36 protein-coding genes are annotated in these 47,552 nt (G+C 61.3%); 30 read left to right on the top strand and 6 right to left on the bottom strand.

Going from position 1 to position 47,552, the window contains the following annotated elements; all coding sequences use genetic code 11:
* Nucleotides 1-120: 120 nt before the first annotated feature.
* The 8 genes from istA (B8784_RS17435) (at nt 121) to B8784_RS17400 (ending at nt 12,454) form a co-directional block, all read left to right on the top strand.
* Entirely contained in the window at nt 121-1,608 is a 1,488-nt protein-coding gene (gene istA / locus B8784_RS17435; RefSeq protein WP_169712612.1) for an IS21 family transposase, read from the top strand.
* On the top strand, nt 1,605-2,369 hold the full coding sequence (gene istB / locus B8784_RS17430; protein WP_084396756.1) for an IS21-like element helper ATPase IstB: 765 nt from the start codon (nt 1,605-1,607) through the stop codon (nt 2,367-2,369). Before istA (B8784_RS17435) ends, istB (B8784_RS17430) begins: the two co-directional genes overlap by 4 nt.
* 209 nt (nt 2,370-2,578) lie before the next feature.
* On the top strand, nt 2,579-5,515 hold the full coding sequence (locus tag B8784_RS17425; protein WP_084399164.1) for a TonB-dependent receptor domain-containing protein: 2,937 nt from the start codon (nt 2,579-2,581) through the stop codon (nt 5,513-5,515).
* 84 nt (nt 5,516-5,599) lie between these two features.
* Nucleotides 5,600-6,937 (top strand): amidohydrolase, encoded by a 1,338-nt coding sequence (locus tag B8784_RS17420; RefSeq protein ID WP_084399163.1) that lies wholly within the window; start codon nt 5,600-5,602, stop codon nt 6,935-6,937.
* 2 nt (nt 6,938-6,939) lie between these two features.
* Nucleotides 6,940-8,208, top strand: coding sequence for an amidohydrolase family protein (locus tag B8784_RS17415; protein WP_084399162.1), 1,269 nt, complete (start codon nt 6,940-6,942; stop codon nt 8,206-8,208).
* Nucleotides 8,205-9,974: an amidohydrolase family protein gene (locus B8784_RS17410; protein ID WP_084399161.1), complete on the top strand. Its 1,770-nt coding sequence runs from the start codon at nt 8,205-8,207 to the stop codon at nt 9,972-9,974. Before B8784_RS17415 ends, B8784_RS17410 begins: the two co-directional genes overlap by 4 nt.
* Before the next feature lie 10 nt (nt 9,975-9,984).
* Nucleotides 9,985-10,953: a tetratricopeptide repeat protein gene (locus B8784_RS17405; RefSeq protein ID WP_084399160.1), complete on the top strand. Its 969-nt coding sequence runs from the start codon at nt 9,985-9,987 to the stop codon at nt 10,951-10,953.
* Between the two features lie 109 nt (nt 10,954-11,062).
* On the top strand, nt 11,063-12,454 hold the full coding sequence (locus B8784_RS17400; protein WP_233356216.1) for an alanine/glycine:cation symporter family protein: 1,392 nt from the start codon (nt 11,063-11,065) through the stop codon (nt 12,452-12,454).
* A gap of 19 nt (nt 12,455-12,473) precedes the next feature.
* Here B8784_RS17400 and B8784_RS17395 read toward each other — a convergent pair whose 3' ends face one another.
* Genes B8784_RS17395 through B8784_RS17385 form a run of 3 tightly spaced genes read right to left on the bottom strand, consistent with a single transcriptional unit; the run spans nt 12,474 to nt 16,245 of the window.
* Entirely contained in the window at nt 12,474-13,379 is a 906-nt protein-coding gene (locus B8784_RS17395; protein WP_084399159.1) for a ribose-phosphate diphosphokinase, read from the bottom strand.
* Complete coding sequence (locus tag B8784_RS17390) at nt 13,376-14,884, bottom strand: thymidine phosphorylase family protein (RefSeq protein ID WP_084399158.1); 1,509 nt, start codon at nt 14,882-14,884, stop codon at nt 13,376-13,378. The genes B8784_RS17395 and B8784_RS17390 overlap by 4 nt, the downstream gene beginning before the upstream one ends.
* On the bottom strand, nt 14,881-16,245 hold the full coding sequence (locus tag B8784_RS17385) for an MBL fold metallo-hydrolase RNA specificity domain-containing protein (RefSeq protein WP_084399157.1): 1,365 nt from the start codon (nt 16,243-16,245) through the stop codon (nt 14,881-14,883). The genes B8784_RS17390 and B8784_RS17385 overlap by 4 nt, the downstream gene beginning before the upstream one ends.
* 201 nt (nt 16,246-16,446) lie before the next feature.
* On the opposite strand from B8784_RS17385, the gene B8784_RS17380 reads away from it, so the two are divergent.
* From B8784_RS17380 to B8784_RS17370, 3 genes are read left to right on the top strand one after another with little or no spacing between them, the layout of a single operon-like run.
* The gene (locus B8784_RS17380; RefSeq protein ID WP_158085735.1) at nt 16,447-17,814 is read left to right on the top strand and encodes an anthranilate synthase component I family protein; all 1,368 of its coding nucleotides are present in this window, start codon (nt 16,447-16,449) and stop codon (nt 17,812-17,814) included.
* Nucleotides 17,811-18,395 (top strand): anthranilate synthase component II, encoded by a 585-nt coding sequence (locus B8784_RS17375; RefSeq protein ID WP_084399155.1) that lies wholly within the window; start codon nt 17,811-17,813, stop codon nt 18,393-18,395. Before B8784_RS17380 ends, B8784_RS17375 begins: the two co-directional genes overlap by 4 nt.
* Entirely contained in the window at nt 18,386-19,219 is an 834-nt protein-coding gene (locus B8784_RS17370) for an aminotransferase class IV (protein ID WP_084399154.1), read from the top strand. The genes B8784_RS17375 and B8784_RS17370 overlap by 10 nt, the downstream gene beginning before the upstream one ends.
* A gap of 27 nt (nt 19,220-19,246) precedes the next feature.
* Here B8784_RS17370 and soxR read toward each other — a convergent pair whose 3' ends face one another.
* A complete protein-coding gene (gene soxR, locus B8784_RS17365) occupies nt 19,247-19,723 on the bottom strand; it encodes a redox-sensitive transcriptional activator SoxR (RefSeq protein ID WP_084399153.1) in 477 nt (158 codons plus the stop codon).
* A gap of 338 nt (nt 19,724-20,061) precedes the next feature.
* Here soxR and B8784_RS17360 point away from each other — a divergent pair, with 338 nt between their 5' ends.
* The 4 genes from B8784_RS17360 to B8784_RS17345 are packed head-to-tail and all read left to right on the top strand — an operon-like array spanning nt 20,062 to nt 26,067.
* Nucleotides 20,062-21,198 carry an efflux RND transporter periplasmic adaptor subunit gene (locus B8784_RS17360; protein ID WP_084399152.1) on the top strand — a complete coding sequence of 379 codons (1,137 nt, stop codon included), beginning with the start codon at nt 20,062-20,064 and terminating at the stop codon, nt 21,196-21,198.
* A 1-nt stretch (nt 21,199) separates the two neighbouring features.
* Entirely contained in the window at nt 21,200-24,274 is a 3,075-nt protein-coding gene (locus B8784_RS17355) for an efflux RND transporter permease subunit (RefSeq protein ID WP_084399151.1), read from the top strand.
* Nucleotides 24,267-25,670 carry an efflux transporter outer membrane subunit gene (locus B8784_RS17350; protein WP_084399150.1) on the top strand — a complete coding sequence of 468 codons (1,404 nt, stop codon included), beginning with the start codon at nt 24,267-24,269 and terminating at the stop codon, nt 25,668-25,670. Before B8784_RS17355 ends, B8784_RS17350 begins: the two co-directional genes overlap by 8 nt.
* Before the next feature lie 55 nt (nt 25,671-25,725).
* Nucleotides 25,726-26,067, top strand: a complete 342-nt coding sequence (locus B8784_RS17345; RefSeq protein WP_084399149.1) for a DoxX family protein — start codon at nt 25,726-25,728, stop codon at nt 26,065-26,067.
* Nucleotides 26,068-26,127: 60 nt separating this feature from the next.
* Here the strand turns inward: B8784_RS17345 and B8784_RS17340 are convergent, their stop codons facing one another.
* Nucleotides 26,128-26,910 carry an SDR family oxidoreductase gene (locus B8784_RS17340; protein WP_084399166.1) on the bottom strand — a complete coding sequence of 261 codons (783 nt, stop codon included), beginning with the start codon at nt 26,908-26,910 and terminating at the stop codon, nt 26,128-26,130.
* A gap of 186 nt (nt 26,911-27,096) precedes the next feature.
* Between B8784_RS17340 and B8784_RS17335 the strand changes: the two genes are divergently transcribed.
* Nucleotides 27,097-28,143, top strand: coding sequence for a phosphotransferase (locus tag B8784_RS17335; RefSeq protein ID WP_084399148.1), 1,047 nt, complete (start codon nt 27,097-27,099; stop codon nt 28,141-28,143).
* 18 nt (nt 28,144-28,161) lie between these two features.
* On the opposite strand, the gene B8784_RS17330 is transcribed toward B8784_RS17335, so the two are convergent.
* The gene (locus B8784_RS17330; protein WP_084399147.1) at nt 28,162-29,043 is read right to left on the bottom strand and encodes a LysR family transcriptional regulator; all 882 of its coding nucleotides are present in this window, start codon (nt 29,041-29,043) and stop codon (nt 28,162-28,164) included.
* A gap of 309 nt (nt 29,044-29,352) precedes the next feature.
* Here B8784_RS17330 and B8784_RS17325 point away from each other — a divergent pair, with 309 nt between their 5' ends.
* From B8784_RS17325 to istB (B8784_RS17260), 14 genes are all read left to right on the top strand, one after another.
* Nucleotides 29,353-30,621, top strand: a complete 1,269-nt coding sequence (locus B8784_RS17325; RefSeq protein WP_084399146.1) for an MFS transporter — start codon at nt 29,353-29,355, stop codon at nt 30,619-30,621.
* Between the two features lie 297 nt (nt 30,622-30,918).
* On the top strand, nt 30,919-34,380 hold the full coding sequence (locus B8784_RS17320) for an indolepyruvate ferredoxin oxidoreductase family protein (protein WP_158085734.1): 3,462 nt from the start codon (nt 30,919-30,921) through the stop codon (nt 34,378-34,380).
* A 416-nt stretch (nt 34,381-34,796) separates the two neighbouring features.
* Nucleotides 34,797-36,035 (top strand): aromatic ring-hydroxylating dioxygenase subunit alpha, encoded by a 1,239-nt coding sequence (locus B8784_RS17315; RefSeq protein WP_084399144.1) that lies wholly within the window; start codon nt 34,797-34,799, stop codon nt 36,033-36,035.
* Nucleotides 36,028-36,516, top strand: a complete 489-nt coding sequence (locus B8784_RS17310) for an aromatic-ring-hydroxylating dioxygenase subunit beta (RefSeq protein WP_084399165.1) — start codon at nt 36,028-36,030, stop codon at nt 36,514-36,516. The genes B8784_RS17315 and B8784_RS17310 overlap by 8 nt, the downstream gene beginning before the upstream one ends.
* Before the next feature lie 15 nt (nt 36,517-36,531).
* Nucleotides 36,532-36,852 (top strand): non-heme iron oxygenase ferredoxin subunit, encoded by a 321-nt coding sequence (locus B8784_RS17305; protein WP_084399143.1) that lies wholly within the window; start codon nt 36,532-36,534, stop codon nt 36,850-36,852.
* Nucleotides 36,853-37,902 carry a gentisate 1,2-dioxygenase gene (gene gtdA, locus B8784_RS17300; protein ID WP_084399142.1) on the top strand — a complete coding sequence of 350 codons (1,050 nt, stop codon included), beginning with the start codon at nt 36,853-36,855 and terminating at the stop codon, nt 37,900-37,902.
* A complete protein-coding gene (locus tag B8784_RS17295; RefSeq protein WP_084399141.1) occupies nt 37,899-38,597 on the top strand; it encodes a fumarylacetoacetate hydrolase family protein in 699 nt (232 codons plus the stop codon). The genes gtdA and B8784_RS17295 overlap by 4 nt, the downstream gene beginning before the upstream one ends.
* On the top strand, nt 38,594-39,220 hold the full coding sequence (gene maiA / locus B8784_RS17290; RefSeq protein ID WP_084399140.1) for a maleylacetoacetate isomerase: 627 nt from the start codon (nt 38,594-38,596) through the stop codon (nt 39,218-39,220). The genes B8784_RS17295 and maiA overlap by 4 nt, the downstream gene beginning before the upstream one ends.
* Nucleotides 39,221-39,324: 104 nt before the next feature.
* Nucleotides 39,325-40,197, top strand: coding sequence for an SDR family oxidoreductase (locus tag B8784_RS17285; protein ID WP_084399139.1), 873 nt, complete (start codon nt 39,325-39,327; stop codon nt 40,195-40,197).
* 318 nt (nt 40,198-40,515) lie between these two features.
* Nucleotides 40,516-42,789 (top strand): TonB-dependent receptor, encoded by a 2,274-nt coding sequence (locus B8784_RS17280; protein WP_084399138.1) that lies wholly within the window; start codon nt 40,516-40,518, stop codon nt 42,787-42,789.
* Between the two features lie 84 nt (nt 42,790-42,873).
* A complete protein-coding gene (locus B8784_RS17275; protein ID WP_084399137.1) occupies nt 42,874-43,848 on the top strand; it encodes a fumarylacetoacetate hydrolase family protein in 975 nt (324 codons plus the stop codon).
* Nucleotides 43,849-43,894: 46 nt separating this feature from the next.
* Entirely contained in the window at nt 43,895-45,079 is a 1,185-nt protein-coding gene (locus B8784_RS17270) for an NAD(P)/FAD-dependent oxidoreductase (protein WP_158085733.1), read from the top strand.
* Nucleotides 45,080-45,135: 56 nt separating this feature from the next.
* A complete protein-coding gene (gene istA / locus B8784_RS17265; RefSeq protein WP_169712612.1) occupies nt 45,136-46,623 on the top strand; it encodes an IS21 family transposase in 1,488 nt (495 codons plus the stop codon).
* On the top strand, nt 46,620-47,384 hold the full coding sequence (istB, locus tag B8784_RS17260) for an IS21-like element helper ATPase IstB (RefSeq protein WP_084396756.1): 765 nt from the start codon (nt 46,620-46,622) through the stop codon (nt 47,382-47,384). Before istA (B8784_RS17265) ends, istB (B8784_RS17260) begins: the two co-directional genes overlap by 4 nt.
* The last annotated feature ends 168 nt before the right edge of the window (nt 47,385-47,552 follow it).

The raw sequence follows: 47,552 nt of genomic DNA, 5'->3' as shown, positions 1-47,552 counted from the left end.
TGAGAACGGCGGTGCAAAATTAGACCACGGTAGCGCCGTCGTATTGGCGGTGCGGGCGGCGTAAAAGTCGTCCACTTTTTCCCTTCTTGCGGCAGCAGGGAGGGCGAGGAGATTTACACCGTGGAACTTTATCTGAAGGTCAGGCTGGCGCGCAGCGAGGGGATGAGCCAGCGGGATCTGGCGCGCCATTTCAACATATCGCGCGACAGCGTTCGCAAGATGTTGGCGTTCTCATCGCCGCCGGGATACCGGCGCACGAAGGAGATCAAGCGTCCCAAGCTTGATGGGTTCAGCGAGATCATCGACGGCTGGCTTGAAGAGGACAAGAAGTTGCCTCGCAAGCAGCGCCACACAGCGAAGCGGATCCACGAGCGGCTCAAGGCGGAACACGAGTTCACCGGCGGCTATACGATTATCAAGGACTACGTTCGGCAGCGTGAACGACGCACCCGTGAGATGTTCGTGCCGCTGGCGCATCCGCCGGGCCATGCGCAAGCCGATTTTGGCGAAGCGTTGGTTGTGATCGGGGGTGTCGAACAAAAGGCCCACTTCTTCGTCCTGGATTTGCCGCACAGCGATGCCTACTTCGTGCGGGCCTATCCGGCGGCGACGGCGGAGGCCTGGATGGACGGGCATGTGCATGCCTTTGCCTTCTTTGGCGGGGTGCCTCTGTCGGTTCTCTATGACAACGACCGTTGCCTGGTCTCGAAGATCCAGCCGGATGGGACACGGGTCCGCGCGACGCAGTTCAGCGGATTGCTGTCGCACTACCTGTTCCGAGACCGCTACGGGCGGCCGGGCAAAGGGAATGACAAGGGCAATGTCGAGGGGATGGTGGGCTACGTGCGCCGCAACCACATGGTGCCGATCCCCCACTTCCCGGATTGGGAGAGCTTCAACGCCTACCTTGAAGAGCAGTGCCGTGCCCGTCAGGGCGACACCTTGCGTGGGCACACGGAGATGATCGGCGCGCGCCTGCAGCGGGATCTGGCCGAGATGCGCCCCTTGCCAGCCGCCCCCTTTGAGGCCTGCGCACAGGCCAGCGGCCGGGTGAGCTCCCAGTCTTTGGTCCGCTACAACACCAACGATTACTCGGTCCCCGTGGCCTATGGCCATCAGGATGTGTGGGTGCGGGCCTATGTCGATCAGGTGGTGATTGGCTGCCGTGGGGACGTGATCGCACGCCATCCGCGGTGCTACGCGCGCGAGGACATGGTGTTCGATCCGATCCACTACCTCCCGCTGATCGAACGCAAGATCAATGCTTTGGATCAGGCTGCGCCCCTTGCGGAGTGGGACTTGCCAAAAGAGTTCGACACGCTGCGCCGCCTGATGGAAGCGCGCATGCTGAAGATAGGGCGCCGCGAGTATGTCCAGGTGCTGCGTCTTCTGGAGACCTTCGGCATGGAGGAGCTACACGCCGCCGTAAAGCAGGCCCTGAAGATGGGCGCGGTCGGCTTTGATGCTGTGAAGCATCTGGTTCTGTGTCAGGTCGAGAAGCGGCCACCACGGCTCGACCTCGACGTGTACCCCTACCTGCCACGGGCGCGGGTCGAGACGACCTCAGCGGCCAGCTACATGTCCCTGATGTCGGAGGCTGCGGAATGACCCATGCCCCCGAAATCCTGCTGGAGCATCACCTCAAGAGGCTGAAGCTTCCGACATTCCTGCGTGAGTATCAGAAGGTGGCGCGCCAATGCGCCGCCGAGGGCTTGGACCATGTCCAGTTCCTGACGCGCCTGGTCGAACTGGAGCTGATCGATCGCGAGCGACGGATGGTCGAGCGCCGCATCAAGGCGGCCAAGTTCCCGGCCACCAAAAGCCTCGACAGCTTCGACTTCAAGGCAATCCCCAAGCTCAACAAGATGCAGGTGCTGGAACTGGCGCGCTGCGACTGGATCGAACGGCGCGAGAACGTGATCGCCCTCGGCCCAAGCGGCACCGGCAAAACCCACGTCGCCCTCGGCCTGGGGCTCGCTGCTTGCCAGAAAGGGATGACGGTCAGCTTCACCACCGCCGCGGCCTTGGTCAACGAACTGATGGAGGCGCGCGACGAGCGTCGCCTGCTGCGGGTCCAAAAACAGATGGCCAACGCCAAGCTGCTGATCATCGACGAATTGGGCTTCGTCCCTCTCTCCAAAACCGGGGCCGAGCTGCTCTTTGAATTGATCTCGCAGCGCTACGAGCGCGGGGCTACGCTGATCACGAGCAACTTGCCCTTCGATGAATGGACGGAGACCTTCGGAACCGAGCGCCTGACCGGGGCGCTCCTCGACCGGCTGACCCACCACGTCAACATCCTCGAGATGAACGGCGAAAGTTATCGCCTGGCCCAAAGCCAGGCGCGAAAAGCCACCAAAACCTCCTGACCGACAATCCATGACTTGGCCCTCACGGGCCAAGGCGGCCAGTCAACCGCCAGCTATTTGGGGAGCGCGGTCGACTGGCCGCCAGCGCTCTATGCGCCCTTCACGCCCAACCCCAAAGTGGCCTACTTTTGCGCCGCCCTTTGGTCGGGTTTTACTCCGCCGTTGACAGGCTCACGCGTGGAGCGTCTTGCCTGGTTCTGGGGCTCGCCTTGGCGGGTTTCTCGGCCGCGCAGGCACAAGAGGCCGAGCCGGAAAGAACCGAGCAGCCGGCTGAAGGCGCGGACGAAGCGCTTTCGATGAACCAGGTCGTGGTGACCGGGTCCAGGATCGCCAATCCGAATTTGACGTCGAGCAGCTCCGTCACGGTTCTGGGGGCTGAGGAGTTCGATGCGCGCGGTGTCCTGCGCGTTGAGGATTTGCTGAGCACGCTGCCGCAGACGCTTTCGGGTGAAAGCTCCACCTCAGGCGTCAGCGGGGCACAGGCAACCGTGAACCTTCGCGGCCTTGGTTCCAAGCGCACGCTGGTCGTCGTGGACGGCAAGCGGCTTCCCTACGGTTCGCCGATCAATGTCGCGGCAGACCTGAACCAGATCCCCTCCCAGCTCGTCGAGCGGGTGGAAGTGCTGACGGGGGGTGCCACGGCGGTCTATGGCTCTGACGCCATCGCCGGCGTCGTCAACTTCATCATGAAGCGGGACTTCGAAGGTCTCGAGGCCGATGTCCAGGGCAGCCTCTTCTTTGCCGACAACAACAATTCGAACATTGAGCGTGTCCTGGCCGACTATAACCAGCCGGATGCAGACTCGATCACCGACGGCGAGTCGGTCGACTTTAACCTCATCGCCGGCCGGAACTTCGATGACGGGCGTGGTAACATCACCGCCTATTTCGGCTATTCCAAGGACAAGGCCGTCCGCTGGGAAGACCGTGATATCACCTCCTGCCCGTTCTCGACCCGCGATGGCGGCACCGACTTTTCGTGTAGCGGCTCGGGCTCGATGCCGGCCAATACGCGCTATCTGCGCACTGGCGCGGACGGGTTTGATCTTGTCGAAGATGAGCAGACAGGCGAGCTGCGCCCCTACGACCAGTCGGTCGATGCGTTCAACTTCGCTTATGGCAACTACCTCCAGCGGCCCCGCGAGCGCTACACCTATGGTGCCTTCGTTCGCTACGACCTGCGCGAGGACATGGAGTTCTTCCTCGACTTCTCCGTCGCCGATAACCAGACCGACGCGCAAATCGGCGCGGCCGGCCTGGCGACAGGCACCACGACGACCATCAATTGCGACAATCCGCTCCTCTCGGGTGACATGCAGGCGGCCTTCTGTGACCCGTCTGTTGTCACCGTTGACGAAAATGGTGTCCCGCGGGCGCCGCTGCGGATCGGCCGCCGTAACCTGGACTATCCGCGTGTCGCCGAATTCGGCCTGAACACCCAGCGTGTCGTTGGCGGTATCCGGGGCGAAGTGATGGGCGGCTGGGACTATGAAGTCTTTGTCCAGAATTCGGTCGTCGACTATCAGGAAGTGCTGCTCAACGACATCTCGGTGTCGCGTGTCGAGCGTTCCATTGATGTCGTGACCGACCCGGCCACGGGCAATCCGGTCTGCCGTTCGGTTCTGACCGGCGAGGACCCGGACTGTGTGCCGTTCAATGTCTTCATGCCTGGTGGCATCACGCCGGAGGCCAATGATTACGTCACCACGCCGAGCCTGCGCGTTGGCGAAACCGAGCAGTTCGTCTTCGGTGGCAGCCTCTCGGGCGATCTTGGCCAGTATGGCGTTGTCAGCCCGTTCGCTCAGGATGGCTTCGGCGCCGTGGTTGGCTTCGAATACCGCAAGGACTCGCTGTCCCTGTCTCCGGACTCCGCAGACACGCGGACCAGTGTCCGGGCCCCGGTCGACGGTGAAGTGCCGGTGCGCGAAGTCTTCGCGGAAGTTCAGGCGCCGCTGGTTCAGGACGCGGCCTTCGCCGAAGAGCTGACCCTGACGGGCGCTTATCGTTACTCCGACTATTACGACACGACTGGCGGCCAGGATACTTACTCGCTGGGCCTTGCCTGGCGTCCCATCTCCGACCTTCGGCTTCGCACCCAGTATCAGCGTGCGACCCGGTCGCCGAACCCGATCGAGCTGTACAGCCCGCGTGAGTTCGACTTCGGCAATCTGGCCACGCTGCCGAACGGCCTTCAGGACCCGTGTGCCGGCGATTTTGACGGCTCGACCTCGACGCCGGAGCCCTACCTGTCCTTCGAGGACTGTGCGCTTACGGGTGTGACGCAGGACCAGTACGGCACCATTCTCGACAGCTCGGGCAATATCGACATTCTGACGGGGGGTAACGAAGCGCTTGAGCCGGAAGTTTCCGACACCTGGACGGCCGGCTTCGTTTACGAGCCGAGCTTCCTGCCGGGCTTCGTGGCCAGCGTCGATTACTTCTCGATCGAGGTCGAGGATTATATCGGCTCCATCGAGCCGAGCGAGACGATCAACCAGTGTGTCACCACGGGTGATGCGCGTTATTGCGGCCTCATCAGCCGGGAGCCGTCGGGTACGCTCTTCCTCGGTGACGGTGACGCCTATGTCGATACGGCGCTGATCAATACCGGTCAGCTGAAAACCTCCGGTGTCGACCTGAGTGCCTCCTATGTCTTCGGCCTCGACCGCTTCGGTGCAGACCGTTTCGGCGATGTCCGGCTCAGCTATGTCTCGACCATTCTTGACGAGCTTTCCACCCAGTCGCTTCCGGGTGAGCCCGCCAATGAGTGTGCCGGCATGCATGGCGGGGCCTGTAACAACCCGGCGCCGGAATATCGCCACCGGGTGAGCGCAGACTGGATGCTCGACAATGTGCGGGCCCAGCTGAGCTGGCGCTACATCTCGTCGGTCGACGAGTTCTCCGTTTCGCCGTCCGCAGTGAACAAGCTTGAGGCCACCTCCTACTTCGATGCGTCTGTCCAGTACGACGTTTCCGAGGATCTCGAGCTGCGGGCAGGTGTGAACAACCTTCTCGATCAAGACCCGCCTCTGACCTCCTTGGCGGGTTATGGCGGCGATGAAAATGACGGCCGTGGCAACACGTATCCTCAGATCTACGATACGCAGGGCCGTTTTATCTTCGCCGGCGCCACGGTCCGCTTCTAGGCGTGCGGACTGTGCCAGATCCTTCCCGGGCGCCCTCCCGGGGAGGATCTGTTGCTTTCGAATCAGACCATACCGGGATCATTGATGTTCAATCTGCTTAGAGTTCTCGCCATTTCATGCCTTGCCGTCGCGCCGTCATGTGCGGTCGCGCAAAGGGCAGCTCCCGTAGATGACGAGCCAGCGACCGCAATCGTCAACGCCACGATCCTGACCGCTTCCTCGCCCATGATAGAGAACGGTACGGTCGTGTTCGACGATGGTGAGATCACTGCGGTTGGGCAAACCGTCGATATTCCGGCGAATGCAAACATTATTGACGCGTCGGGCCGGTGGGTCACCCCCGGCCTGATCGATCCTCACTCTCACCTTGGTGTTTTTCCTACACCGCTGCTTCCGACAACGATGGACCTCAATGAGAAGAGCGGGAACAATACCGCTCAGGTCTCTGCCGGGGATGCGATCTGGCCGCAGGATCCGGGCTTCGATATGGCCCGTGCCGGTGGCGTCACGAGTATCGCCATCCTGCCTGGCTCATCGAACATGTTTGGCGGGCGGGGTGTCAGCATCAAGAATATCGAGACCGTCTCCCCGCAGGACATGATCATTCCGGGCGCGCCGGAATTCCTCAAGATGGCGTGCGGGGAAAACCCGATAAAGGTCTATGGCGGCAAGGGGCAGGCCCCGTTTACCCGTATGGGCGTGATTGCCGAATTCAGGAAAGCTTGGGCGGAGGCCACACGCTATCGGGATGCACGCGACGCGGCTGAAGGGACAGGTAACGCTCCGCCGGTGGATTTCCAGATGGAGACAATGGCCGGCGTCCTCGACGGCGAGATCATTCCGGTTCTGCATTGCTACCGGGCCGACGAGATGTTGCAGATGATCGAGGTGTCGCACGAGTTCGGCTTCCAGATCGGCGCCTTCCATCATGCGACCGAGGCCTACAAGATCGCAGATATCCTGGCCGAGGAGAACATCGCCGTTGCTGCCTGGGCACGTCGGTGGGGCTTCAAGATGGAGGCCTATGATGCCATCGACGCCGAAGTGGCGATGCTTGAAGATGCCGGGGTCACAGTCTCCCTTCACTCAGACAATGCCCTCTTGATCCAGAGGATGAATATCGAGGCCGCGATGGCGCTCGCCTCGGCCAAGCGCGCCGGGTATGACGACACCTATGAAACGGCGATCAAATGGGTCACGGCCCGGCCCGCGAAACTGATGGGTATCGACGACCGGACCGGCACGCTGGAGCCCGGCAAGATGGCCGATATCGTGATCTGGTCCGGTGATCCGTTCAGTGTCTATTCGCATGCCGAGGAGGTCTTCATCGATGGAGACCTCGCCTATAGCCGCGCCGACGATGAAGCGCCGGTCGAGTCCGACTCCGACTTCCTCACCGGCCAGTCGATTTCGGGAGAATGAAGATGCGCTTTTCCAGTCTCGTCGCTGCAGCGGCCTGCTTCGGTGTCTCCATCGCGTCGGCCCAGACAACGGCGTTCACGAATGGCCGGGTTCTGACGGCCGGACAGGCCAACGGCGTGGAGAACGCTACCGTCCTGATCGAGGATGATCAGATCGTTGCTGTCGGGCAGGGGGTTACGATTCCGGCGGATGCCGAGGTCGTGGATGCCTCTGGCAAGGTAATCACCCCGGGTTTCATCGTGGCGAGCACGACCATGGGCGCCGTCGAAATCAATGACCGCGCCAATGCCAATGACATTGATGGGCGGTCTTCCGCCCTCTCGGCTGGCGTCGATATTCAGTATGCCATCAACCCGGCCTCCACCCTGATCCCTGTGGCAAGAAGCGGCGGTGTCAGCCGTGCGGTGGTGACGCCGGGGCTCGATGCGGCCACTGGCGCGAACGTGGCGTTCGGCGGTCAGGCGGCACTGATCAGCACGACGGCCACGGGAGAGACGATTTCCGAGCCGCAGGTGGCTGTTACGCTGAACCTTCTCGGCTCCGACCAGGGGCGCGGGGCGGTCTTCCCGCAGCTGAAAGCGATGCTGGAGGATGCTGCAGGTTTCGCAGCGGACCCATCGCCGGAACGGGCCTCCGCTTTCAAGGCCGTAAAATGGAGCCCTGCCGACCTTATGGCGCTTGTGCCTGTTATGCGGGGGGAAGTCCCGCTTTTCGTGACGGTGCAGCGGGCCTCTGACATCAGTGCGTTGCTGGACGTGACGGCGGACTATGACCTTCGGCTTGTTCTTGTCGGTGCGTCTGAAGCCTGGAAAGTGGCTGACAGGATTGCAGACACCGGTGCGTCAGTGGTCCTGAACCCGGCGGACAATCTTCCGGGCAATTTCAATGAGGTTTTCGCCTCGTCGCAAAACGTGGTTCGCCTGGCTGAGGCGGGCGTCGAGATTGCTCTGATTGGGCCACGTGCCGGCCACGATGCGCGCCTGGTCCGCTATCATGCCGGTCTGGCCGCAGCGAATGGTCTGCCGAAGGACACAGCCCTCCGGGCCATTACATCCAGTCCGGCCCGTATGCTCGGGCTCGTGGATTATGGCGAGATCGCCCCTGGGCAAGTGGCGGACATTGCCGTCTGGTCGGGCGATCCCTTCGAGCCGCTGAGCGATCTTGAGGCATTGTACATTTCCGGTGAGCGCCAGCCCCTCGAAAATCGCCAGACGGTGTTGCGTGAGAAGTATAGCGGAGCGGGTGAAGCCGCAGAGGAGCAGACACGATGATTGGATCTCTAGGCCGGTGCGCCATTTCGGCGGTAGCGCTGATGGCGTCAGGTGCGATTGCCAGTGCGCAGGATGTTCTTGTGCAGGATGTGCAGGTTTTCGACGTAACCTCTGGCGAGCCCTATACCGCTGATGTCCTGGTCGAAAATGGACGGTTCGCGCGAATTGCCGACGAGATTGACGAAACGCCGGACAAGGCCCTGATGATCGACGGCGAGGGGCTGAGCCTGCTGCCGGGCCTGATCGATACCCATACCCACTGGACAGGCATGAACGGGGCGACCCGGGCGACGATTGCGACAGACTTGCTGGAGGCCGGGGTCACCACGGCCACGGATTTCCACGCCGCGCCGGAAGCCTATGGCGACATGCGCGCCTATCATGAAGGACTTATCTCGCCGCACGTCTTCTTCGCCGCCCGGATGGGCGTGCCTTTCGGTCACGGGGCGGACTGGACCGATCAGCGCATGACGCGCACGGTCTTTGCTGCGCGTGATGCCAAGGCTGCCGCGGAAGACGTGGTGACTTACAAGCCGGACGCCATCAAGGTCTTCGCCGATGGTTGGCGCTATGGCAGCGGCCACAATGAAAGCGACATCAACAGTGATGCCTTGAAGGCCATTGTCGACGTTGCTGAAGACGCGGGTCTGCCTGTCTTCACTCACACCGTTACGGTCGATGGCGGAAAACTGGCGGCCAAGGCCGGTGTCACAGGGATTGTCCACGCCATCCAGGACCGCACGACCGATGATGAGCTTGTGGAGATGATGAGCGAGCAAGGCGTCTATTATACGCCGACCCTCACCGTCTATGAGCCGTTCGAGGACGAGATGGAAGCCATGGGGCCTGAAAAGGCCGCCATCGTCATGGAGCGCCAGAAGCATTCCCGCGCCAACATGAAAGCCTTTCTCGAGGCCGGTGTGAAAGTGGCCATGGGCACTGACCAGGGGATCGACAACAACCCGTTCGGTGAAGCCGATCTGCGCGAAATGGAACTGATGGTCGACTTCGGCCTTACCCCTGCCCAGGCGCTTACCGCAGCCACGCTGCACAGCGCCGGCCTTCTGGGGCTTTCGGAGGATCGCGGAAGCATCCAGGAAGGCAAGCGCGCCGACTTCATCCTGGTGAAAGGCGAGCCCTGGACCGACATTTCCCAGTTGCGGGCCATCGACCAGGTCTTTGTCGACGGCAAGCAGGTCGTTGCGAAAGGCGAGCTTGTGGGAGAGCAGGGACCAGCTGCGCCGGAGGCCCGCCCGGCCCAGGCCCTGATCGACGATTTCGAGGATCCCGAAAAAACGAATTACGACGCCTTGCGCGGCCATTCCCTTGAGCGTGGCTTTCCGAGAACCACGCTTTTGACCGACACGATCGAGCGTTCCGAAGGGGGCATGGCCCTGCATCTCGCAGCAGAGATGGCGACGAAGGACGATCCTTATGCCTTTGCGGTCCTGCCTTTCTCGCCGGCGGGATTCGTTCCGGTTGATGCCAGCGAATTTGATGGCGTGCGTTTCGAAGCGCGAGGCAATGGGGACTATTCCGCCAGGCTGGATGACCTCTCCGGGCAGGCCGTGGCCGGTTTTGAGACCGCGGCGGACTGGCAGACCATTGAGATTCCCTTCTCGGAATTCGAGGCCGACGCGGATTCGAGGACGCTCGACGTGACCGGTTTGCGCCGGCTGACACTGGGCCGCCACCAAGAGCCCGGAACAGATTTCTGGCTGGAGATCGACAATGTCGAGTTCTACGCCGCTTCATCAGACAAGTGAGGACACACTCTTGAAAACATATTCACGCTCACTCTTCGCTGCGGTTTTCATTCTGGCCGGCTGCGTCACGGCACCGTCGGCACTGACAGCGCAGGAGGCTCAGACCAGCGAGGCTGCGGCATCAATGCCGGTCGAGGCGACATCCTTCCTGGGCGAGCCGCTCTACAGGAAACCTGCTTCGCCCGAGAAGGCGGCGGCCGCGGAAGAGGCTCTGGCCAGGCTCGAGGCGAGCGAAGAGTTGAGCGAGGATGATTATATCGAGATTGGCGGCACGGTGGCTGGAGCCGGACGCTATCAGGATGCGATTGCGGCTTATAGCCAAGGCATCGCTGACTTCGAGGACTCCTACAAGCTGCGGCGTCACCGGGCGCATCGCTACATCACGACGCGCCAGCTGGAAAAGGCCTATGATGATCTCAAGGAGGCCGAAGCGCTGGTGAAGGCGGCTGATGCAGAATCTGTCTACGAGTATAAGGGCGGCCACCCGCACGGTACCTATGCGCACTGGATCCAGTATCACATCGGGATCTACCACTATCTGAACGGGGACTTTGCGAACTCGGCAGAGGCGTTCGAGGGGTGCGTGAAGACGTCGGAAGACAATGACACGCTGATCGGGTCGGTTGACTGGCTGTACAATGCGTATCTGCGCAACGGCCAGCCCGACAAGGCGAGTGCCGTGCTGGAGCTTGTCGATGCGGATATCGAAGCCGACGAGACCTACCCCTATTACAAGCGGGTGATGATGTATAAGGGCGTCGTTTCGACCGAAGACGTTATTGATCTGAGCACACCCGAAAGCTGGGACGGCCGCGATGCCACCGTCGCCTATGGGGTGGCAAGCGGCATGATCGCAGACGGTGATGACGATGCGGCTCGGTCGATCCTCAAGGGGGTTCTGAACACATCGTACTGGCCGATCTGGGCTTATGTTTCGGCCGAGCGGGATTATGCCCGCCTTGTGCAGGACGGAGAATAAGCGGAAGCCTGTAAACATAAGGCGCGGATGGCCCTCTCGCGATTGATCGTGTCCATTCGCGCCTTTTCACCTTGAGCCGCGTACGCCACGCGGGACTGGAGCGAACACCGTGATTTCCTGGCTTGAAGACCTCGTTGCAAGTGCCGCCAGCTGGATCTGGGGCGCGCCTCTGGTCTTTCTGGTGACGGCGTCCGGTTTTTTCTTCTTCTGTTATTCGCGGCTCCTGCCTTTCCGCCACTTCCTGTTCGCGACACAGGTCCTGAGTGGCCGGCATGACAAGGCGGATGATCCGGGCCTGATCGGACACTTTCAGGCGCTCTCGGTGGCGCTCGCCTCGACGATCGGCATGGGTAATATTTCCGGTGTCGCGATTGCGATCAATATGGGCGGCCCGGGTGTCGTCTTCTGGATGTGGGTGTCGGCCATTCTCGGCATGGCGACCAAGTATTTCACCTGTGCGCTGGCTGTCATGTATCGCGGCCGGGATTCAGCGGGCAAGCTGCAGGGTGGGCCGATGTATGTCATCCGCGAGGCGCTTGGGCGAAAATGGTGGCCACTTGCTGCATGGTTCTGCGTGGCGTGCATGGCCGGTTGTCTGCCCATCTTCAACGCCAACCAGCTGACACAGGCGGTTCATGACATCGCCCTTGTGCCGGCCGGCATGCCATCTGGCCTTCTGACCAATGCCATTACCGGCATCGCGCTGACGGTTCTGACCGGGTTCGTGATTTTTGGCGGCCTGACGCGCATCAGCCATGCGGCTACGCTGCTCGTGCCTGTCATGGTCGTCATCTATGTGGTGGCTGTCGTCGGCATCCTGCTTCTCAATGCCGACCAGGTCCTGAGCTATCTCGGCCTGATTTTCACGGATGCCTTTTCCGCGAGCTTCTATAGCGGCGAGGCCGCCTTCGGCAGTGCGATGGGCGGGCTGATCCTGCTGGGCGTCCGCCGGGCGGCCTTCTCGAACGAGGCCGGGCTCGGCACAGCGGCCATGGCGCACGGCGCGGCGAAGACAAGCGAGCCGGTCCATGAAGGACTGGTCGCCATGCTCGGGCCGGTGATCGATACGCTGATTGTCTGCACGATGACGGCGCTTGCCATCCTCATGACGGGTGTCTGGCAGACGGAAGAAGCCAATGGCGTCACCCTGACGGCGAGTGCTTTCGAGGCGGCCTATCCCGGACTGGGAAGCTATATCCTTCTCATTTGTATCCTGTGCTTCGGGGTCTCGTCGTTGTTTTCCTATTCTTATTATGGCGCCAAGGCCTTCTCTTTCCTGTTCGGCGTCAAGCGGATCCCCGTCTATACCGGCATCTATGTCGCCACGATCTTCATCGGGGCGATCTCGTCGGTGGGGCTCATCCTGAACTTTATCGATCTGAGCTTTGCGCTGATGTCCGTTCCGACACTCATTTCGGCCCTGATCCTGTCGCCGAAAGTGGTGCGCCACACACGGAATTATTTCGCCCGCCGCGATGCGCAGGCGAAAGTACCGTCCTGATGAGAGCTGGTTGTCTGGCTTAGCCTTTGAGGGTGCTGAAGACTTTGTCCGTGGCATCGGCCAGCGCGGGGACGATGTCGATGGCATTGGTCGGATGAGGCACGGATGTCGTCGTGACGACCTGGCCTGCGCCCGCCGCTGACAGACGTTTGCCTGTCTCTTCCGAAAAAAGGCCATGCACGACGCAGCAGACCGGCGGAGGGCTCTCCCGGCGCCGGAGTTCGGAGACCAGCGTGCCCAGAGTGCCGCCCGTTGAAACAATGTCGTCCACGATGACGGGGGTGTAGCCGGAAAGAGACAGGCCTGAGGGCACATCGATATCGACGGATCGGGAATCATGCCGGGTCTTCAGGAAGACGGCATAGGGCGCGTCACAGGCGTTGGCGATGGCACTCACCCACTGCTCGCTTTCCGCATCCGGGCCGAACAGCATTGGCGTTTCGACATGGCTCTGGATCCACGCGGCAATGGCATCTGCGGATTGGGCGACCTGGCCGGGGATCGTGAATACATCGGCCAGCGATGAAAGCCGGTGCAGATGCGGATCGAGGGTCACGACCCAGTCAAAGCTGTCTGACAGGAGGGCGCCGATATGCCGGGCGTTGACGGATTCACCAGGATTGAAGGCCACGTCCTGCCGGAAATAGGGCATGTAGGGCGCGATCAGGCCGACAGAACGGGCGCCGAGATCGTGGGCGGTTTTCGCCGCGAAAAGTAGCGGGATGAACTTTGCGTCCGGATCGTTCAGGCATGCCAGCAGGATGATGTCCTGGCCGGCCGGGCTCGTCTGGAAGCGGAGATAGCTCTCACCATCCGGAAAGGCGCTCACCTCGAGCTCACCAGCATCCGCCGAGAGGGCCTGGCGGAGGGTGGGCTCAAGGTGGTGGCTGCCCGGAAGCGCATAAAGAAGGGGTGGTCTGGTCAACGGGTCAACTCCACGATGCCGGGATTGGCGTTCACATAATCCAGCACATAGGTGAGCTCGCCCATGGTCTCGGTGTGCAGGACGAAGAGGGGATCCCCCTGGCGAACCGTATCGCCGACGCGGACCTTGAGGTCGAGACCGGCGGCCTTGTCGTCCGGTGCGCCGGCGAGCTTGGCTGCGCGGGCAAGGCGCCGATTGTCAATGACCGCGACGCGTCCGTCCCGCAGCGCATTCACTGGCCGCTGATATCTTGCGGTGGGCGGTTCGTGAAAGCCGCCCTGGGCCTCGCAGATGGCGAGGAATTTCTCCCAGGCCTTGCCGCTTTCAAGCGTCTCGGCAGCAAGCTCATAACCGGCATCTTTCTCGGCTGTGCCTGCCAGTTCCAGCACCGCACCGGCAAGCTGCAAGGCCCTGTCGCGCAGGTCTGCGGGTGCGTCTTTCGTCTTGCGTAGAACCGCCAGGACATCCCGGGCTTCGAGAGCCGGGCCGATTCCGCGCCCGACCGGCTGGCGCCCGTCGGTTATCTCTATGCTGAGTTTCAGGCCGAAGGAGTCGGCGACGACGGTAAAGAGACGTGCCAGGGCCTTCGCATCGGAAAGGCTGCGGACCTTTGCTGTCGGGCCGACTGGAATGTCGATCACGACATGGGTCGAGCCGGCCGCAATCTTCTTCGACAGAACGGAGGCAATCATGGCCCCGGGCGAGTCGAAATTGAGAGCCCGCTCGATGCGGATGATATCGGTATCGGCTGGGCTGAAGCGGACGCTGTCGCCCCAGATGAAGCATCCGTTTGTCTGTTCTATCACGCGACGCATGGCAGCCCGGTCGAGGTTGACCGGTGTCAGGGTTTCCATGGTGTCGGCCGTGCCGGCCGGAGAGGTAATGGCGCGAGAGGACGTTTTGGGAATGAGCAGACCGTTGGCGGCAGTTATCGCAACAACGATCGGGGTGGTGCGATTGCCGGGCAGTCCGCCAACGCAGTGCTTGTCCACGACCGGTGCGCGCGGCCATTCCATCCGGTCGCCCGTCTCGATCATGGCGCGCGTCAGGGAGACCGTCTCCCGGTCGGACAGTGGTTTGGCGGCGATGGCTGTGACGAAGGCTGTCAGATGGATGTCTGAATACACCCCGCTGACAATGTCGGCGACGATGGACCGGATCTGCGTGTCGGTCAGGCCGTCATCAAAGATCCGCTGGCGGACATGTGTCAGAGAAGCGATCGGGGGGCTGTGGGTGACTTGCACCTCGTCGCCTTCTGCAACGCCGAGACTCGACCAGGCCGCTTCCGACAAGCCGATCGAGTCCTGGGCGAACAGGTCCGAGGAAAGCTGATAGAGGGTCGCGATAATCGACTTGCCATTATGAGTGAGCGTGACGCGGCTATGGGCGCTCACCCCTTCGGACCGGCAGACGGAACAGTCCGTATGCACGAGGGCAATCGCCTCATGTTGCGTCAGCAGGCCCACGCGGCGGGCCTGCAGGCGGTTGGTCGTTTGCGAACTCATCGAAGCTCTCGCGTCTCGCCATGTTCGGGGACCGTCGCGTCCCATCCGAGTTCCTCGACAATCCGCAACCGCAGGGCATCGGAGGCAGCCGGTTCACCATGGACGAGGAAGGCCTCTTCCGGGGCCTTTGTGAAGTTTCCGAGCCAGCGAAGGATTTCGGTGGAGTCGGCGTGGGCCGAAAGCATGTGCAGATTCTGCACCTCGGCGCGGACAGGATGGTAAGCGCCATGAATCTTGATCTTGGTGGCCCCTGCGAGCATCGCCGCCCCACGGGTCCCGCCGGCTTGGTAGCCGGTAAACAGGATGGTGTGTCGCGGATCGGGCGCATAGGCCTTGAGGTGATGGAGGATGCGACCACCCGTCGCCATGCCGCTGGCGGAGATGATGATCTTGGGTGTCAGGTCGCTGTCGAGTTTCTGGGATTCGCTGCCCTCATGGACATATTTGGCCATGCCGCAGGCGGCTTTGGCTTCTTCATGGGTCAGCTTGTGCGTCGAGGCGAAGCGTACGAACAGATCGGTCGCGTCGATGGCCATGGGGCTGTCGAGAAAGACGGGCAGGGGCGGGATGCGCCCGCTCGTGCGCAACCGGTTGATATGGAAGAGCAGTGTTTGCGCGCGGCCAACCGCGAAGGCAGGAATGATAACCGTCCCGCCACGCTGGAAGGTCCGGTTCAGGATATCCTCGAGCATGTCCTCGGGATCCAGGTCCGAATGCTCGCCGTCGCCATAGGTCGATTCCACCAGAAGGTAGTCGGCCTCCCGGATGGTGGCTGGGTCATGCATGATCGGGCTGTCATAGCGGCCAAGGTCCCCCGAAAAGACGATGGTATTCGCCGGGGTCTTCAGGCTGATGGAGGCGGCGCCGAGAATGTGGCCCGCTTCCAGGAAGGTCGCTTCAATTCCATCGCCGAAAGAGACGGGTTGCGAAAAGTCGTGTGTGCGGAACTGCTTCAGGCAGGCATCGGCATCGTCCATGGTGTAAAGCGGCAGCGCAGGGTGATGGCGCGAGAAGCCCTTGCGGTTGGCGTAATCTGCTTCACGCTCCTGCAGGTGACCGCTGTCCGGCAGCAGGATCTCGCAAAGCGCCTTGGTTGGGGCTGTGCAGTGGATCTCTCCGCGAAAGCCATCCTGCACGAGACGGGGCAGGTAGCCGGAATGATCGATATGCGCATGGGTTAGCAGGACACGGTCTATGTCGGCGGGGTTGATCGGAAGCGGCTTCCAGTTGCGCAGGCGCAGCTGCTTGAACCCCTGGAACAGGCCGCAATCGACCAGAATGCGCTGTCCCTGTGTTTCGATCAGGTATTTTGAGCCGGTCACTGTCCCGACCCCACCCAGGAATGTGATCTTGTCCACCATAGGCCTGTTTCCATTACGCGTTGCAGGATCGTGCAATCAAAACCAGCTGCAGAGGATTCTCAAGCGGTCTTGCCAAGAGGCCGCACCTGTCCAGCGTGTGACGGTTTTCGTCGCTTCAGCAAACATGGTTACATGGACAGGCCCTTTGTGGTGACGGATAAGCCCCGACATCTACGACCATCAACCCAACTGGACCGAAACGTGTACGCTGAAGCCTTACCCTGGATGGAGCCTGCCGAGGTTGCGACGCGGCTGCATGACCTGCCGGGCTTTGTGTGGCTGGACAGTGCTGGCGCGGACCATCCTTCAGGGCGCTACTCCTATTTCGCCATCGAGCCGATATCGCGTTTCCGGTGGCCGCAGGTGGAATCCAGCGAAGATTTCGATACCGCGTTTCGGAGCTGGAAAAGCCAGTTTCGTGCAAAGCCCCTAAAGGGAGGATCCCCGTTTCAGGGCGGCGTCATCGGCTATGTGAGCTATGATGCGGCCAGTATATGGATCCATGACTTCCAGTCGCGTCACCAGCCTGCGTCCAATGCGGTGATCGAGTTCGCCCTCTACGACACCGTTGTGGCGGTCGACCATGCAACTCGCAGCATGACCGTTTACTCTGCCGGACTGGGCGGTGCGGGGGCAGCACCGGATGAAATCCTGGCGCGCGGCCAGATGCGTCGTGTAGCAAAGCTCGTCTGCGGGGAGACCGGAGCAGAGGTCCGCCGCGGAGGGACTGAGCCTGCTTGGTCTCGCGCCCCGAGGCAACCGGCTTATGCCGAGCTCGTGAACACGGTGCGGGAAGAGATTCTGGATGGCGAGATCTACCAGGCCAATATTGCGAGCCTCTGGGCGCGGTCCGGACCCGGCCATCCCTTTGCCGATTATCTCCGCCTGCGCCAGAGAACAGAGGCGGCGTTGTCCGCCTTCGGTGTCTTTGAGGGCCGCATCCTCTCCAGCCTCTCTCCCGAACGGCTTGTGGCAATGGATGCGGACGGACATGTCAGGGCCGAACCGATCAAGGGGACGACCAGACGCTCACCTGACCCCGGCCGTGACCGGCAGCTTGCGGAAGCGCTGGCCGCGTCCGAGAAGGACCGGGCTGAAAATATCATGATCGTGGACCTGTTGCGCAACGACCTGTCCAGGGTGTGTCGGCCGGAATCGGTCGAGGTGACGCGTCTGTGCGGCGTAGAAAGCCTGCCGAACCTGCACCATCTGGTCTCGACGATTGCAGCGCAGCTCTCGCTGGGGCGCGATGCCGTCGATCTCCTCGGCGCGGTCTTTCCCGGCGGGTCGGTCACAGGCGCGCCGAAGCTGCGGGCCATGGAGATTATCGATGCACTCGAACCGTCGGCGCGGGGGGCTTTTTGCGGGTCTTTCGGCTATATCGGCTTTGATGGAGCCTGTGATTTCAACATCATGATCCGCACGGTCGATCACTTGCCTGACGAGGAAAGATACTGGTCGGGGGCTGGGATTACGCTGCTTTCGGAGGCAAATGCCGAATGGGAGGAAGTTCAACTCAAGGCCGAACGTATTCTCGGGCGTGAACCAACCCCGCAGGTGCCCGGATGATCCTGATGCTGAACAATCGCGACAGTTTCGTCTTCAATCTGGCGCGCTATCTGACACTGGCGGAGGCGAAGGTCGAGGTCGAGGACAGCCGGCGCCTGTCGCTTGAGGATATCCGTCGCCGGCGCCCCGAAGCGATCGTCATCTCGCCCGGCCCCTCCGGTCCTGAAGAGGCTGGCATATCGGTGGCGGCTGTGAAGGCTTTCGGCGCGGATGTGCCGATACTGGGTGTCTGTCTGGGCCATCAGGCCATTGCGGTTGCCTATGGCGGATCCGTCCGTCGCGCGAAGACCCCTCTGCACGGGCGGGCTGTACCTCTCGACCATGATGGAACCGGCTTGTTTGACGGCCTGCCATCGCCCTTGTCTGTGGGACTCTATCACTCCCTGATTGCCGACCTGTCGCTTGCCGATACGGAGCTGCGCGTGGATGCAAGAGCGCCGGACGGCGAAGTCATGGCGCTCTCGCATCCCGACCACCCGGTATTCGGTATCCAGTTCCACCCGGAATCGATCCTGACCGAGCATGGCCAGAACCTGCTCGCAAACTTCCTGAATCTCTGCCGGTCCGTCCCATGCCCATAATCCGACTGAACCAGGCTGCTTCTTCGATAGAGGCCGTCCAGCCATTCGATCTCACCGACCGGGGGCTTCTCCTTGGCGATGGCATTTTCGATACTTCGCTTGTGATTAATGGAGAGATCGTCCTGCGCGCGCGCCACATCCAGCGCCTCCTTAAAGCGTGTGATGCTTTTGCCTTGCCGCTGAAGCGTGAAGCGCTGGAGGCGCTTGCCGACAGTGCGCTTCCGGCCGGGGCGACGGGCGCCCTTCGCCTGACGGTCACGCGCGGACCGGGTGTGCGTGGCCTGGGCGGAGACGTTGCGTCGACGCCGACCCTCCTGGTGAGCTTCACGCCGCAGGCGCAGGGCTATCCCTATCCGCCTGTCCGTCTCGCGATCAGTGCGATCCAGCGAAACCCGACAGCGCCATCGTCACGCTATAAGACGCTGGCCTATACCGATGCGATTGCCGGACACAGGGCGGCGCAAGCGGCCGGTTTCGACGACGCCCTGTACTGTACGCCGGCAGGACATTTGGCCTGCACGTCCATCGCCAATCTTTTTGTCTGCTATGGAGACAAGCTGGTCACTCCACCTCTGACCGATGGCATCGTCGAAGGGGTTATGCGCAACTGGATCCTGGAAAATGCGGGGGCTGCAGGTTTTCAGGCGTCCGAGGACAGCCTGTCGATCGAGGCGCTTGAGAAAGCCGACCATGTGTTCATGGCCAACAGTTTGCGTCTCATGGTGCCAGTGAGCAGGGTTGGCAAAACATCTTTCGACGCGAGGCTTCCCTCCGGTTTTGACGATCTCATTCGGGAGCAGCTCCTGAGCGAGCGCGATGGATAATGATCAGGTTCAGGCTGGCCGGGGTGTTCAGCTTCCTCCGGGCCGGGCCTCATTCCTGTCATTTATCAACCGCCGGGCGCCCGGGCCTTCCTCGGCGAGGAAGTCGTCCGGATTGCGCAGCGGGCATTCCTTGAGCGATAGGCAGCCGCAGCCGATACAGCCTTCCATCTGGTCGCGAAGCTGCAAAAGGCTCGTTATCCGGTCATCGAGGATGACCCGCCACTCTTGGCTGAGTTCGCGCCAGTCCTTTGCCTTGATCGGGCCGTCCGGCAGTTTGTCGAGATAGTCCTTGATAACCGAGAGCGGCAGGCCGGCCCGCTGCGCGATCCGGATAATGGCGATGCGACGCAGGATTGAGCGCGTATAGCGGCGCTGGTTTCCGGCGGTGCGGGAGCTCTCTATCAGGCCCTTCGTCTCATAGAAGTGCAGGGTTGAGACAGGCACACCGCTGCGTTTGGCCACCTCTCCGACAGTCAGGATCTGAGAACTTTTCAAATATGTCATCTTCCCTATTGACCTCAACCATACTTGAGGTCGTAGTAGCAGTGTCGGCTTGCCCACGCAAGCTCCGCCAATCGTGCGCGGAAACTCGAATGGAGCCGACATGACTCAATCCGACAGAACACAAACAGGGCGCCCTTATAGCGGCCTTGCCCTGGTTCGCGCTGGAGCGGGCAATGCCTCGGCCAGGGATTTCATCTGAAAGGTAATCGAAGCGCCTGGCGTACCGGAGGAGCCGGTTGGTCCAAGCGCCGCCTCTACAGGAGTAACAGGTAGATGATCAGCAGAAATTTCAGCCTGATGGCGGCTGTGCCGGCCCCTGTCGCAGACAGGAGAGAAAAATGAGCGATACGGCCAACGAAACGCGCCCAAAGAAATCGCGGGGCATCATCTTCCAGGTGTTCAGCATCCTGGTCACAATTATCGTACTGACGATTGTGCTGGGCGGGCTGTTCTTCTGGCGCAACCAGACCACCGCGCCCCAACAGGCCCCGCAGCAGCAGGCCCTGCCGGTATCGGCCACTCAGGTCCAGCCGCAGGAAGTCCCTGTATCGCTGGAAGCCGTCGGGACCCTGAAAGCCGTCGATGAAGTCGTGCTTTCGGCTGAAGTCGCCGGTCGTGTGACACGGACCAACTTCGAGTCCGGTCTGGAAGTCGAGAAGGGCGACCTGCTGGTCCAGCTCTATGACGCTCCCGAACGGGCAGACCTGGAAGCCGCCCTGGCAAGGCTGGATCTTGCCAAGACACAGCTTGCCCGGTCTGAAGAGCTTGCGCCGAAAGGGGCTGAACCGAAGGAAGTTCTCGAGCAGCGCAGGGCCGAGCATGACCAGGCCGTTGCCGCCATTCGCCAGCTTGAGGCCCGACTGCGGCAGAAACAGGTGCGTGCACCTTTTTCCGGCCGGATGGGGATCCGCCGGATCAATCTCGGCCAATACCTCAATCCCGGCGAACCGATTGCGAGCCTGACGGCGCTGGATCAGCTCTATGTCGAGTTTTCGTTGCCGCAACAGCAGCTCTCGCGAATTACGGCCGGCTCTGAGGTGCATGTCCTGAGCGACGCTTTTCCGGAACGCGACTTCGCTGCCACGGTGAATGCTGTCGAGCCACAGATTGCCGAGGATACGCGCAATGTCGCCATCGAGGCGCTGCTGCCTAATCCCGACGGCCTGCTGCGGCCCGGAATGTATGTCACCGCCTCGCTGGAACTACCGCCCCAGAAAGGTGCGCTGGTCGTCCCGGCGACAGCGGTACAGACGTCCGCACAAGGCAACAGCATCGTGATCATCGAGGGTGACAACGCCCGCAGTGGGGGAACCGCCAAGATCGTTCCCGTTCAGGCGGGTCGCCGTATCGGCAACAATATCGTCATCACCAGCGGTCTGGAGCCGGGCGATGTGATCGTCACGGACGGGCAACTCAGGATCCAGCCGGGAGCGCCCCTGAAAGTCGCTGACCAGATCGCGAGTGGAGGCAAGTAGGATGGCGTTCACAGATATCTTCATCAAACGGCCGACCCTGTCGATCGTTGTCAGCCTGCTGATGCTTCTGATCGGTATCAGTGCGGTCTTCTCTCTGCAGATCCGCCAGTATCCCCGCATGGAGAGTGCGACGATCAACATCGACACTTCCTTCCCGGGGGCAACGCAGGACGTCATGCAGGGCTTCGTCACAACGCCGATTGCGCAGGCCATCGCGACCGCCAATGGCATTGAGTACATCCAGTCCTCGTCGACCCAGGGCAAAAGCCACATTGCTGCCAAGCTGGTCCTGAACGCGGACGCAGACCGCTCGATGACCGAGATCCTCTCCAAGGTACAGCAGGTGAAGTTCCGCCTTCCCGAAGGCGCAGCCGACCCGGTGATCAGCAAGATCACGGATGGGGCCTCGGCCATCCAGTACATCGCGTTCGTCAGCGAGTCGCTCACGCCTTCGGAGATTGCGGACTTCGCCATGCGTGTGGCCCAGCCGCTGATCACCTCCGTGCCCGGGGTTGCCTCAGCCGATATTCAGGGCGGGGCGCCGCTCGCCATGCGTGTCTGGGTCGATCCGGTCAAACTGGCCGCGCGTGGCATGACGGCGAGCGACGTCATGAATGCGCTCAGGTCCAACAATGTTCAGGCGGCCCCCGGCAAGCTGAAGGGCGATCAGACCGCGATCAATATTTCGGCGACGACTGACCTGCGTGACATCCAGTCCTTCCGCGACATGCTGCTGAAGACCGGCGAGAACGGACAGGTGCGCCTGGGTGATGTCGCCACCGTCGAGCTCGGCGGCCAGAATTACGATACCGGCGCGCTCAGTTCGGGCAAGCAGGCCGTGATCATTTCGATCTCGCCGACGCCGGACGGCAACCCGCTGGAGATCGTCGAAGCCGTCAATGAATTGCTGCCGGATATCCAGCGCGTCGCGCCGCCCGGTCTCGACATCAAGAACCAGTTCGATGTGGCGCACTTCGTCGAGGCTTCGATTGAGGAAGTGGAGCATACGCTGGTCGAGGCAGTCCTGATCGTCATCGTGGTGATCTTCCTTTTCCTCGGCACGTTCCGGGCAGTCATTATCCCCATCGTCACCATCCCGCTATCGCTGCTCGGCACGGCGGCGCTGATGCTGGCTTTCGGCTTCTCGCTCAACCTGCTCACCCTGCTGGCCATGGTTCTCGCGATCGGCCTGGTGGTCGATGACGCTATCGTCGTGGTGGAGAATATTCACCGCCACATCGAGGAGGGGCTGAACCCGGTAAAGGCCGCCATTGTCGGCGCGCGTGAGATTGTCGGGCCGGTCATCGCCATGACTATCACGCTGGCGGCGGTCTATGCGCCGATCGGCATGATGGGTGGCCTGACCGGGGCCCTATTCCGGGAGTTTGCCTTCACGCTGGCCGGCTCGGTGATCGTCTCGGGCGTCGTGGCTTTGACCCTGTCACCCATGATGAGCGGACGGCTTCTCCACTCCAAGCTGACCGAAGGGCGTCTGGCCCGCGGCGTCGAGATATTCATGCAGGGGCTGACCAATGGCTATGTCCGTCTGCTCAACGTGACCATCCGTTCAAGAGCGGCCGTGCTGTTGGCGGGCGTTGTGTTCCTGGGCGCTATCTTCGTCTTCTTCACGAGTGCCGAACGTGAGCTCGCACCCCCGGAAGACATGGGCTACGTCTTCGTCCAGACGAAAGCGCCCCAGTACGCCAATATCGATTACACCGCCAAGTTCAGCTCCCAGGTCGAGGACATCTTCCACGATTTTCCGGAGTTCAAGGATAGCTTCTTCTCCCTGGGCGGGCCCGACGGCACGAATGTCGGCTTCGGCGGGATCATCCTGAAGGAATGGGAAGAGCGCGAACGCAGCGCCGACGATATCCAGGCCGAGCTGACAGGCCGGATGGCTGGCGTCACCGGGGTGTACAGCACGGCGTTCCAGCCAAGCCCCCTGCCGGCTGGCAGTGGCGGGCTGCCGGTTCAGATGGTGATCCGCTCGGCCGATGACTTCTCGTCGATCTACAAGACGCTCGAGGGTATCAAGGGCGCGGCCTGGGGCAGTGGCCTGTTCGCCTTCGTCGACAGTGACCTCGCCTTTGACAGTCCCGAGGCGCATATTTCCATCAATCGTGACAAGGCCGGTGAACTTGGTATTCCGATGTCGGAGATTGCCGACACGCTCGCGGTCATGGTGGGCGAGAACTATATCAACCGTTTCAACTGGTTTGACCGCTCCTATGATGTCATCGCCCAGGCCCCGCAGAATGAGCGCCTGACACCGGACAATCTCGGAGAGTTTTATGTCCGAGCCGGATCCGGCCGTCTCGTCCCGCTCTCGACCGTTGTGGACTTCGAGTTTCGTCCGCAGCCCAATGCGCTGCCGCAGTTCGACCAGATGAATGCGGCGACGCTGTCGGCGGTGCTGATGCCGGGTGTGACCATGGGCGAAGCCGTCGAGTTCCTGCAGAGCCAGCCCTTGCCATCGGGCATGTCGATCGACTGGAAGTCCAATAGCCGCCAGTATGTGCAGGAGGGCAATCAGCTGACGATCTCCTTCGGCTTCGCGCTGATCGTCATTTATCTCGTCCTGGCTGCTCAATTCGAGAGTTTTCGAGATCCGCTCGTCATTCTCGTGACCGTGCCGCTGGCGGTCTGCGGGGCGCTGGTGCCGCTCTATCTCGGCTTTACGACGCTCAACATCTACACGCAGATCGGTCTTGTGACCCTGATCGGGCTGATCTCGAAACACGGCATTCTCATGGTGTCCTTCGCCAATGACATGCAGCGCGAGAACGGATGGGGACGCCACGAAGCCATCCTCCACTCCGCTGCCGTCAGGATGCGTCCGGTACTGATGACCACGGCTGCCATGGTGGCGGGCCTCGTGCCGCTTCTCTTCGCTGAAGGTGCGGGCGCGGCGAGCCGCTTTGCTATCGGCATCGTGGTCGTGATGGGCATGCTCGTGGGCACGATGTTCACCCTGTTTGTGCTGCCCACCATGTATACGCTTCTGGCCGTCCAGCATCATCGGCACACGGAGGAAGATATCGATCCAGGCCACCAGGAGGCCGTCCATGCATAAATCCATCATGTCCCTTGTTCTCGCCCCGCTTTTGGCGGCCGGTTGTGCTGTCGGGCCGGCCTATGAAAAGCCGGTCCCGCAGGCGGGCGCCGAGAGCGACTTCGTCACCATGGTCGATACCGTTGACCCAACCCTACCTGTACCGGATGAATGGTGGCGGCTTTACAATGATCCCGTGCTGGATGCCCTGGTGTCCGAGGCGCTCGATGCCAATACGGACCTCCAGATTGCGGCCGCCAATCTCGAGGAGGCGCGCGCGGTGGTCAGACAGGCGCGGGCGGGCCGACTGCCCTCGACCACCATAGAAGGCGGGGTCGATTTCGGCAACTCTGTACAGGGCGCTCTCGGGGCGGACGAGCAGCTTACGAGTTATGCGAACGCCTCTGCCGCCTGGGAGGTGGACCTGTTCGGGCGGGTTCGCCGGGCGATTGATGCTGCCGAAGCCGATGCCGAGGCCGTAAAGGCAGCGCGCGATGCGGTCCGCGTCACCGTCGCCGCGGAAACGACACGCGCCTACCTTAACGCCTGCACCGCGACGCTTTCGCTCCAGGTGGCGCAGAAGTCCTATGAGACAAGCCAGGAAAGCCTGGATCTCGTCTCCATCCAGCATGAGGCCGGTTCTGCCGACGACTTCGATCTGGAGCGCGCCGGTAGCCGTGCCGCGACGGCGCGCGCCCAGATCCCGGCCTATGCCGCCCAACGCGATCTGGCCCTGTTCGAGCTTGCTGCCCTGCTCGGCAGGACGCCGGACAAGATTCCCGACGCCGCCCGCAACTGCTCAATCCCTCCCGAACCGGTTGCGGCCTTGCCTGTAGGAGACGGCGCAGCGCTGCTGAGGCGCCGCCCGGACCTGCGGCAGGCGGAACGCGGACTTGCCGCCGCCACTGAGCGGATCGGTATTGCGACCGCAGACCTGTACCCCAGGGTCAGTTTTGGCGGCGTCGGGTCCTTCCTGCGCAACGACATTGTTACGGGCGACGATTCCTTCACCTTTGGGCTGGGGCCTGCCGTGAGCTGGAACTTCCCGAACCGGGTGGCCGCGCGCGCCCGGCTGGAACAGGCAGAGGCCCGAGGCGATGCCGCGCTGGCCGGTTTCGAGGGCAAAGTCCTCACCGCGCTGAAAGAAGTGGAGCAGGCCCTCACCGCCGTCGCGAGTGAGCAGAACCAGCTCGATGCCCTGCGGGAGGCCCAAGAGCGCTCCGAGCGGGCCTATCAGCTTGCCGAGCTCAAATACCGGGCCGGGTCGGTGGCTTATCTGGATGTCCTGGTGGCTCAGGCCGACCTGCTGACCGCGCGGGCGGCCTATGCTTCGTCGGTCCAGCGCCTCTCCTCCGCTCGCGTGGATTTGTTCAAATCGCTCGGGGGTGGTTGGCGAGAGGAAAGTTCGTCTCTATGAGCAATCCTGATAGTCCGATAGGGCTATATGCGAATTCAGAACATAGGGGGAGACTATGGAGAATCTTAGCGCGGAGCTCATTCTGGCCTGGCTATTGGCGGCATTCTTTGTCGTTGGCTTCGTCGTCAATGTGCCGCCAACAGAGAAAACCCGTACGATGTTCCGGGAGTGGGGCTATCCGGCCTGGTTCCATCTTGTTGCCGCCATTCTCGAACTGATCGTCGCCGGCATGCTCCTGTTTGCTGTGAGCCGGTTTGCCGGTGCAGCGCTTGGGACGTTGATCATGCTCGCTGCTTTCGCGACGCTTATCCGGAACAAGGAATTCAAACACGCCATCGCCCCCGGTGTGGCTCTGGTCCTGTTTGCCGTGCTGACCTGGATGACACTTCCGGCGTGACGCGGGTTTTCAGATGGGCATGTCCGAAGCCGGTTGCCGACTGGGACATGCCCAATTTGCTTACATCGCTGAAATACCGCCATCGAGCTTGAGCTCTGCACCGGTCATGAACCGGCTTTCTTCAGAGGCCAGATAAAGCACGGCATTGGCAACATCTTCCGGCTCGCCCAGGCGGCCAAGCGGCACCTGCTTGCGCAGTTTTTCCATGACCGTCGCCTCGTCGCGGTCACCGACCAGGTCCTGCAGGATGGGGGTGCGGATGAAGGTCGGGTGGACTGAGTTACAGCGGATATCCAGGCCCTGTCGGGCGCAATGCAGGGCAATCGACTTGCTGAGCATCCAGACGGCGGCTTTGGAAGCATTATAGTTCGCAAAATTGTGCGCGGCGATCAGCCCGGCAATCGAGGAAAGATTGACGATAGAGCCCGGCTGGTGGTCACGCATGAGCGACAGGGCATGCTTGCAGCCCAGGAAGACGCTGTCGGTATTCACCGCCATGCCCTTGTGCCAGGCATCAAGGTCGAGGTCCTCGACCGATCCGGTGAGCACGATGCCGGCATTGTTTACCAGAACCGAAAGACCGCCCATGGCCTCCCGGCAACGCTCGATGGCGGCAACCCAGTCATCTTCTTTCGTGACATCGTGCTGGATCGACCAGGCGGTTCCGGTGCCGTATTTGTCGTCGATCTCGCTGGCCACGGCCTCTGCACCGTCACGGTTTATGTCGCTGAGCACGACCAGCGCGCCTTCAGAGGCCAGGCGCCGTGCGATCTCCGCGCCGAGCCCTTGTGCTGCGCCGGTTACGAGCGCCTTTTTGCCTGCAAGCCGTCCACTCATGGCTATCTCCTCCATATTTGATGACTGACACACAGGACCTGCCTAGTGCGCGTCAAGGTCCGTCAACGATCTTCGATCAATTGCCGATTGTCCTACAATCTTCGAAGTGTTAGTCCGGCATCCGAGCTTGCTGTGTCAAGCAGGATATCTGCCTTTGGAGCCTTCGATGGACGACAATTATGGAGCGCCGCGATGACATCTGCCCCTGAGCAAGACAAGGCCGCGGCGAGCGGCGAAGCCCTGTCGTCAGGGATGGAGTCCTGGCTCGAAACCAATGTTGACGGCTATCGTGGCCCGGGCACGCTTCACAAGTTCGGCTTCGGGCAGTCCAACCCGACCTACAAATTGCGCGCGGCATCAGGTGATTATGTCCTGCGGCGCAAGCCTTTCGGGCCGCTTTTGCCGAAAGCCCATGCGATCGAGCGCGAATACCAGGTCCTGAAAGCGCTGGAAGGCAGTGATGTGCCTGTGCCGCGTGTGCGGGCTTTCTGCGACGATGACAGCGTTCTGGGGGCCGCCTTCTATGTCATGGATTTCGTTGGCGGGCGTATCTTCTACGATCAGCGTCTGCCTGGCGAAACCCCACAGGCGCGGGCGGAAATCTTCGACGCCATGAATGAGGCTGTGGCCAGCCTGCACCGTGTCGATCCATTCAAGGTCGGCCTTGAAGGTTATGGCCGCAGCGAGGATTTCCTTAAACGTCAGGTCAGGACGTGGACGAAACAGTATCGCGCCAGCGAGGATGTGCGCTGCGAGGCGATGGAGCAGCTGATCGCGTGGTTGCCGGAGAACCTTCCGGCTGAACAGCCCGTTCGGATTTTCCACGGTGACCTGCGCCTGGACAATATGATCTTCCACCCGACCGAGCCCAGGGTCATTGCGCTGCTGGACTGGGAGCTTTCCACGCTTGGCGATCCGCTGGCCGATTTCGCTTATCATACGATGGTCTGGCGCGTGGATGCAGATCTCTTCCGCGGCTTTGCCGATCTGGACCGGCCCGCTATGGGTATCCCGGAGGAGTCTGACTACGTCCAGCGTTATTGCGAGCGTACGGGCCGTGACGGCATTCCGCACTGGAACTTCTATCTGGCCTTCAGCCTGTTTCGCATCGCCGCGATCCTTCAGGGTGTCTACAAACGCGCCAAGGAAGGCCAGGCGAGCAGTGATGACGCAGAGGAAGTCGGGCGCAAGGCCCATCCGCTGGCCGAAATCGGCTGGTCGATCGCGCAGGGCGGGTAAGCCGCGCCGGGGCACCCCTCAGGCTTGAGCGGGGCTTAGATCAACGATTGAACGGAAGCCGGCCCGGATAGCTTCGGGAAGCGTCTGGGCATGCTCTTCATTCCTGAAGATCAGGCCGATCTGGCGCTCGAGCATGAAGCCGTCGAGCGGTTTGAGCGCAACTCCCGGGGCCTGATAACTGGCCGGCATCACCGTGATCCCGAGACCCGAGGCCACCATCGCCAGAACCCGTTCATCGTTTGAGGAGCGGAAGGAAAAGAACGGGCGAACGCCTTGCTCGGTGAAGAAGCGGCTGGTTTCGGAAAGCGCCTCGCAATGGCGCCGCACCATCATGATGCTTCCCGCCAGATCCTCAACGGAGACCGTGTTCTGGGTGGCACACGGGTGATCGGCCATCATCGCGACATGGTATGGCTCGGTATACAGGCTCTCCTCGACATGCCTTTCGCCGCCCCGGGCGACAATCGTCAGAGCTGTGTCCACACGCCGCCTGGCAAGGGCGTTTGTGAGCTCCTTTTCGGAGCCTTCGACAATCTCCATCCGCAGGTCGGGATGAGCTGCCAGGACACGGCCGAAGGCCCGCCCCACCAGGCTGGCTGGAATGGTCGACAGGATGCCCAGGCGGAAGACTTCATCTGTCCCTTCCGAGCGAACCGACACCATCGCCTGATTGAACTCGCTTTCGATCCGCCGGGCATGCGGGAGGAATCTCGATCCCGCTGTCGTGAGATTGATCCGGCGCGTCGACCTGTCGAACAGGGTCACGCCAAGCAGACCTTCGAGCTTGGCGATACCGACCGAAAGGGTCGGCTGGGCGACGTTCACCTGGCTGGCAGCCCGCGAAAACGAGCCCTGGTCCACGACGGCCAGGAAATAACGCACCAAATAGCGGTCTATCATTATTCCTATCTATAAAAGCGGGGATAATTTGCCAAGATCATCTATCGAAAGACCGGCGGCGGAAGAGCACGGGACGATTATTCGTTCCCTGAATATTCAGTATTTTTGACATAAAGAATACAAAGCCCGGGAGGTATGCAAATGTGCCGCGATTTCGATTTACCTGCCCTCGTCACCTCACTTGCGACTGGCTGGCTCTCTTCCTTGTGGTGAAGGCGCCGAAATGAGGTTCGCGGCGAGACAGGTTAGGTCAGACTCGGGGTGCGTCCGGTCTGTGCCGTGCGAGTACGACGGGAGGAATGGTGCGATATGAATAATGCTGAAGCTACGGCGGGCGATCAGCCTGTAACTGAGGGGATGGCTGCTCCGATGGACGAGGAGAAGACGTCCTGGAAGGCATATCTTGTGCTTTTCGGCTGTATGATGGGTGTGTCGTTCAACCTGATCACGCTCTTCAACGGCACCATGACTGTTTTCATCAATCCGCTCTCCGAGGAAGGCGGATGGTCCCGCGGTCAGGTCTCGCTCGGCCTGTCGACGGGCATGCTGGCCTTGCTCATCTGTAACCCGTTTGCCGGACGCCTGGCCGACCGGGTCAGCCCGGCCCTCCTTATTACGATCGGCGCGCCCCTGCTCGGCCTGGCGATTGCCAGTCTGGGGCTGATACCGCTTTCCTACCCGCTCTTTCTTCTGACCTGTGCCTTTGTCGGCGCGACCGGGGCGCTTACCTATACGCCGATTTACTACATCGTCGTGACGCGGTGGTTCCGCCGCCGGCTTGGCCTCGCCCTTGGCATCACGGCCTCGGGCCATGGGATCGGTCTGATGGCCGCGCCTGTCGTGACGCAGGCCCTTTCGGCTGAACTCGGCTGGCGCAACACCTATGTGGCGATCGGGATTATCTCCGTGGTGGCCGTTCTGCTGCTTCGCCTTCTGCTGATCCGCGACCGCCATGATACCTGGACACCGCCTGCCAGGGCCGAAGCAGCGGATGGCGCTGGAGCGCCTGCAAACTGGCGGTCCTTCATCTTCTGGCGTCTGGCCTTCATCTATTTTCTCGTCGGTCTGGCCATCAATGGCGCCTTCGTCCACCTGATGCCGATGCTTACCGATCAGGGCATGGCGCCCGAGGCCGCTGCCGCTGTCGTATCCGCGATGGGGATCGGTTCGCTGCTTGCGCGTCCAACGGCTGGCTTCCTGCTGGACTATATCGATACAGGCCTGCTTGGCGCGCTGACCTTCCTGACGGGGGCGACCGGGATTTTCCTGATCGTGACAGGCTGGGAGGCCGCTTTCGTGCCGGGTGTCTTCATGATCGGTGTCGCGCTGGGGGCAGAGGCGGATGTGCTGGCCTATCTGGTGCGGCGTATCTTCGGTCTCGACAATTTCGGCGCGAATATGGGGCTGATTACCTCGGTCTTCCTGCTGGGCGTTCTCATCGGGCCGGCCCTTAATGGCGGGCTCTACGATGCGCTTGGATCCTACACGCTCGGTATGTCGCTGTTCGTTGGGCTTCTTGTGATCGCCGCGGCCTTGCATATCGGTCTGACCTGGCGGCGGTCACGCTTCGTCGCCTGACGGTATTTGTACGGTCGGCCAAGGAGGCTCGGCAGCCGCTGTGAGGCTTGCCGGAGCTTCGTGCCACCAAGCGGTATTCTGGTTTTGAATACTGCTTATGCTGCACATCGAATATGAAAATTATGGCTGAACGATTATTCTGAAATCAGAAGCTGCTATGATGATAGAAAAGCAAAACAATCCAAAAATACAGCTGCTGCAGACGATGCACCGGGCAATGTCCAATGAAGCGACGGGCGCACCGCCAGCTTCATGTGTTCGTGGTGCACGAAATGGGACGGAAATTGGGTGCAATTCATGAGTGATTATTCGGTAAGCCTCAACGACAGGTATGAAAAGCGTGACGGCGAAATCCTGATTTCGGGCGTGCAGGCGCTTGTTCGTCTGATGCTGTTGCAGGCAGAGCGTGACAAGAAGGCCGGCCTGAATACGGGCGGGTTCGCAAGCGGCTATCAGGGCTCCCCGCTCGGCACGCTGGACATGACCTTTGCCAAGGCGGCCAAGCTCGTCGACGAGGCGGGCATTGTTGTAAAGCCTGCTGTCAATGAGGAGCTGGCGGCCACGGCCGTTGCCGGCAGCCAGCAAATTGCGCAGTCGCCGGGGGCCAAGGTCGATGGTGTCTTCTCGCTCTGGTATGGCAAGGGGCCGGGCCTTGATCGGGCGTCGGATGCGGTGCGTCACGGCAACATGCAGGGCACCTCCCAATATGGTGGCGTCGTGTTGGCCGTCGGCGATGACCATATCGCCAAATCCTCCTCCATCGTATGCGACAGCGACGACGTCGTTGCCGGTCTGCAGGTGCCGCTTTTCTATCCGGCCGATGCCGAGGAAATCGTCACATTTGGTCTGCATGCGTTTGCCGCCTCGCGCCTGAGTGGCGCCTGGACGGCGCTCAAGATCATCACGGATGTCGCCGATTCCACCCGCGCCGTCGCGGCCAATGAGCTGGATGGCAAATTCGTGGTCCCTGAAGTCGAGGTTCCGGACATCGGTCTCCACAATCGCTGGCCGGAGACGCCGCTCGACCAGGAGCGCCGGCTTCAGGAATACAAGCTTCCCGCGGTCATGGAGTATGTCCGCGCGAACGATCTGGACCGGATCGTCTCCAAGCCGAACAATGCGAAGATCGGGCTTGTCGCGGCCGGCAAATCCTGGCTCGACCTGAAAGCATCGCTCGACCTGCTGGGCCTGTCCGAGGACAAGCTCGAGGCGCTCGGGATCGCGCTCTACAAGCCCGCGATGATCTGGCCGCTCGAGCCGGAACGCCTCAAGACGTTCGCGGAAGGCCTCGAGACCATCATCGTGGTCGAGGAGAAAGGGCCATTTATCGAGGACCAGATCCGCTCGGTGCTCTATGGTGGCGCGTCGCCGCGCGTGTGTGGCAAGACTGATGGCAGCGGCAAGCCGCTTCTGCCCAAGATCGGCGAGTTGGCGCCAGAGCGGATTGCCGCCGAGATCGGACCGCTGCTGCACAAGCTGACGGGCGCCGAAGAGCTTGCCGAAGGAACGAAGTTCGCGGCCAATGCCATCGCGTCGCAGACGGAATTTTCCGTCGCGCCGGTCATCCGTAAGCCGTTCTTCTGTTCAGGCTGCCCGCACAACCGTTCGACGGTGCTTCCTGAGGGAAGCCGTGCCCTGTCGGGGATCGGTTGTCACGGGCTTGCGGCCTATAACCGGCCCGGTCACTCGTCCTTCTCGCAAATGGGTGGCGAGGGCGTCCACTGGATGGGGCTTTCTCCGTTCACGGAAGAAAAGCACATCTTTGCCAATGTCGGGGACGGGACCTACTTCCACTCCGGTCTGCTGGCGGTCCGTCAGGCCGTCGCCGCAAATCTGAACATCACCTACAAGCTGCTTTACAATGATGCTGTCGCCATGACGGGCGGCCAGTCCGTTGGTGGTGGCATTCTTACGGTCAATCACCTCGTCGATCAGCTGCGCGGCGAAGGGGTCAACAAGATCGTTATCTCAACCGACGATCTCGACCGCTATCCGTCCAATGACCCTGTCCGGGGCAAGGTCGACCGGGTCGAGCATCGTGACGACCTGGAGGGGCTTCAACGCGAACTGCGTGACGAGACGGGCGTCAGTGTCATCATCTATGAGCAGACCTGCGCCACCGAGAAGCGGCGGATGCGCAAGCGCGGCAAGATTCCCATGCCGACGCAGCGTGTCTTCATCAACGAGCTGGTCTGCGAGGGCTGCGGCGATTGCTCGGCAAAGTCCAACTGCCTGTCGGTGGAGCCGGTCAAGACTGAATTTGGCACCAAACGCCGGATCAACCAATCAAGCTGCAACATGGACTATAGCTGCCTCAATGGCTTCTGTCCGAGCTTCGTGACCGTCGAAGGCGGCAAGCCGCGCAAGTCTGCCGGAGCGGCGATCGATACGACTGTCACCTTCCCGACGGTCGACGTGCCCGAAGCCATGAAACAGCACCAGCGCCTGCTGGTTGCCGGTATCGGCGGTACGGGTGTGGTGACCGTGGGGGCTCTGCTCTCCATGGCCGGCCATATGGAAGGCCTGAAAGTGGCCACGCTCGACCAGGTTGGCATGGCCCAGAAGGGCGGCGCCGTCACAAGCCACATTCACCTTGCCCGGGAGGAGATTTCCGCGGTGCGGGTGCCGAGCAAGTCGGCTGACCTGATCATCGCCTGCGACGAGGTTGTCGGCAATTCGCGGGATGTCATTGCGGCCATCGAGCCGGGGCACACCAGCGTTGTCGCCAACAGCGATGTCGCGGTCACCGGTGACTTCACCCAGGATGCGACGGCGGTTCCGGACAACTCATTGCTGACGCGGCGCCTGCGCCGCCGGGCCGGCGAGGATCATTTCCTCATTCATCCATTCACGCGCATCTCCGAGCGGCTGCTGGGCGACGCGGTGGGGGCCAACCTCATGATGCTGGGCGCGGCCTATCAGAAGGGTTGGGTCTCGTTTGACGAAGAGGCGCTCGAAAGCGCTATTCGGCTGAACGGTGTCGGCGTGGACATGAACCTGGCGGCTCTGCAATGGGGGCGGATGCTCGTTGTGGATCCGGACAAGGTCTACAAGGCTGCTGAACTGAATGATCCACCGCCGGAAACGCTGGACGACATGCTGGAGCGGCGGGTCGAGTTCCTCACCGGCTATCAGAATGCCGAATATGCGGAGCGCTATCGCGCAACCATCGAGAAGGTCCGGGCTGCAGAAGCTGGCGTGTCCTCAGGCGATGCGTTCGCAACGGCGGCGGCGCGGTCCCTCTTCAAGCTGATGTCCTACAAGGACGAGTATGAGGTGGCGCGCCTGTTCACGGACGGCTATTTCGAACAGGAGCTTTCCAAGCAGTTCGAAGGCGATGTGAAGCTCTCTTTCCACATGGCGCCGCCCATTCTGGCGGGACGTGACAAGGTGACGGGTGAGCCGCGAAAGCGCCGTTTCGGTCCCTGGATGATGCGGGCGCTTCGCGTCCTGGCCCGGATGCGTGGCCTTCGCGGAACGAAGTTCGATCCCTTCGGCTATCTTCAGGAGCGCAAGACGGAGCGGGCCCTTATCGGGGAGTACACTGCCCTTCTGGACCGGCTGATCGCCGGGCTCACCGCGGAGAATGTCGACAAGGCTGCAGAGATCGCTGCCCTAGCCATGAAGATCCGCGGCTATGGGCATATCAAGGATGCCTCGATCGAGACCTATCGCGAGACGCTGGAAGGGCAGCTTGCCGAGCTTGAATCTCCGCCAAGTGAGAGTCTTCCGGCCCCAGAGGCTGCAGACGCCCACTAGGCAGGCATGGGACCTTGTTTTCACCACGTCGCAACCGCCCGGCAGTTTCCGGACGGTTGGCGAGGGGCTTTATCGCCAACGGTTTGCGGGCCGCTCGCGCCTGTGAACCGCCGCGGTGGAGAGGTGCTCGCGCGCGCTGTGCGCCGCGGTGCGGCAGATCACAATATACGGAAGTGGAATGCGGACTATAATTCATATGATCCATGCAAATTATGGTCACGTGATTATAGTGCGACCGATCCACACAAGGGTCACTGTGAGGATTGCTCCATGATGCCTGTCGGGCGGCGGTCGCGAAGTTTCGCGATCCGCATGCAACCGCAGGCGTTACAGAAAGAGGGCATCCGGCTTACAGAATTGGGAGGGACCTAAGCATGTGTAAGAAATGGAATTTTTATAAGAGGAGGGCCTGAGCTATGACCAGCCAGATGCGCAAATGGCCGGGCGAGCCGGGCGGTAAAGTCCCTTACTGGGTGTACACGGACCCCGACGTCTACAAGCAAGAGCTCGAAAAGATTTGGTACGGACCGCACTGGCTGTATGCTGGCTTGGCGTGCGAGGTTCCGAATGTCGGTGATTTCAAGACCACGATCCTGGGCGAGCGGCCGGTCATCATGGTTCGCTCCGACGAGGACACGATCAGCGTCGTCGAGAACCGGTGCGCGCACCGTGGCGTCAAGTTCTGCCAGGAGCGTTTCGGCAACAAGGCCGATCTGCTGTGCCCCTATCACCAGTGGGTCTATGACCTGAAGGGTGATCTGATGGGCGTGCCCTTCCGGCGCGGCGTGCGCAAGCAGGGTGGCATGCCGAAGGACTTCGATCCGTCCCAGCATGGCCTGAACAAGCTCAAGGTCGAGGAAGTCAACGGCGTTGTCTGGGCAAGCTTCTCCGACGAAACGCCACCGTTCCGGGAGTATCTGGGCGAGAAGTTCTGGAAGCATTATACACGCGTCTATGACGGGCGCCCGCTTGAAGTGCTCGGCTACAACCGCCAGCGCATTCCCGGCAACTGGAAGCTGATGCAGGAGAATATCAAGGATCCTTACCATGCCAGCCTCCTGCACGTCTTTTTCGTCACCTTCGGCCTGTTCCGGGCTGACCAGAAGTCTGCTGTCGATATCGACGAGACAGGCCGTCACGGCATTCTGATCAGCCGCAAGGGCGACAAGGAAAAGAATGACGTCACGGGCGACATGCGTAACTTCCAGGGGGACCTGGATCTTCAGGATCCGCGTATCCTGGATGTCGTTCAGGAGTTTCCCGGTGAGGAGACCGTCGGGATGATCACGATCTTCCCGAGTGTGATCCTGCAGCAGCAAGTCAACTCGCTGACCACCCGCCAGATCGTTCCGACCGGCGCGGGCAGCTTCGACTTCCACTGGACCCACTGGACGTATGCCGACGATACCGAAGAAATGAAAACGCGCCGGACGCGCCAGGCGAACCTTTTCGGTCCGGCAGGCTTTGTCTCCGCCGATGATGGCGAGGTGATCGAGTTCGGTCAGCAGGGCTTCGAGGGGTCCGAAGATGAGGCCGCTCTCACGACGATGGGCGGATACGATTCCGAGCCGACCGACCATATGGTCACCGAAGCCGCCATCCGCGGCATGTACAGCTATTGGCGCAAAGTGATGGGGTATGACGATCATGGCTGAGACAGGCACAAAAATCGAAGTCACCCGTCAGGAGATCGAGGACTTCTACAGCGACTATTATGAAGCGCTGGACAAGTTGCAGCTTGAGGACTGGCCGGAATTCTTCGTCGAGGACTGCGTCTACCGGATCATTCCTCGGGAAAATTACGAGCGGAACTTCCGGCTGGCGACCTTGGGCGCAGAGAGCCGTGGCATGCTGCGCGACCGCGTCATGGGCCTGATCAAGACGCAGGTCTATGCGCCGCGCTATTATCGCCGGTTCCCCGGGCCGCTGAAGATCCGGGCGGCCGAGGGCGATGAGATCCCCGTCGAGCACAATCTTCTCATGGTCCAGACACTGGTCGACCAGCCGAGTGAGATCGTCCTTTGCGGGCGTTGCTATGATCGTTTGACGCGGTCGGAATCGAAACTGCTGCTGAAGCGGCGGGACGTCGTTTTCGACTCGGAAATGATCCTAAACAGCCTGATCTACCCGGCCTGAACGAGTGGAGCATATATGACTTGGATACCGACGGTTAACGTCGATGATGTCGAGGATGAAGATGTGGTGCCGGCCCAGGCCGGTCCGCATCGGCTCGCCATCTATCGCTATCAGGACGAGTTCTTCGCCACGGCGAACATCTGCAGCCACGGGCAGGCGAACCTGTCAGATGGCTATCTGGAAGAGTACACGATCGAATGCCCCCTTCATCAGGGAACGTTCGACATCCGCACGGGCGAGCCCACAGGTGCCCCCTGTACGGAGGCGATCCGCAGCTTTCCCGTGAAGGTCGACAATGGTGTCGTCCATGTTCAAGTGGAGTCCGAGGAGGCTTGAATGAGCCACATTCCAAACGAAAGCTCTGAACTGCTTCAGGACCTTTATGACGAGATGGCCCCGAAGGATCTTTACCCGCTCTGGGAGGTCCTCGCATCGCTCGTCACGCCGACACCGCAAGGTTCGGCGGAATCGGTCCGCTGGTCTTTTCCGGAAGTGCGCGATTATCTGTTGCGGGCCGGGGATCTGATCAGTGCGAAAGACGCCGAACGCCGTGTTCTCATTCTGGAGAATCCCGGTCTGAAGGGAAGCTCGGGCATCACGTCCAGCCTCTATGCCGGGCTTCAGCTGATCCTGCCGGGTGAAGTCGCGCCTTGCCACCGCCACAGCCAGTGCGCGCTGCGCTTCGTGATGGAAGGCGATGGCGCCTTCACGGCGGTCGATGGCGAGAAGGCCATCATGCACAAGTATGACCTGGTCCTGACGCCGGGTGGGCAATGGCACGATCACGGAAATCCGTCTGATCAGAACATGATCTGGCTCGATGGTCTGGACATCCCGACCGTCCGGCATTTCGACGCAAGCTTCGCGGAGAAGCTGGGCGAGGATGTTCACCCCGAGACGGTCGAGGCTGATGACAGCATGTGGCGGTATGGCCGCAACCTTCGGCCCTTCCGTGGGTCGAGTGCTGATCGGCGGCCGGAAGGTGTGCCGCTTTTCCACTATCCGTATAAGGAGTGGCGCGAGAGCCTGAACGAGCTGGCCGGCGCCGAAAAGCCGGACCCGCATCTCGGGCACGCCCTGGAATTCATCAATCCGGCGGATGGCGGGGCGGTCATGCCGACCATCTCTGCGCATGTGCGCCTGCTGCCTGCCGGTTTCGAAACGCGCGCGAGACGGTCCACGGACGGCTCGGTTTATGTCGTGACCGGCGGCACGGGTGTCGCCCTGGTCGATGAGGTAGAGCACAAGCTTGAAGAAGGTGACATCTTCGTCGTGCCTTCATGGTCGCGTCTGCAATTGAAGGCCGACCGGGACCTTGCGCTCTTCGGCTTCTCGGACCGTATCGCGCAGGAAAAACTTAACCTGTATCGGGAGATTAAAGAATGAGTGTCAGCTTTGCTGTTCCCCAGCCAGTTATCGCAGCCGTTGAGAACAGCGAGAGCGGCTTTCCTGTCCGTCGCGTCTTCTGTGTTGGCCGCAACTATGCCGCCCATGCGCGCGAAATGGGGCGCGACCCCGATCGCGAGCCGCCGTTCTTCTTCACCAAATGGTCGGAAACCGTCGTGCCGAGCGGCTCGGTTGTTCCGTATCCGCAGAGCACGTCGGACTTTCATTATGAGGCCGAGCTCGTTGCCGCGATTGGCAAGAGCGGGCGGAACCTGTCGACGAGCGAAGCGCATGACCACATCTTCGGTTATGCGACGGGCCTGGATATGACGCGCCGGGACCTTCAGCTCGAGGCGCGCAAGTCCGGCCGGCCGTGGGACACCGGCAAGAATGTCGAGGCCAGCTCGCCGCTTGGCCTGATCAAGCCGGCAAGCGAAACGGGGCCCATGAACAAGGGCGCGATCCGTATGCTCGTGAACGATGAAGTCAAACAGGATGCCGATCTGGACCAGCTGATCTGGCCGGTCGCCGATATCGTGTCCTTCCTGTCGAAGCTTTACCGGATCGAACCGGGTGATCTGATCTATACGGGCACACCGGCCGGTGTTGGCCCGGTGGTGGAAGGCGACCATCTCCGCGTCGAGATCGATGGTCTGTCGTCGCTTGATGTCACGATTGGTGGCCCGGCCCAATGATCCTGCATACCTATCATCGCTCGACGGCCAGTTGGCGGGTCCGCATTGCCCTTGCGCTCAAGGGGCTCGCCTATGAGCCGGTGTTCCAGAATCTGCGGAGCGGCGATCAGACGAGCCCGGATTATCTCAAGCTCAATCCCCAGGGCCTTCTGCCGGCCCTGGTTCTGGATGACGGAAACGTTCTGACCCAGTCCGTGGCCATCATCCAGTATCTGGACGAGGCCTATCCGGATCCGGCGCTGCTGCCGGGCTCACCGGTCGAACGCGCCCATATCAATGCTTTCGCCCTGTCGATCGCGTGCGATCTTCACCCGGTTCAGAACCTGAGGGTCCTGAAGCAGGTCGGTAAGCTGGCAGGCGACGAGGCGCGGGCTGAGTGGGCCAAGAGTACCGTGGAGGAGGGGCTGAAAGCGAGTGCGCAGCTCCTGCCCGATACGAAGTCGCGGTTCTGTTTCGGTGATGCACCAACGCTTGCCGATATCGTGCTGGTCCCGCAACTGGCCAATGCGCGTCGCTTTGAGGCGCCCATTCCAGAGCGGATCAAAGAGATCGAAGCGAATTGTTTCGAACTGGCGGCGTTCAACGACACGCGGCCGGAAACTCAACCCGACGCGGCAGGATAAAGCGACAGAGCGGATATAGGTGATGTCGATCACCGTTAAGGGGGCGATGGCGTGAGGGGAGTCCCGGCCACGGCGTTCCCGATTGTTTGAAGGATCTGAGGCCGATGACACTCCAAGGCAAGACAGTTTTCGTGACCGGCGGCAGCCGGGGGATAGGCTTGGCGATTGCGCTGCGGGCGGCACGAGACGGGGCGAACGTCGCAATCGCGGCGAAGACAGCCGAGCCGCACCCGAAGCTGCCGGGCACGATCCATACCGCTGCCGAGCAGATCGAGGCGGCTGGCGGGCGCGCGCTTCCGCTGGTGATGGATGTGCGGGATGAATCGATGGTCCAGGCGGCCATCGAGAAGACGGCTGAGACGTTCGGGGGCATCGATGTCTGCGTGAACAATGCCTCTGCGATCAATCTCTCGCCGAGTGAGGCCATCGAGACCAAGCGCTTCGACCTGATTCAGCAGATCAATGTCCGTGGCACATTTCTCACATCGCGCGCCTGCGTGCCTCACCTGCGTAAAAGCGACAATCCGCATATCCTGACCCTGTCGCCGCCTATGACCATGCGGGCCGACTGGTTTGCCCAGCATCTGCCCTACACCATGTCGAAATACGGCATGTCGATGGTGATGTTCGGCATGGCGGAGGAATTCCGCGAGGATGGCATTGCATGCAACTGCCTGTGGCCGCGCACGACGATCGCCACAGCGGCCGTGGAATTTGCGTTGGGCGGCGAGACAATGGTGCGGCGCTCGCGCCGTCCCGAGATCATGGCGGACGCGGCCCATGCTATCCTGGCTCAGCCCTCGCGGGAGTATACCGGCCGGTTCATGCTCGACGATGATGTCCTGGCCGAAGCCGGCGTGAGCGATTTCGAGCAATACGCCCAGGCGCCGGGTGAGCCGCTGCAGGTCGATATTTTCGTTGATATCGATGCGCCAGCCCCCGGACAGCCGAAGCTCATCGAGGAGCCGCAGAACTAGGCCAGTGAGCGCTTTGCCTGCGAGGCGACAGGCGTTGTTTCTCTATTTGAAGGGCCCGGTCACCTGACCGGGCCTTTTCTGATGGAGGCTTATAAGAGAAACGGGCAAGCCCTCCAAGCATTATTCAAAATCCGAATGCGGACTATCAAGTCCGCAGCCAGTGCAAAATCTGAATGTCGCCATTATCCAACTTCCACGATGCCGCCTTATGACCGAGGCGCATGCATGGCCTATGGGCCTTGGGCAGCTGGTTTGGAGCCAGTGCGCGTGCATCGGACCGGTCGCTAGATAGCGCCGGCTCACCAACGGGAGGAGTAAATGGATTATAGAGTGAATGCGAGCATGGCTGTGCTCGCGCTTGGCCTCATGTTTGCGCCGCAAGCGAATGCTCAAAATGATGATGCAGCAGCTGCGGCCCAAGCCGAGGCAACGGCCCAGACCGAGACGGCTGGCCAGGAAGATAGTGTGGCGCGTCTGGGGCAGGTGACTGTTACCGCGCGGCGCCGCGAAGAAAGCCTTCAGAATACACCGGTTGCGGTGACGGCGCTTGATAGCAGCGCTCTTGAAGACCGCTCGCTCACAAACCTGCAGGACATGGCGCAATATGTGCCGTCCATGGTCAGCGCGAAATCGGGGACGGGCGGCGGTGCCGGCCAGTTCTTCCTGCGCGGTGTTGGCCAGGGTGACTATACGGTCAACGTCGACCCGGGCGTCGCCCTTTATATCGACGGTGTCTATTATGCCCGGACGCAGGGTGCGAATCTGGAGTTCGTGGATCTCGACCGGGTCGAGGTTCTGCGTGGCCCGCAGGGCACGCTCTACGGCAAGAACGCCGTGGGCGGTCTCATCAACTTCGTTACGCGCCGTCCGGATGCCCCGGAACAGACCAAGGGCAAGATCGGCGTTTCATCCCGTAACGGGATGCGCGGCGAGTTCGCGTTCAACCGCGAGCTTGTCGACGACAAGCTCTATATCGGCGGCTCAGTTGTCGGCCTGACGCAGGAAGGCTTCATGTCGTCCAAAGCAGACCCGGACGATGCGTCGCCTCTCGGCATGAGCGTCGGTCGGTTTGGCGACCGTGAGCTTCTTGCTGGCCGCGGCTCGATTCTCTATACGCCGAACAGCGATGTGTCCTTCCTGCTGCGTGGCGACCAAAGCCACAAGACGGGCACGTCCCAGCCGGTCATCCTGCGTGGGGTTGGTCCGGGCACGCCGACGGACGATTTCCTCTCGGACGAGCAGCGCGAAAATCTCGGCAGCTTCGATGACCTGTATTCGCAATACCGGGCGCCGGACGAGATCACGAGCAATGGTGTCTCGCTGACCTCGGAATTCAGCTTTGGTGGCGTGGACCTGAAGTCGATCACAGCCTACCGGACCCTCGAGCAGGATACCGGCATGGACTATGACGGCATCGATGCCTCTATTGCCGAGCAAAGGGCGTATGTCGACCAGAACCAGTTCAGCCAGGAATTCCAGCTGAGTGGTGCGCTCTTCGAGGACCGGTTTAACTGGATCACGGGCGTCTACTATCTCAAGGAAGAAAACGAGCAGGTCCTGACGGTTGATGCTACCGCGGCGCCGAACACGCTTTCCGGCGGGACGATCCAGGTCCAGAATATCGACCAGGAAGGCGAAAGCTTCGGTGTGTTCGTGAACGGCGACTATGATCTGACCGATCGCATCTCGCTCAACGCGGCGCTGCGCTATTCATACGAAACCAAGGATATTGGCCGTATGACGACGCGCTATACGGACATCAGTCTGGATACGCCGATCGTGACCTTGATGGATCGTCAGGACGATGATGGCTGGGGGCAGTACACCCCGAGTGTCGGGATCGATTATCAGCTGAACAACAATGTCCTGCTGTATGCGAAGTATTCCCAGGGCTTCAAGTCTGGCGGTTTCAACATCCGTCCGGCTCCGTCCGACGAAGACACATTCGACCCGGAAACGGTCGATTCCGTCGAGATCGGTGCCAAGACCGAGCTACTGGACAACCGTGTTCGCCTGAATGTGGCCCTGTTCGACAACAATTATGAGGACATCCACCTGCTTGCCCGCGAAGGCGCTTCGATCTTCACCTTCAACGGTGGCTCGGCCTACACGCGCGGTGCGGAAGTTGAGCTTGACGCTCAGGTGACGCGCAGCATCCGGGCCAATCTCGGTGTGGGCTATCTCGATACCGAGCTGGAAGAAGTTAAGCCTGGTGCCGCTCTTGTCGGCATCGTCGAGGGCAACCGACTGCCTTATGCGGCTGAGTGGACAGTGTCGGGCGGGATCGAGCACACCTTCGACCTGACGCCGGATTCTCTCATCCGGACGCGTCTGGATGGTTCATACCGCTCGGATGTCTCTTATTCCGCGACAAACAGCGAGCTGGACCGTGCCAAGGGGTATACGATCATCAACGGTCGTATCACTTATGAGCGGGGCGATCTGAGCCTGTCTCTCTACGCGACCAACCTGTTTGATGAGGAATACTGGGCACTCCTGGGCAATAACAGCACGTCGCCGGTTACGGGGTATGCCTATGGCGTGCCGGGTGATCCGCGGAATGTCGGCCTTGAACTGGGTATCTCCTTCTAAGGTCTGACTGCATACATACTGAGGCCCGAAGCAGGACGATTCCGCTTCGGGCCCCAGCTTCCCGACAAAGAAGGTGGTTTAGACATGAAGATCGCGACTCTCAGAACCGCTTCCGGCCTTCGGCCTGCCGTTCAGCTGTCGACCGGCGAATTCCTCGATCTTGCAATCGCATCCGAGCAAAAGCTTCTGACGGAGCCCGTCACATCGACGACGGATTTGCTGGATGACGCCGGAGCACAGCATAAGGCGGTCAAGGCACTGATCGAGGATGTCGAGACAGACAAGGGTGGGGTCAAAGGCAGGCTTTCCGAAGCCAAGGCCCTGGCGCCGGCCGATACGACCTCGCTTGCGCCTCCGGTCATGCCCCGCTTTATCTTCTCCACCGGATCGGCCTATCGCGACCATATGGAAGAGATGAAGGTTGAGCTTCCGAAGGAGCCGGCAGGCTTCCAGAAAACGGTCAACTCGGTGATCGGGCCGTTCGATGCAATCCAGATCCCGGCAACGTCGCCGGACATGATCGACTTTGAGAGCGAGTTCTCCTGTGTCTTCAGCCGGCCCTGCCATAATGTCTCGCAGGACGAGGCGATGGCGTATGTCGGTGGCTACACGATGATCAACGACGTATCGGACCGGCTGGAAGCGGCGGCCTGGATCGAATCCTTGCGGGGTGTGGGCACCCACAAGGAAAGCTGCGATCTGAATTCGCGGAATATCCTGCGCAAGCAGTTTCCGACTTTCTGCCCGGTCGGCCCGGTCGTTACAACCAAGGACGAGATCCCCGATCCGCATGCCGTCAATATCGGCAGCCGGCTGAATGGAAAGCAGATGCAATCGGCGAATACCGACAATCTGATCTTCCGGCTGGCGCACGTGATCTCATACTTCTCGCAGTGGTTTATCTTTCAGCCGGGCGACATTCTCACGACGGGCTCGCCCTCCGGGGTCGGCTTTGCGCACAATCCGCCGATCTTCATGAAGGATGGTGACGTGCTGGAGACGTTTGCCGAAGGGATCGGAACCATGCGCAATCCGGTGGTTGGGCCGGGCAAGGCCTAGGGACCTGCCACGTGCAGGCTGCAATCCGGCGACAAGGGCTAAAGACATGAGTTCAAACGGACGGATCGTTATTGTGGGCGCTGGCGAAGCCGGCATTGCCGCAGCAAGCGCAATCCGTGAGGATGGCTATGAGGGCGAGGTCGTTATCGTCAACGATGAGCCTGTACCCCCGTATGAACGTCCGCCCCTCTCCAAGGAAATGCTGTATGAGGGGGAGGCGGCCGTGCGCCCTATCCAGCCGCAGGAATGGTATGAGGACAATCGCATCCAGCTTCTGTCCGACACACGGGTCACTGGCATAGATGCCTCGGCGGATACCGTGACCCTGGAGAGCAAAGGCGAGGTTGCCAGCCTCTCCTACGATAAGCTGATGTTCGCAACTGGCGCCCGTGCCCGGCGTCTGCCGCAGCCAACAGAGGGGCTGTACTATCTGCGGACGTTTAACGATTGTCTGTCGTTGCACGGCAAGATCGAGAGTCTCGACAAGATCGCCATCGTTGGTGGGGGGATTATCGGGCTTGAAGTGGCGAGTTTCCTCAGCGCGCAGGGCAAGCAGGTCACCGTCCTGGACATGGCGGACCGGCTCATGTCGCGCGCCGTTACACCGGAAGTCTCAGACTTTCTCCTGGATTTGCACCAGCGCAATGGCGTCGAATTTCGTCTTGGCGAAAAGGTGAATTGCACCGAGAAGGGCGTCGAGCTCGGTGACGGGAGCTTCCTTGAGGCTGATCTCGTCCTGGTGGCCATTGGTGTTTCGCCGAATAGCGAACTGGCCGAGGCGGCCGGGTGTGCGACGGATGACGGTATCGTTGTCGATGAATGCGGACGCACGACGGTTGAGGGGCTGTTTGCGGCAGGCGATGTCGCGCGGTTTCCGCACCCGTCCTATGCGCGCCCGATGCGGGTGGAATCCTGGCAGCATGCCGGGCGCCACGGAGCGCATGTCGGGCGGGCCATGCTTGGGATCGATGACGGCTATCGTGAGGTGCCGTGGTTCTGGACCGATCAGTATGATGTGAACCTCCAGGTTGTCGGTCTCTCGGAGACCGCAGACCTCACGCTCTGGCGTGACAGCCCCAACGGCCGCACCGCCCTTCACTTTGCGGACGGTCAGCTGGTCGCAGCGACGACGATCAATAATGGGCGCGACATTCGCCCGCTCACGAGTGAGAACGGCGGTGCAAAATTAGACCACGGTAGCGCCGTCGTATTGGCGGTGCGGGCGGCGTAAAAGTCGTCCACTTTTTCCCTTCTTGCGGCAGCAGGGAGGGCGAGGAGATTTACACCGTGGAACTTTATCTGAAGGTCAGGCTGGCGCGCAGCGAGGGGATGAGCCAGCGGGATCTGGCGCGCCATTTCAACATATCGCGCGACAGCGTTCGCAAGATGTTGGCGTTCTCATCGCCGCCGGGATACCGGCGCACGAAGGAGATCAAGCGTCCCAAGCTTGATGGGTTCAGCGAGATCATCGACGGCTGGCTTGAAGAGGACAAGAAGTTGCCTCGCAAGCAGCGCCACACAGCGAAGCGGATCCACGAGCGGCTCAAGGCGGAACACGAGTTCACCGGCGGCTATACGATTATCAAGGACTACGTTCGGCAGCGTGAACGACGCACCCGTGAGATGTTCGTGCCGCTGGCGCATCCGCCGGGCCATGCGCAAGCCGATTTTGGCGAAGCGTTGGTTGTGATCGGGGGTGTCGAACAAAAGGCCCACTTCTTCGTCCTGGATTTGCCGCACAGCGATGCCTACTTCGTGCGGGCCTATCCGGCGGCGACGGCGGAGGCCTGGATGGACGGGCATGTGCATGCCTTTGCCTTCTTTGGCGGGGTGCCTCTGTCGGTTCTCTATGACAACGACCGTTGCCTGGTCTCGAAGATCCAGCCGGATGGGACACGGGTCCGCGCGACGCAGTTCAGCGGATTGCTGTCGCACTACCTGTTCCGAGACCGCTACGGGCGGCCGGGCAAAGGGAATGACAAGGGCAATGTCGAGGGGATGGTGGGCTACGTGCGCCGCAACCACATGGTGCCGATCCCCCACTTCCCGGATTGGGAGAGCTTCAACGCCTACCTTGAAGAGCAGTGCCGTGCCCGTCAGGGCGACACCTTGCGTGGGCACACGGAGATGATCGGCGCGCGCCTGCAGCGGGATCTGGCCGAGATGCGCCCCTTGCCAGCCGCCCCCTTTGAGGCCTGCGCACAGGCCAGCGGCCGGGTGAGCTCCCAGTCTTTGGTCCGCTACAACACCAACGATTACTCGGTCCCCGTGGCCTATGGCCATCAGGATGTGTGGGTGCGGGCCTATGTCGATCAGGTGGTGATTGGCTGCCGTGGGGACGTGATCGCACGCCATCCGCGGTGCTACGCGCGCGAGGACATGGTGTTCGATCCGATCCACTACCTCCCGCTGATCGAACGCAAGATCAATGCTTTGGATCAGGCTGCGCCCCTTGCGGAGTGGGACTTGCCAAAAGAGTTCGACACGCTGCGCCGCCTGATGGAAGCGCGCATGCTGAAGATAGGGCGCCGCGAGTATGTCCAGGTGCTGCGTCTTCTGGAGACCTTCGGCATGGAGGAGCTACACGCCGCCGTAAAGCAGGCCCTGAAGATGGGCGCGGTCGGCTTTGATGCTGTGAAGCATCTGGTTCTGTGTCAGGTCGAGAAGCGGCCACCACGGCTCGACCTCGACGTGTACCCCTACCTGCCACGGGCGCGGGTCGAGACGACCTCAGCGGCCAGCTACATGTCCCTGATGTCGGAGGCTGCGGAATGACCCATGCCCCCGAAATCCTGCTGGAGCATCACCTCAAGAGGCTGAAGCTTCCGACATTCCTGCGTGAGTATCAGAAGGTGGCGCGCCAATGCGCCGCCGAGGGCTTGGACCATGTCCAGTTCCTGACGCGCCTGGTCGAACTGGAGCTGATCGATCGCGAGCGACGGATGGTCGAGCGCCGCATCAAGGCGGCCAAGTTCCCGGCCACCAAAAGCCTCGACAGCTTCGACTTCAAGGCAATCCCCAAGCTCAACAAGATGCAGGTGCTGGAACTGGCGCGCTGCGACTGGATCGAACGGCGCGAGAACGTGATCGCCCTCGGCCCAAGCGGCACCGGCAAAACCCACGTCGCCCTCGGCCTGGGGCTCGCTGCTTGCCAGAAAGGGATGACGGTCAGCTTCACCACCGCCGCGGCCTTGGTCAACGAACTGATGGAGGCGCGCGACGAGCGTCGCCTGCTGCGGGTCCAAAAACAGATGGCCAACGCCAAGCTGCTGATCATCGACGAATTGGGCTTCGTCCCTCTCTCCAAAACCGGGGCCGAGCTGCTCTTTGAATTGATCTCGCAGCGCTACGAGCGCGGGGCTACGCTGATCACGAGCAACTTGCCCTTCGATGAATGGACGGAGACCTTCGGAACCGAGCGCCTGACCGGGGCGCTCCTCGACCGGCTGACCCACCACGTCAACATCCTCGAGATGAACGGCGAAAGTTATCGCCTGGCCCAAAGCCAGGCGCGAAAAGCCACCAAAACCTCCTGACCGACAATCCATGACTTGGCCCTCACGGGCCAAGGCGGCCAGTCAACCGCCAGCTATTTGGGGAGCGCGGTCGACTGGCCGCCAGCGCTCTATGCGCCCTTCACGCCCAACCCCAAAGTGGCCTACTTTTGCGCCGCCCTTTGGTCGGGTTTTACTCCGCCGTTGACA

It is taken from the genome of Henriciella aquimarina, assembly GCF_002088975.1.
In the GTDB taxonomy this organism is placed as follows: domain Bacteria; phylum Pseudomonadota; class Alphaproteobacteria; order Caulobacterales; family Hyphomonadaceae; genus Henriciella; species Henriciella aquimarina.
The sequence above is the reverse complement of the archived record's forward strand: the minus strand, read 5'-3'. Positions and strand labels throughout refer to the sequence as shown.

Bases quoted from the DNA above. Each gene is read 5' to 3' on its own strand.
- B8784_RS17415 (WP_084399162.1), top strand. From the start codon at position 6,940: ATGCGCTTTTCCAGTCTCGTCGCTGCAGCGGCCTGCTTCGGTGTCTCC.
- B8784_RS17325 (WP_084399146.1), top strand. From the start codon at position 29,353: ATGAATAATGCTGAAGCTACGGCGGGCGATCAGCCTGTAACTGAGGGG.
- B8784_RS17285 (WP_084399139.1), top strand. From the start codon at position 39,325: ATGACACTCCAAGGCAAGACAGTTTTCGTGACCGGCGGCAGCCGGGGG.
- B8784_RS17350 (WP_084399150.1), top strand. From the start codon at position 24,267: ATGCATAAATCCATCATGTCCCTTGTTCTCGCCCCGCTTTTGGCGGCC.
- B8784_RS17345 (WP_084399149.1), top strand. From the start codon at position 25,726: ATGGAGAATCTTAGCGCGGAGCTCATTCTGGCCTGGCTATTGGCGGCA.
- soxR (WP_084399153.1), bottom strand. From the start codon at position 19,723: ATGACATATTTGAAAAGTTCTCAGATCCTGACTGTCGGAGAGGTGGCC.
- B8784_RS17320 (WP_158085734.1), top strand. From the start codon at position 30,919: ATGAGTGATTATTCGGTAAGCCTCAACGACAGGTATGAAAAGCGTGAC.
- B8784_RS17390 (WP_084399158.1), bottom strand. From the start codon at position 14,884: ATGAGTTCGCAAACGACCAACCGCCTGCAGGCCCGCCGCGTGGGCCTG.
- B8784_RS17335 (WP_084399148.1), top strand. From the start codon at position 27,097: ATGACATCTGCCCCTGAGCAAGACAAGGCCGCGGCGAGCGGCGAAGCC.
- B8784_RS17295 (WP_084399141.1), top strand. From the start codon at position 37,899: ATGAGTGTCAGCTTTGCTGTTCCCCAGCCAGTTATCGCAGCCGTTGAG.
- maiA (WP_084399140.1), top strand. From the start codon at position 38,594: ATGATCCTGCATACCTATCATCGCTCGACGGCCAGTTGGCGGGTCCGC.
- B8784_RS17315 (WP_084399144.1), top strand. From the start codon at position 34,797: ATGACCAGCCAGATGCGCAAATGGCCGGGCGAGCCGGGCGGTAAAGTC.
- B8784_RS17375 (WP_084399155.1), top strand. From the start codon at position 17,811: ATGATCCTGATGCTGAACAATCGCGACAGTTTCGTCTTCAATCTGGCG.
- B8784_RS17275 (WP_084399137.1), top strand. From the start codon at position 42,874: ATGAAGATCGCGACTCTCAGAACCGCTTCCGGCCTTCGGCCTGCCGTT.
- istB (WP_084396756.1), top strand. From the start codon at position 1,605: ATGACCCATGCCCCCGAAATCCTGCTGGAGCATCACCTCAAGAGGCTG.
- B8784_RS17370 (WP_084399154.1), top strand. From the start codon at position 18,386: ATGCCCATAATCCGACTGAACCAGGCTGCTTCTTCGATAGAGGCCGTC.
- B8784_RS17270 (WP_158085733.1), top strand. From the start codon at position 43,895: ATGAGTTCAAACGGACGGATCGTTATTGTGGGCGCTGGCGAAGCCGGC.
- B8784_RS17355 (WP_084399151.1), top strand. From the start codon at position 21,200: ATGGCGTTCACAGATATCTTCATCAAACGGCCGACCCTGTCGATCGTT.
- B8784_RS17420 (WP_084399163.1), top strand. From the start codon at position 5,600: ATGTTCAATCTGCTTAGAGTTCTCGCCATTTCATGCCTTGCCGTCGCG.
- B8784_RS17280 (WP_084399138.1), top strand. From the start codon at position 40,516: ATGGATTATAGAGTGAATGCGAGCATGGCTGTGCTCGCGCTTGGCCTC.
- gtdA (WP_084399142.1), top strand. From the start codon at position 36,853: ATGAGCCACATTCCAAACGAAAGCTCTGAACTGCTTCAGGACCTTTAT.
- B8784_RS17410 (WP_084399161.1), top strand. From the start codon at position 8,205: ATGATTGGATCTCTAGGCCGGTGCGCCATTTCGGCGGTAGCGCTGATG.
- B8784_RS17385 (WP_084399157.1), bottom strand. From the start codon at position 16,245: ATGGTGGACAAGATCACATTCCTGGGTGGGGTCGGGACAGTGACCGGC.
- B8784_RS17305 (WP_084399143.1), top strand. From the start codon at position 36,532: ATGACTTGGATACCGACGGTTAACGTCGATGATGTCGAGGATGAAGAT.
- B8784_RS17360 (WP_084399152.1), top strand. From the start codon at position 20,062: ATGAGCGATACGGCCAACGAAACGCGCCCAAAGAAATCGCGGGGCATC.
- B8784_RS17310 (WP_084399165.1), top strand. From the start codon at position 36,028: ATGGCTGAGACAGGCACAAAAATCGAAGTCACCCGTCAGGAGATCGAG.
- B8784_RS17330 (WP_084399147.1), bottom strand. From the start codon at position 29,043: ATGATAGACCGCTATTTGGTGCGTTATTTCCTGGCCGTCGTGGACCAG.
- istB (WP_084396756.1), top strand. From the start codon at position 46,620: ATGACCCATGCCCCCGAAATCCTGCTGGAGCATCACCTCAAGAGGCTG.